The organism is Paracraurococcus ruber (assembly GCF_004353985.1).
Taxonomy (GTDB): Bacteria; Pseudomonadota; Alphaproteobacteria; order Acetobacterales; family Acetobacteraceae; genus Paracraurococcus; species Paracraurococcus ruber.
This window is the reverse complement of the sequence record NZ_SMOA01000016.1, coordinates 1-53688: the sequence shown is the minus strand read 5'-3', so window position 1 is coordinate 53688 and position 53688 is coordinate 1. Positions and strand designations below refer to the sequence as shown.

47 protein-coding genes are annotated in these 53688 nt (G+C 73.6%); 25 read left to right on the top strand and 22 right to left on the bottom strand.

The window, feature by feature from the left end; all coding sequences use genetic code 11:
* The first annotated feature begins 238 nt into the window (after positions 1–238).
* The 4 genes from E2C05_RS05800 (at position 239) to E2C05_RS05785 (ending at position 3827) form a co-directional block, all read left to right on the top strand.
* Entirely contained in the window at positions 239–1237 is a 999-nt protein-coding gene (locus E2C05_RS05800) for a TRAP transporter substrate-binding protein (RefSeq protein ID WP_133218661.1), read from the top strand.
* Between the two features lie 5 nt (positions 1238–1242).
* The gene (locus E2C05_RS05795; RefSeq protein ID WP_133218660.1) at positions 1243–1773 is read left to right on the top strand and encodes a TRAP transporter small permease; all 531 of its coding nucleotides are present in this window, start codon (positions 1243–1245) and stop codon (positions 1771–1773) included.
* Between the two features lie 71 nt (positions 1774–1844).
* Positions 1845–3125 (top strand): TRAP transporter large permease, encoded by a 1281-nt coding sequence (locus E2C05_RS05790; protein ID WP_133218659.1) that lies wholly within the window; start codon positions 1845–1847, stop codon positions 3123–3125.
* 138 nt (positions 3126–3263) lie between these two features.
* Positions 3264–3827: a lysozyme gene (locus E2C05_RS05785; protein ID WP_133218658.1), complete on the top strand. Its 564-nt coding sequence runs from the start codon at positions 3264–3266 to the stop codon at positions 3825–3827.
* Between the two features lie 24 nt (positions 3828–3851).
* On the opposite strand, the gene E2C05_RS05780 is transcribed toward E2C05_RS05785, so the two are convergent.
* From E2C05_RS05780 to E2C05_RS05760, 5 genes are all read right to left on the bottom strand, one after another.
* The gene (locus tag E2C05_RS05780) at positions 3852–5213 is read right to left on the bottom strand and encodes an MmgE/PrpD family protein (RefSeq protein WP_200305702.1); all 1362 of its coding nucleotides are present in this window, start codon (positions 5211–5213) and stop codon (positions 3852–3854) included.
* A 13-nt stretch (positions 5214–5226) separates the two neighbouring features.
* Positions 5227–6201, bottom strand: coding sequence for a hydroxyacid dehydrogenase (locus E2C05_RS05775; RefSeq protein WP_133218656.1), 975 nt, complete (start codon positions 6199–6201; stop codon positions 5227–5229).
* A gap of 17 nt (positions 6202–6218) precedes the next feature.
* Positions 6219–7193 (bottom strand): Bug family tripartite tricarboxylate transporter substrate binding protein, encoded by a 975-nt coding sequence (locus tag E2C05_RS05770; RefSeq protein WP_133218655.1) that lies wholly within the window; start codon positions 7191–7193, stop codon positions 6219–6221.
* Positions 7194–7338: 145 nt separating this feature from the next.
* The gene (locus E2C05_RS05765) at positions 7339–7944 is read right to left on the bottom strand and encodes a thiamine pyrophosphate-dependent enzyme (RefSeq protein WP_133218654.1); all 606 of its coding nucleotides are present in this window, start codon (positions 7942–7944) and stop codon (positions 7339–7341) included.
* A gap of 19 nt (positions 7945–7963) precedes the next feature.
* Positions 7964–8494 (bottom strand): thiamine pyrophosphate-binding protein, encoded by a 531-nt coding sequence (locus E2C05_RS05760; protein WP_133218653.1) that lies wholly within the window; start codon positions 8492–8494, stop codon positions 7964–7966.
* 99 nt (positions 8495–8593) lie between these two features.
* Here E2C05_RS05760 and E2C05_RS05755 point away from each other — a divergent pair, with 99 nt between their 5' ends.
* From E2C05_RS05755 to arfB, 3 genes are read left to right on the top strand one after another with little or no spacing between them, the layout of a single operon-like run.
* Positions 8594–9973, top strand: coding sequence for an ethanolamine ammonia-lyase subunit EutB (locus tag E2C05_RS05755; protein ID WP_133218652.1), 1380 nt, complete (start codon positions 8594–8596; stop codon positions 9971–9973).
* 32 nt (positions 9974–10005) lie between these two features.
* Positions 10006–10785 (top strand): ethanolamine ammonia-lyase subunit EutC, encoded by a 780-nt coding sequence (gene eutC / locus E2C05_RS05750; RefSeq protein WP_133218663.1) that lies wholly within the window; start codon positions 10006–10008, stop codon positions 10783–10785.
* Positions 10782–11210 (top strand): alternative ribosome rescue aminoacyl-tRNA hydrolase ArfB, encoded by a 429-nt coding sequence (gene arfB / locus E2C05_RS05745; protein ID WP_133218651.1) that lies wholly within the window; start codon positions 10782–10784, stop codon positions 11208–11210. The genes eutC and arfB overlap by 4 nt, the downstream gene beginning before the upstream one ends.
* A gap of 567 nt (positions 11211–11777) precedes the next feature.
* Here arfB and E2C05_RS05740 read toward each other — a convergent pair.
* A complete protein-coding gene (locus E2C05_RS05740; RefSeq protein ID WP_133218650.1) occupies positions 11778–12125 on the bottom strand; it encodes a hypothetical protein in 348 nt (115 codons plus the stop codon).
* A gap of 436 nt (positions 12126–12561) precedes the next feature.
* On the opposite strand from E2C05_RS05740, the gene E2C05_RS05735 reads away from it, so the two are divergent.
* Both E2C05_RS05735 and bchM read left to right on the top strand, forming a co-directional pair.
* Positions 12562–16209: a magnesium chelatase subunit H gene (locus E2C05_RS05735; protein ID WP_133218649.1), complete on the top strand. Its 3648-nt coding sequence runs from the start codon at positions 12562–12564 to the stop codon at positions 16207–16209.
* 116 nt (positions 16210–16325) lie between these two features.
* Positions 16326–17027 carry a magnesium protoporphyrin IX methyltransferase gene (gene bchM / locus E2C05_RS05730; RefSeq protein WP_133218648.1) on the top strand — a complete coding sequence of 234 codons (702 nt, stop codon included), beginning with the start codon at positions 16326–16328 and terminating at the stop codon, positions 17025–17027.
* Positions 17028–17089: 62 nt separating this feature from the next.
* Here the strand turns inward: bchM and E2C05_RS32830 are convergent, their stop codons facing one another.
* From E2C05_RS32830 to E2C05_RS05715, 3 genes are all read right to left on the bottom strand, one after another.
* Positions 17090–17542: a PepSY domain-containing protein gene (locus E2C05_RS32830; RefSeq protein ID WP_158291968.1), complete on the bottom strand. Its 453-nt coding sequence runs from the start codon at positions 17540–17542 to the stop codon at positions 17090–17092.
* Between the two features lie 379 nt (positions 17543–17921).
* On the bottom strand, positions 17922–18890 hold the full coding sequence (locus E2C05_RS05720; RefSeq protein ID WP_133218646.1) for a tripartite tricarboxylate transporter substrate-binding protein: 969 nt from the start codon (positions 18888–18890) through the stop codon (positions 17922–17924).
* A 175-nt stretch (positions 18891–19065) separates the two neighbouring features.
* A complete protein-coding gene (locus E2C05_RS05715) occupies positions 19066–20130 on the bottom strand; it encodes a ketopantoate reductase family protein (protein ID WP_133218645.1) in 1065 nt (354 codons plus the stop codon).
* Positions 20131–20234: 104 nt separating this feature from the next.
* On the opposite strand from E2C05_RS05715, the gene E2C05_RS05710 reads away from it, so the two are divergent.
* The 3 genes from E2C05_RS05710 to E2C05_RS05700 are packed head-to-tail and all read left to right on the top strand — an operon-like array spanning position 20235 to position 23950.
* Entirely contained in the window at positions 20235–21119 is an 885-nt protein-coding gene (locus tag E2C05_RS05710; protein ID WP_158291967.1) for an alpha/beta hydrolase, read from the top strand.
* A 33-nt stretch (positions 21120–21152) separates the two neighbouring features.
* Positions 21153–22409 (top strand): putative DNA modification/repair radical SAM protein, encoded by a 1257-nt coding sequence (locus E2C05_RS05705; RefSeq protein WP_133218643.1) that lies wholly within the window; start codon positions 21153–21155, stop codon positions 22407–22409.
* Between the two features lie 41 nt (positions 22410–22450).
* Positions 22451–23950 (top strand): UdgX family uracil-DNA binding protein, encoded by a 1500-nt coding sequence (locus tag E2C05_RS05700; protein WP_133218642.1) that lies wholly within the window; start codon positions 22451–22453, stop codon positions 23948–23950.
* 74 nt (positions 23951–24024) lie between these two features.
* Here E2C05_RS05700 and E2C05_RS05695 read toward each other — a convergent pair whose 3' ends face one another.
* Complete coding sequence (locus E2C05_RS05695) at positions 24025–24957, bottom strand: dihydrodipicolinate synthase family protein (protein ID WP_133218641.1); 933 nt, start codon at positions 24955–24957, stop codon at positions 24025–24027.
* Between the two features lie 252 nt (positions 24958–25209).
* Between E2C05_RS05695 and E2C05_RS05690 the strand changes: the two genes are divergently transcribed.
* Positions 25210–27654: a methyl-accepting chemotaxis protein gene (locus tag E2C05_RS05690; RefSeq protein ID WP_133218640.1), complete on the top strand. Its 2445-nt coding sequence runs from the start codon at positions 25210–25212 to the stop codon at positions 27652–27654.
* 111 nt (positions 27655–27765) lie between these two features.
* Here E2C05_RS05690 and E2C05_RS05685 read toward each other — a convergent pair whose 3' ends face one another.
* A complete protein-coding gene (locus E2C05_RS05685; RefSeq protein ID WP_133218639.1) occupies positions 27766–28644 on the bottom strand; it encodes a LysR family transcriptional regulator in 879 nt (292 codons plus the stop codon).
* Positions 28645–28805: 161 nt separating this feature from the next.
* Between E2C05_RS05685 and E2C05_RS05680 the strand changes: the two genes are divergently transcribed.
* The 7 genes from E2C05_RS05680 to E2C05_RS05650 all read left to right on the top strand — a co-directional run bounded on the left by E2C05_RS05680 (position 28806) and on the right by E2C05_RS05650 (position 37048).
* Positions 28806–30425: a proton-conducting transporter transmembrane domain-containing protein gene (locus E2C05_RS05680; protein WP_133218638.1), complete on the top strand. Its 1620-nt coding sequence runs from the start codon at positions 28806–28808 to the stop codon at positions 30423–30425.
* Position 30426: 1 nt separating this feature from the next.
* Positions 30427–32817 carry a YbcC family protein gene (locus E2C05_RS05675; protein ID WP_133218637.1) on the top strand — a complete coding sequence of 797 codons (2391 nt, stop codon included), beginning with the start codon at positions 30427–30429 and terminating at the stop codon, positions 32815–32817.
* A 258-nt stretch (positions 32818–33075) separates the two neighbouring features.
* Complete coding sequence (locus E2C05_RS05670) at positions 33076–33873, top strand: enoyl-CoA hydratase-related protein (RefSeq protein ID WP_133218636.1); 798 nt, start codon at positions 33076–33078, stop codon at positions 33871–33873.
* A gap of 74 nt (positions 33874–33947) precedes the next feature.
* The gene (paaI, locus tag E2C05_RS05665) at positions 33948–34367 is read left to right on the top strand and encodes a hydroxyphenylacetyl-CoA thioesterase PaaI (protein ID WP_240046599.1); all 420 of its coding nucleotides are present in this window, start codon (positions 33948–33950) and stop codon (positions 34365–34367) included.
* A complete protein-coding gene (gene paaK / locus E2C05_RS05660; protein ID WP_133218635.1) occupies positions 34364–35695 on the top strand; it encodes a phenylacetate--CoA ligase PaaK in 1332 nt (443 codons plus the stop codon). The genes paaI and paaK overlap by 4 nt, the downstream gene beginning before the upstream one ends.
* Positions 35695–36312 carry a TetR/AcrR family transcriptional regulator gene (locus E2C05_RS05655; RefSeq protein ID WP_133218634.1) on the top strand — a complete coding sequence of 206 codons (618 nt, stop codon included), beginning with the start codon at positions 35695–35697 and terminating at the stop codon, positions 36310–36312. The genes paaK and E2C05_RS05655 overlap by 1 nt, the downstream gene beginning before the upstream one ends.
* Positions 36313–36544: 232 nt before the next feature.
* Positions 36545–37048: a hypothetical protein gene (locus E2C05_RS05650; protein ID WP_133218633.1), complete on the top strand. Its 504-nt coding sequence runs from the start codon at positions 36545–36547 to the stop codon at positions 37046–37048.
* Between the two features lie 4 nt (positions 37049–37052).
* Here the strand turns inward: E2C05_RS05650 and E2C05_RS05645 are convergent, their stop codons facing one another.
* From E2C05_RS05645 to E2C05_RS05615, 7 genes are all read right to left on the bottom strand, one after another.
* Positions 37053–37658 (bottom strand): HAD family hydrolase, encoded by a 606-nt coding sequence (locus E2C05_RS05645; RefSeq protein ID WP_133218632.1) that lies wholly within the window; start codon positions 37656–37658, stop codon positions 37053–37055.
* Between the two features lie 10 nt (positions 37659–37668).
* Entirely contained in the window at positions 37669–38769 is a 1101-nt protein-coding gene (locus tag E2C05_RS05640) for a 2Fe-2S iron-sulfur cluster-binding protein (RefSeq protein ID WP_133218631.1), read from the bottom strand.
* A 175-nt stretch (positions 38770–38944) separates the two neighbouring features.
* Complete coding sequence (paaD, locus tag E2C05_RS05635; protein ID WP_133218630.1) at positions 38945–39454, bottom strand: 1,2-phenylacetyl-CoA epoxidase subunit PaaD; 510 nt, start codon at positions 39452–39454, stop codon at positions 38945–38947.
* Positions 39451–40230 (bottom strand): 1,2-phenylacetyl-CoA epoxidase subunit PaaC, encoded by a 780-nt coding sequence (gene paaC, locus E2C05_RS05630; protein ID WP_133218629.1) that lies wholly within the window; start codon positions 40228–40230, stop codon positions 39451–39453. Before paaC ends, paaD begins: the two co-directional genes overlap by 4 nt.
* A gap of 1 nt (position 40231) precedes the next feature.
* Entirely contained in the window at positions 40232–40519 is a 288-nt protein-coding gene (gene paaB, locus E2C05_RS05625) for a 1,2-phenylacetyl-CoA epoxidase subunit PaaB (protein WP_133218628.1), read from the bottom strand.
* Positions 40520–40524: 5 nt separating this feature from the next.
* On the bottom strand, positions 40525–41538 hold the full coding sequence (gene paaA, locus E2C05_RS05620) for a 1,2-phenylacetyl-CoA epoxidase subunit PaaA (RefSeq protein WP_133218627.1): 1014 nt from the start codon (positions 41536–41538) through the stop codon (positions 40525–40527).
* A 78-nt stretch (positions 41539–41616) separates the two neighbouring features.
* On the bottom strand, positions 41617–42432 hold the full coding sequence (locus E2C05_RS05615) for a PaaX family transcriptional regulator C-terminal domain-containing protein (protein ID WP_205082733.1): 816 nt from the start codon (positions 42430–42432) through the stop codon (positions 41617–41619).
* A 118-nt stretch (positions 42433–42550) separates the two neighbouring features.
* On the opposite strand from E2C05_RS05615, the gene E2C05_RS05610 reads away from it, so the two are divergent.
* The 5 genes from E2C05_RS05610 (at position 42551) to E2C05_RS05590 (ending at position 47616) form a co-directional block, all read left to right on the top strand.
* Entirely contained in the window at positions 42551–43711 is a 1161-nt protein-coding gene (locus E2C05_RS05610; RefSeq protein WP_133218625.1) for an amidase, read from the top strand.
* On the top strand, positions 43711–44106 hold the full coding sequence (gene hpxZ / locus E2C05_RS05605; protein ID WP_133218624.1) for an oxalurate catabolism protein HpxZ: 396 nt from the start codon (positions 43711–43713) through the stop codon (positions 44104–44106). Before E2C05_RS05610 ends, hpxZ begins: the two co-directional genes overlap by 1 nt.
* A 217-nt stretch (positions 44107–44323) precedes the next feature.
* A complete protein-coding gene (locus E2C05_RS05600) occupies positions 44324–45517 on the top strand; it encodes an LLM class flavin-dependent oxidoreductase (RefSeq protein ID WP_133218623.1) in 1194 nt (397 codons plus the stop codon).
* On the top strand, positions 45514–46686 hold the full coding sequence (locus E2C05_RS05595) for a serine hydrolase domain-containing protein (protein ID WP_133218622.1): 1173 nt from the start codon (positions 45514–45516) through the stop codon (positions 46684–46686). Before E2C05_RS05600 ends, E2C05_RS05595 begins: the two co-directional genes overlap by 4 nt.
* A gap of 66 nt (positions 46687–46752) precedes the next feature.
* Positions 46753–47616: an MBL fold metallo-hydrolase gene (locus tag E2C05_RS05590; RefSeq protein WP_133218621.1), complete on the top strand. Its 864-nt coding sequence runs from the start codon at positions 46753–46755 to the stop codon at positions 47614–47616.
* Positions 47617–47744: 128 nt separating this feature from the next.
* Here E2C05_RS05590 and E2C05_RS05585 read toward each other — a convergent pair whose 3' ends face one another.
* The 4 genes from E2C05_RS05585 to E2C05_RS05570 all read right to left on the bottom strand — a co-directional run.
* A complete protein-coding gene (locus E2C05_RS05585; RefSeq protein WP_133218620.1) occupies positions 47745–48167 on the bottom strand; it encodes a PaaI family thioesterase in 423 nt (140 codons plus the stop codon).
* Positions 48168–48307: 140 nt separating this feature from the next.
* Positions 48308–50512: an amylo-alpha-1,6-glucosidase gene (locus E2C05_RS05580; protein ID WP_133218619.1), complete on the bottom strand. Its 2205-nt coding sequence runs from the start codon at positions 50510–50512 to the stop codon at positions 48308–48310.
* Positions 50513–50643: 131 nt separating this feature from the next.
* Complete coding sequence (locus tag E2C05_RS05575) at positions 50644–52617, bottom strand: molybdopterin biosynthesis protein (RefSeq protein ID WP_240046597.1); 1974 nt, start codon at positions 52615–52617, stop codon at positions 50644–50646.
* A partial coding sequence (locus tag E2C05_RS05570) for a molybdopterin-binding protein (RefSeq protein WP_133218617.1) occupies positions 52614–53688 on the bottom strand: 1075 nt, incomplete at its 5' end. The genes E2C05_RS05575 and E2C05_RS05570, both read right to left, overlap by 4 nt.

Sequence of the window (53688 nt, the reverse complement as noted above, 5' to 3'; positions counted from 1 at the left end):
GACCTGCTGGCCGGCTGGGGCCTGCTGGCGCGCCAGGCGGCGGCCTGAACGGCGCGCCGCGGCCTGGCCCCGGCGCCGGCGACCCGCCGCGATGCGGCGTTCATCCGCCGGCGCCGCGCCGCCATGGCCGCGGAACAATCCTGGCGGAGCGGCCTTCCCGGTCCTCTCTGCCATCTGCTATGGCAGTGCCATATGCCCGGGCGGCGGAAGACCATCCCGGGCCGAGGAGGAGGCTTCCATGACCATCGTCACCCCGTCCCGCCGCGGCATCCTCGGCGCCCTGGCCGCCGTCCCGCTGGCGACGCCCTTCGTCGCCAACCGCGCCGCCGCCCAGGGCGTCACCTTGCGCGCCGCCGACATCCACCCCGACGGCTACCCGACCATCGAGGGCGTGAAATTCATGGGCAAGCTGGTGGAGGAGCGCACCAGCGGCCGCATCAGGATCCAGATGTTCCATTCCCGCCAGCTGGGCGAGGAGAAGGACACGCTGGAGCAGACGCGCTTCGGCGTCATCGACTTCACCCGGGTGAACACCGCGCCGCTGAACAACCTGGTGCCGGCCACCATCGCCATGGGCCTGCCCTTCCTGTTCCGCGACACGCCGCACATGCACAAGGTGATGGACGGCCCGATCGGCGAGGAGATCGGCCGCGACACCACCTCCTACGGGCTCATCACCCTCGCCTACTACGACAGCGGCGCGCGCAGCTTCTACACCAAGCCGCATGCGGTGCAGGAGCCGGCGCAGCTCAAGGGCCTGAAGATCCGCGTGCAGCAATCCGACATGTGGGTGGCGCTGATGCGCGCCTTCGGCGCCAACGCCACGCCGCTGCCCTTCGGCGAGGTCTATTCCGCGCTGCAGACCGGCGTGGTGGACGGCGCCGAGAACAACGAGCCGACCTACTTCACGTCCCGCCACTTCGAGGTGGCGAAATTCTACACGCGGACGGAGCACAGCAACTCCCCCGAGATCCTGGCGATGAGCAAGCGCAGCTTCGACAAGCTGGCGAAGGCCGACCAGGAGATCATGCGCCAGGCGGCGAAGGAGAGCGTGCCGCACATGCGCAGGCTCTGGGCCGCGATGGAGGACGAGGCGCGCGCCAAGGTGGTCGCCGGCGGGACCCAGATGGTGCAGGCCGACAAGGCCGCCTATGCGAAGCTGACGCAGCCGGTCTACGACCAGTTCGTCAAGGACGCCAAGCTCAAGTCGCTGGTCGAGCGCATCCGGGCGGCCTGAGCGCCATGCAGTCCCTGCACCGCGGCGTGGGCGCGGCGCTGGCGGTGGTGTCGCGCATCGCCATCCTGCTGTCGGGCATCGCGCTGGTGGCCATGGTGCTGGTCGTCGCCTGGGGCGTTTTCGGCCGCTTCGTGCTGAACGACACGCCCGCCTGGGCCGAGGCCAGCGCGCTGCTGCTGCTGGCCTGGGTCATCCTGGGCGCCGCGGCGGCCGGTGTGCGCGAAGGCTTCCACATGGGCTTCGACACGCTGCGGGACGTGCTGCCGGCGCCCGTCACGCGCATCTTCCGCGTGCTGTCGGACCTGGTGGTCACGGTCTTCGGCGCGGCCATGGCCTTCTACGGCGCCGACCTGGCGCTGGAAGTCTGGGACGCGACGCTGCCGACGCTGGGCCTGCCGGGCACGGTGGAATACCTGCCCTTGGTGGTGGGCGGGCTGCTCATCACGCTGTTCGGGCTGGAACGGCTGCTGGCACATGCCGTCACCGGGCAGGCGCCGGCCGGGGTGCCCGAGCACACCTTGCTGACGGACGCCTAGCGAGAGGGCTCTGCCCTCTCGCGCTCTCCCGCCAAAGGCCGAAAGGCCCTTGGAACCCAGGAGTCTGCGTTTTGGAACTCACGGTCCTTCTCGGCAGCTTCACGCTGCTGCTGCTGATCGGCACGCCGGTCGCCTTCGCGCTGGGCGCCGCCAGCCTGGCGACGGTGCTGTACATGGACCTGCCGCCGGTGGTGGTGTTCCAGCAGCTTGCCTCCGGCATGAACATCTTCTCCATGCTGGCCATCCCGTTCTTCGTCTTCGCCGGCGACCTGATGCTGCGCGGCCAGATCGCCGACCGGCTGGTGGCGCTGGCGGCCGCCATGGTCGGGCATCTCCGCGGCGGGCTGGGGCAGGTGAACATCGTGGCGGCGACGCTGTTCGGCGGCGTGTCGGGCTCGGCGGTCGCCGATGCCAGCGCGGTCGGCGGCGTGATGATCCCGCAGATGAAGGCGCGCGGCTACGCGCCGGAATACGCGGTGAACATCACCGCCAATGCCGCGCTGATCGACCTGCTGATCCCGCCCAGCCACAACATGATCCTCTATGTCATCGCCGCCGGCGGTGCGATCAGCGTGGCGGATCTGTTCACCGCCGGCATCATCCCCGGCCTGATCATGATGCTGACGCTGATGGTGGTCGCCTGGCTGGTCGCCATCCGCCGCGGCTACCCGCGGGAAGCCTTTCCCGGCTGGGGCGCGCTGCTGCGGCTGATGGTCGCGGCCCTGCCCGGCCTGATGCTGATCGTCATCATCTTCGCCGGCGTCCGCAGCGGCATCTTCACCGCGACGGAGAGCGCCTGCGTCGCCGTGCTCTACGCCCTGCTGGTGACGGTGCTGGTCTATCGCAGCCTGGGCTGGCAGGGCTTCACCGAAGCGGTGGGCGGCGCGGTGCGGACCACCGGCATGGTCATGCTGATCATCGGCACGGCGACCGCCTTCGGCTGGCTGATGGCGCTGCTGCAGGTGCCGGCGCAGACCGTGGCGCTGATGAAGGGCATCACCGAGGACCCGCTGCTGACCCTGCTGCTGATCAACGTCATCCTACTGGTGCTGGGCACCTTCATGGACATGGCGCCGCTGATCATGATCGGCACGCCGATTTTCCTGCCGGTGGTCAAGGCGCTGGGGATGGACCCGGTGCAGTTCGGCGTGGTGTTGATCGTCAACCTGGGCATCGGGCTGATCACCCCGCCGGTCGGGCCGGCGCTGTTCGTCGCCTGCGCCGTCGGCAAAGTGAGCATGTGGGACGCGACCAAGACCAGCGGCCCCTTCTACCTGGCCATGCTGATCGTCCTAGGCCTCGTCACCTATGTCCCGGCCCTCTCGCTCTGGCTGCCGGCGCAGTTCCGCTGACCCGGACGGGCCGCACGCGCCGCGGCACCAACCCGGTGCGCGACGCAGTGCGGCAGCGCACAACCCAGACGCGTCAATTTCATTGCGGCCCGATGCGTTGCTGCTAGCCTTCCTGTCCTGCCGGACAGGGGGCCAGCCATGTCGGAGACCGAGGACCTTGCCGCGACCTGGGACCGCCGAAGCGTGCCGCATGCCGCGACCGCCGTGCTCCAGCGGATCGAAGGCTTCTCCGCAACGCCCTATGACGACAACGGCGCGCAGGCCGGCGGCACCTGGACGATCGGCTATGGCACCACCCGCGACGCCAAGGGCAGGCCGATCTCGCCGCTGACGCCACCGGTGACCGAGGCCGAGGCGGAAAGCCTGCTGCTGCGCGACATGGCGGGCGCCGCGCAGGATGTCGCCCGGCTGGTCAGGCCGCCGCTGTCGCTGTGCCAGGCGGCCGCGCTGATCTCCTGGACCTACAATCTCGGCGGCGACGCCCTGGCGGGGTCCACCCTGCTCAAGCGGCTGAATGCCGGTGACCTCGCCGCGGTGCCCGGCGAGATGCGCAAATGGATCAAGCAGGGCGACAAGCCGCTGCTCGGCCTGCTGCGGCGCCGCTGGGCGGAAGCGGCGATCTTCCGCGGCCTGCCGCCCGCGAAGGCCTGCGCCCGCGGCTGGGCCGAGATCGACTCGCTGGACGACTGGCCGGCCTTCTGACGCCGGCCCGCCCCGGGCCGGCGGCTATTCCGCCGCGGCGCGCAGCGGGCTGGGCAGCTGGCCCGGCACCGCATCGCCCTGCCACAGCGCCGCCAGCAGGCCCGCCGACGCCTCGGCGCCGATCACCGGGTCGCAGAGCTCGCGGAATTTCTCCGACAGCTCGGCATCCGACAGCGGCGCATCCGGGTCGCCCTTCCGCGTCGGCTGGTAGCGGTCGAGCCGCCTGCCATCCGCCAGCTCCACCCGGACCTTGGCGGCGCGCTTCGCCGGATAGGCATCGGCCAGTTCCGGGTCCAGCTCCACCGTCACCTTCGGCATCACCGCGCGGATGGCGGGATTCGCCAGGTTCTCCGGCGAGAAGGCGGCGATGCGCACGCCGCCCAGCACCAGCAGGGCCCCCATGGTGAACTGGACGGAGAAGCGCGCTTCCTGCTCGGTCGTGATGCTCGGGCGGTCGCAGATGCTCTTGGTCGGGCCATAGCCGCCGACATGGATCCGCGCGACGTCGCCGGCGGTGAAGCCATTCTCCCGCTGCAGGTCGCGCACCGCATCCAGCGCGGCGAAGATATGGCCGCAGCAGCCATGGTTCTTGAAGGTCATCTCGGTGATGCAGACGCGGCGGCCGAGATCGGCCAGCGCCTTGTCCCACTTGCCGGTGTCCTCGCTGGTGGCGGCGGCGAAGCCCTTCGGTCCATGCAGCGCGTCCAGCGCGCCGGTCACCCCCGCCGCAGCGCCGATGGCCGCCAGCGCGCCGGCATCCGCGGCATGGCCGGGATGCAGCGGCTTCGACATGCTGTCGGACAGGAAGGCCTGCTGCAGGCCGCCGGCGAAGGTGGCGGCGGTGGCGATCGCATGCGCGATCTTTTCCGAATCGCAGCCGAGCGCCACCGCGGTCGCCACCGCCGCGCCGAACGTGCCGACCGTGCCGGTGGTGTGCCAGTTCCTGTAGTGGCTGGGCTGCACCGCCATGCCGATGCGGCAGGAAACCTCGTAGCCGGCCACGATGGCCCGCAGCAGGTCGTCCATCGTGCCGCCCTGCTGCTGCACGGCGGCCAGCGCCGGCGCGATGGTCGGGCAGCCCGGATGGTAGCCGGCGTCCCGGAAGATGTCGTCGAACTCCACCGTGTGGCTGGCGGTCGCGTTCAGCAGCGCGGCGTGGCGCAGGGGGCCGGGCCGGCCATCCACGTAGCAGATGGACCGGCCCGGCCCGCGCTCCGCCGCCATTGCGGCCGCCAGCAGGGTGGCGGGCGGCTTCGACAGGCCGGGCAGCAGCGCCGCGAACCAGTCGATCAGCGCGCGACGCGCATGATGCGCGACATCGGGCGGCAGCGGCCGCGTCCGCCAGGATGCCGCGTGCTCGGCCAGGGTCAGAAGCGGGTTGTCCACCATGTGGTGATCGCTACGCGTTGCCGCGCAGCACCTCCTTGTTGATGACCACGTCCTCGTCCAGGCGGTTCTCGAAGCAGGCCAGGATGCTGTCGGCGCAGGACAGGCCCATGCGCCGGAAGGATTGTTCGGTCGCCGCCGCCGAATGCGGCGTCAGCACCACGTTCGGCAGGCCGAGCAGCGGGTTGTCGGCCCGCGCCGGCTCCTCCCAGAACACGTCCAGCCCCGCCGCGGCGAGATGGCCGGAGGCCAGCGCGGCGGCCAGCGGCTTCTCCTCCACCAGCGTGCCGCGGGCGGTGTTGATCAGCACGCCGCCGGGCTTCATGGCGGCGATGAATTCGCCATTGACGAAGCCGCGCGTGTCCTTGTTGCTGGGCAGGTGGATGGTGACGACATCCGCCGCCGCCAGTGCCGCGTGCAGGTCCTTCACCGGCGTGAAGCCGGCGCCCTTGATGGTGTTCTGCGGGACGAAGGGATCGCGCACCTGGACATTCATCCCGAAGGCGGCGCACAGCCGGGCCACGCGCCCGCCGATCCGGCCGAAGCCCATCACCAGCACGGTGCGCCCGGCCAGGTCGAAGGTCTGCGGCACCGGCGGGTTGATCCATTCCAGCTTGCGCACCTTGGCGTCGTAGGCCGCGGTGCCGCGGGCGATGTTCAGCATCAGCATCATCGCATGCTCGGCGACGCTCACCGCATTGGCGTCCGGCGTCACGGTCAGCGGGATGCCGCGCTCGGTCAGCGCCTCCACATCCACCGCATCGTAGCCGACCCCGTGGCGGGCGACGATGCGGAGGTTCGGCGCATGCTGCAGGAAGTCGCGGTCGATCCGGGTGGCGCGGACGATGATCGCATCGGCCTTGGGCATGGCGCGGGCGATGGTCTCCGCATTCACCGGGTCCAGCACCTCCAGCGTCACGCCCGGGGCGTTCCGCAGCTTGGCCAGCGCTTCCTCATGGACCGAGCGCAGGCAGATGACATGCGGCATCCTGGTATTCCCTTGATCTAGTCGGCGGTGGCGCCGGACAGGCGGACGATCTCCGCCCAGCGCGGGATCTCGGCGCGGATGAAGTCGGCGAATTGCTCGGGCGTGCTCGGGGCCGGCTCGCTTCCCTGCTCCAGCAGGCGGCGGCGCAGCTCCTCGGTCCGCAGCGCGGCCCCGATCTCGGCCGACAGGCGCGCGACGGCGGCCGGCGGCGTGGCGGCGGGGGCCAGGATGCCGTTCCAGAGCGGGATCTCGAAGCCCGGCAGCGTCTCCGCCACCGTCGGCACCTCCGGCAACAAGGGCGATCGGCGGGCGGTGGTGACGGCCAGCGCCCGCAACTGCCCGGCCTGCACCGCGCCGACCACCTCCACCATGGGGGAGGCGATCATCTGGATCTTGCCGGCGATCAGGTCTGTGGCGGCCGGCGCGCCGCCCCGGTAGGGCACATGCACCATCTCGAGGCCAGCCCGCGCCGCGAAGCTGGCGGAGGCCATGTGCAGGGATGTGCCGGCGCCGGCGCTGCCGTAATTCAGCCGGCCGGGATTCGCCTTGGCATAGGCGATCAGCTCCGGGATGCTGCGCACCGGCAGTTGCGGGTTCACCACGATCAGGTTCGGGATGACGGAAACCTGCGACAGCGGCGCGAAGTCGCGCAGCGTGTCGAAGGGCAGCGTGCGATAGAGCCAGCGATTGGCCGCCAGCGTGCTGCTCACGCCGAACAGCAGCGTGTGGCCATCCGGCGCCGCCCGCGCCACCGCCTCGGCCGCGATGTTGCCGGCGGCGCCCGGGCGGTTCTCCACCAGCACCGGCTGGCCCAGGCGCTCGCTCATCGCCTGCGCCACCAGCCGGGCGGTGACATCCGAACTGCCGCCGGCGGCGAAGCCGACCAGCAGGCGCACCGGCCGGTCCGGCGCCCAGGCGCCGGCGGCCCCCTGCGCGGCGGCACCGCGCGCCAGCAGCAGGTCGGCCGAGCCGAGCAAAAGGCGACGCCGCATGCCTTCCTCCCTCCCCTGCCTGCCGGCCAGCGCCAGGGCGGACCGCGGCGCGGCCTGGACGCCGCGCCGCGCCGCGTGAACCCGCCCTGGAATCAACGACCCGAAGCGGTTCGCGTGGTCGGATGGGCAGGCCATCCGCCCTGGTTCATTGCAGATGCGCCGCCGGGCCCAGGATCGCCTCCCGCATCCGCGCCTGCAGGATGCTGGCTTCGCGCGGCGGCAGGGCCAGCGGCTCGGATTTCTCGTCCACCTTGATCTGGGCAAAGAGCGGCCCGGCGCCGGCGCGGATGGCGGCGCGGAGCGCCAGCACCTCCTCCGCCGTCGTCACGCGGCGGCTGTCGGCGATGCCGGCGGCCTTCGCCATGCCGGCCAGGTCCACGCCGTGGCGCGTCGCCGTCTCCTGCATGCCGGTCTCGCCGTAGTGCTCGTTGTCCAGCACCAGGATGGACAGGTTGCGCGGCTGCTTGGTGGCGATGGTCGCCAGCGACCCCACGCCCATCAGCATCTCGCCATCGCCGGTGATGACCAGCACCGGCCGGGTCGGCTGCGCCAGGGCGAGGCCCAGGCCCATGACGGCGGCGCCGCCCATGCCGCCCCAGAGCGGCAGGTTGCGCGGGTCATCCCCCGCCGCGGTGATGTCCCAGGCCGGCGCGCCCAGCCCGCCGATCACCAGCAGGTCCCCGCGGTCCTGCAGCAGCGCCTGCACCACGGACCGCCGCGCCAGCTTGCCGCTCGCCCCCGTCTCGATCATCGCGGTCACTCCCCGCCCCTCACTTGCCAAAGGTCTTGGCGCCGATGACGCGCTGGCCGATCAGCGTCGCGGTCGGGCGGTAGGTGTTGAAGGCCATGCGGAGCGTCGCGTTGACGGTCGGCGCCACATCCTCCGGCGTGTCGGCGCGCTTCACCAGCGTGCCCATGGCTTCCAGCACCGCCTGGGTGGCATTGCCCATCGGCACCTGGAAGGGGTTGAACTCGCCATAGTCGCCGCGCATGGTCACGATCATCGGGCAGGGCGTGCGGTGCGCGATCGGCACCGACAGCATGTTGATGCAGTTGCCGACGCCGCTGCTCTGCATCAGCAGCACGCCTTTCTCGCCGCCCAGCCAGGCGCCGAAGAGCATGCCGATGCCCTCCTCCTCCGTGGTCAGGGTCACCACCTGCATGTCGTTGTCGGCCAGGCAGCGCTTGATCAGGCGGGAATGCCCGGCATCCGGCACCAGGGCGACCTGGCGGATGCCGTGTTCCTTCAGCAGGGCATAGATCTGGTCCGGCCAGTCCTCGGCCGGCTGGGCGGGCTGCATGCGTTTCCCCCGAATGCTGGCCCGCACCATCCCGCGCCGGCCCGGCGCTGGCAAGACCGGCCCAGGGCTTGCTAGACCCGGGGCCGAGAGGAGGCAGCCATGGCGTTCACGCATGCGGTCGGCGGCACCCGGTACGTCTTCCCGGATCTGCGCACCCTGCTGGCGCGGGCGACGCCGCTGCGCTCGGGCGATGTGCTGGCCGGGGTGGCGGCGGAGACGGCGCAGGAGCGCGTCGCGGCCCAGCGCGCCCTGGCCGACCTGCCCCTGCGCCATTTCCTGGCGGAGGCGGTGATCCCCTACGAGGCGGACGAGGTCACCCGGCTGATCCAGGACCGGCATGATGCCGCCGCCTTCGCGCCCGTGGCGCACCTCACGGTCGGCGGCTTCCGCGATTGGGCGCTGGGCGAGGCCGCGACGCCCGAAGCCCTGGCGGCCCTCGCCCCCGGCCTGACGCCCGAGATGGTGGCGGCACTGACAAAAATCTGCCGGCTGCAGGATCTGGTGGCGATCGCCGCGAAATGCCGCGTCACCACCCGCTTCCGCAACACCATCGGCCTGCCCGGCACGCTGTCCATCCGGTTGCAGCCGAACGACCCGGTGGACGACCCGCGCGGCGTCGCCGCCGCCATCCTGGACGGGCTGCTGCTGGGCGCGGGGGATGCCGTCATCGGCGTCAACCCTGCGACCGACAACCTGGACAACACCATCCGCCTGCTCGGCCTGCTGGATGCGGTGCGGGACCGCTACGCCATCCCCACCCAGACCTGCGTGCTGGCGCATGTCACCACCAGCCTGCTGGCGATCGAGCGTGGCGCCCCCATCGACCTGGTGTTCCAGTCCATCGGCGGGACGGAAGGGGTGAACCGCAGCTTCGGCGTCTCCCTCGCGCTGCTTAAGGAGGCGCGGGAGGCCGCGCTGTCCCTGCACCGCGGGACCATCGGCGACAACGTCATGTATTTCGAGACCGGGCAGGGCAGCGCGCTGTCGGCCGATGCGCATCAGGGCTGCGACCAGCAGACGGTGGAAGCGCGGGCCTATGCCGTGGCGCGCGAGTTCTCGCCGCTGCTGGTGAACAGCGTGGTCGGCTTCATCGGCCCGGAATACCTGTTCGACGGCAAGCAGATCACCCGCGCGGGGCTGGAGGATCATTGCTGCGGCAAGCTGCTCGGCCTGCCGATGGGGGTGGATGTCTGCTACACCAACCATGCCGAGGCCGACCAGGACGACATGGACGGGCTGCTGACGCTGCTGGGCGTCGCCGGCGTGACCTATGTGATGGGCGTGCCCGGGGCGGATGACGTGATGCTGGCCTACCAGAGCACCAGCTTCCATGACGGGCTGTACCTGCGCGCGGCGCTGGGCAAGCGGCCGGCGCCGGAATTCGCCGCCTGGATGGACCGCATGGGGATCGAGACCGGCAGCCGCGATGGCGGCGAGCTTCCCGCGCGCCTCGCCCCGGCCCTGGTGGGGCTGGCATGACGGACGCGGCGGCAGCGGGGACGGGGGGCGCGATGGTCCGCGGCGGCGCCGCGCCGGCGGAGGAGGCGGGGCGCCCCGCCCGCTGGACCGACCTGCGGCGCTTCACCGCCGCCCGCGTGGCCCTCGGCCGCGCCGGCAACGGGCTGCCCACCGCGGCGCATCTCGACTTCCAGGAAGCGCATGCCAGGGCGCGTGATGCGGTGCATTCCTCGCTGGACCATGCCGCGCTCGGGACGGCGCTGGTGCCGCTCGGCCTGCCGGTAGTGCGCGTCGCCAGCCGGGCAGCCGACCGGCGCAGCTACCTGCTGCGCCCGGATCTCGGGCGCCGGCTGCGGGAGGACGACCTGGTGCGCCTGCCGGCGGCGCCGGGCGCCTTCCTCTTCGTCGTCGCGGACGGGCTCTGCGCCACGGGCGTCCAGGCCCAGGCACCCGCCGTGATCGCCGCCGCCCTGCCCCTGCTGCGCCGGGCCGGGCTGGAGGTGGCGCCCATCGTCGTCGCCGACCAGGCCCGCGTCGCCCTGGGCGACGAGATCGGCGGCGCCATGGGCGCCGGGCTGGTGGCGATGCTGATCGGCGAGCGGCCGGGGCTGACGGCGCTCGACTCGCTGGGCCTCTACCTCACCCATGCGCCCCGCCGCGGCCGGACGGATGCCGAGCGCAACTGCATCTCCAACATCCGCCCCGGCGGCCTGTCCCCGGCCCAGGCGGCGGAGAAGCTGGCCTGGCTGGCCGCCGCCGCGCTGCAGCTCGGCGAGACCGGGGTGGCGCTGAAGGACGAGCAGCCGGCCGCCCCGCTGCTGCCGCCGGCATGAGCCGCATCGCGGTCACGCCGCGCATCAGCCTCGAGGAGAGCGAGCTGGTCGAGGAGTTCCTGCGCGCCTCCGGCGCCGGCGGGCAGAACATCCAGAAGGTGGAGACGGCGGTCCAGCTCCGCTTCGACATCGCCCGCAGCCCCAGCCTGCCGGAGGCGGTGCGGGAAAGGCTGCTGCGACTCGGCGGCCGGCGGGTGACGAAGGACGGGGTGCTGGTCATCACCGCCCAGCGCCACCGGACGCAGGACCGCAACCGGGAGGATGCGCGCGAACGCCTGCTGGCCCTGATCCGGGAGGCGGCGATCCCGCCCCCGCCGCCGCGCCGGCCGACCCGGCCGACCCTGGGGTCCCGGGAACGGCGGCTGGAGGGCAAGGCGAAGCGGGGCGACGTGAAGCGGCTGCGCGGCCGGCCGGAACGGGATTAGGGCGCGGCGGCGCCCCACGCCTGGCCCGCGCGGCGGCGCGGACCGAGGCCGCCCCGGGCGATCCGCCCGGGCCACGGGCCGCGCCCGCCAGGCTGGTGCCTACGGGACGGATGCCTGCGGGGCGGATGCCCATGTCCGGGCTTGCGCGCCCGTCCGTGACCTGCCCGGCAGCGGCTTGCGCCTCCGGTCGACCGGGCAAGCCTTCGCTAGCCCTTAACTTGCAGGGCGGACACGCGTCGCGCCGGTCACGCCGCGCCGCGCGGCGCCAGCGCGGTTTGGCCTGCCGGTGTCGGAGCGGCGGTCCGCCGCGCCGCGACCCGCCCTAACCCTCGCGCGGCGGGGGCGGCTTGCGCGGCGGGGGCGGCTGCGAGAAGGGCGATGTCGGCGGCGGCGCCGGTTTCTTCGCCGCCTTCGGCTTCTTGGCCTCGCGGCCGCTGCGCTTCTGGCCCTTGGCCATGCCGGTCTCCTCGGTTCAGGTGGTCAGCCGCGGCCGCGCCGCAGGGGCCGCGCCGGGCGGCCGGTCCGGGACGTCATGGGCCGCGAGGCACCCCGCCCGCGGCCACAGGGTCAGGGCGCGAGCTTGCCGGAGCAGGCGAAGACCACCTCCGGGTCCGCGTTGGCGGTGCCGGGCATGGCCGCAAAGGAACGGGCAAGGTTGGACCGCGCCTGCCAGTCCGTCGGCAGCGCCGCCCCGGCCAGGCTGGCCCGGGCGCGCTCGGCGCAGAAGCTGGCCTGCTGCTCCAGGATGCCGGCGCGGGTCGCCGCCTCGGCGGTGCTGGTCCGTACCTGGAAGCCGGCCAGGCCGGACAGCAGCGGCCCGGCGACCAGCCCGGCGAGCACGCCATAGACGATCGGCTTCGCGGTGCCCCAGCGGGCCGCCGCACGGTCCGCCATGGTCGCTGTCCAGCTGCTCATCGGGCACCCTCCTCGGGTTGTCAGGCAGCAAAGCCCGCCATGCGCCGAAATCGGCACGCGGCCTGGTTTTGGGCTTTATTCGCGCTGTCCATGACAGGCAGCAGATCTGGTCGCGGGACGACCCGGTTTCATCACCGGAGTGGAAATAAATCGCGACGGTTCTTCTGCGGGGCAACCTGCCGGCGGCCGGCCGGAACGGGTTGCCGCACCCTCGCGGCCGGCACGGCGCGGCGGGATGGCGGGGCGGGCGAGGCCGGGCACGGCCCCCCGGCAACCACGTCAATTCGATTGGACGTCAGTTTTGATTGACAGTCGGCGGCCCCGGTCCAAAATGCCGGGGCGGGAAAGCCTGCTCCGAAGGGGGGTCCGTGGACGAGAACGGCGACAGCCAGGGTCGGCGGGGCGCGAGGCGGGGCGTGGTACGGGGTGGGGTGGCATGCTGATCCAGCCGCCACCGGCCCGGGCGCAGGGGGCGATAGCCGGCGGGACCCCGGTCCGGGTCGCCATCGTCACCATGGACAGCCATTTCGGCGGCGCGGTCACCGCCGCGCGGCAGCAGCTGCGCCGCGCCATCCCGGGCCTCGACCTGGTGCTGCATGCGGCGGATGAATTCGCCTCGGACGAGGTGGCGCTGCAGGCCTGCCTCGAGGACATCGCCCGCGCCGACATCGTCATCGCCGGCATGCTGTTCCTCGAGGACCATATCCGGCTGGTGCTGCCCGCCCTGACGGCGCGGCGGGATGCCTGCGACGCCATGGCCTGCTGCCTCTCGGCGCCGGAGGTGATGCGGCTGACCCGACTCGGCAAGTTCAGCATGGCGGGCGAGGCCAAGGGCATCGTCGGCCTGCTGAAGCGGCTGCGCGGCAAGTCGAAGGGCGCCGGGGCCAGCGGCAAGGGCCAGATGAAGATGCTGCGGGAGCTGCCGAAGCTCCTGCGCTTCATCCCCGGCACGGCGCAGGATGTCCGGGCCTATTTCCTGACCCTGCAATACTGGCTGGCCGGGTCGGCCGACAACCTGGCGAACATGGTCGCGCTGCTGGTCAACCGCTATGCCAGCGGGCCGCGCGCGGCGCTGGCCGGCAGCGTGGCGGTGGCGCCGCCGATCGAGTACCCCGATGTCGGGCTCTACCACCCGCGCATGCCCGGCCGCGTGGGGGAGGACCCTGGCGCCCTGCCCCGCGCCGGGACCAGCGGCACCGTCGGGCTGATCCTGCTGCGGGCCTATGTGCTGGCGAACAATGCCCGCCACTATGACGGGATGATCGCGGCGCTGGAGGCGCGCGGGCTGAACGTCGTGCCGGTCTTCGCCTCCGGCCTCGATGCCCGGCCGGCGATGGAGCGCTTCTTCATGCGGGGCGGCGTGCCCTGCGTGGATGCGGTGGTGTCGCTGACCGGGTTCTCGCTGGTCGGCGGCCCCGCCTACAACGATGCGCATGCCGCCGAGGAGGTGCTGGCGAGCCTCGACGTGCCCTATGTCACGGCGCATCCGCTCGAATTCCAGACCATGCGGCAATGGCAGGCGGACCGGCGCGGGCTGCTGCCGGTGGAGGCGACGATGATGGTCGCCATCCCGGAACTGGATGGCGGCATCTGGCCGATGACCTTCGGCGGCCGCTGCGGCGCCTCCGACATCCCGGCCGAGCGCTGCGCGGGCTGCGACGGCGTGAACTGCGCCCGCGACATGGTCCCGCACCCCGAGCGCGCCGGGATGCTGGCGGCGCGGGTCGCCAAGCTGGTCGCCCTGCGGCGGAGCGAGCGGGCGGAACGCAAGCTGGCCTGCGTGCTGTTCAACTTCCCGCCCAATGCCGGCACCACCGGCACCGCGGCCTATCTCGGCGTCTTCGCCTCCCTGCAAAACACGCTGCGGGCGATGCAGGCGGCGGGCTACGCGGTGGAGGTCCCGCCCGATGCCGACACGCTGCGGGAGATGGTGATCAACGGCAACCGGGAGCGGTTCGGCACCACGGCCAATGTGGCGGCGCGGGTCTCGGCCGACGACCAGCTCCGCCGCACCCCCTGGCTGGCGGAGATCGAGCGGAGCTGGGGCCCGGCGCCGGGCAAGGTGCAGACCGACGGGCGCGACATCTTCGTGCTCGGCGTGCAGCTGGGGAATGTCTTCGTCGGCGTGCAGCCGGGCTTCGGCTATGAAGGCGACCCGATGCGCCTGCTGTTCGAGCACGGCTTCGCCCCGACCCATGCCTTCGCCGCCTTCTATCGCTGGATCCGGGAGGATTTCGGCGCCCATGCCGTGCTGCATTTCGGCACCCATGGCGCGCTGGAATTCATGCCGGGCAAGCAGGCCGGCATGTCCGGCGAATGCTGGCCGGACCGGCTGATCGCCGACCTGCCCAATTTCTACCTCTACGCCTCCAACAACCCGTCCGAGGGGATGCTGGCGAAGCGCCGCGCCGGCGCCACGCTGGTCAGCTACCTCACCCCGCCGGTGTCGGCGGCCGGCCTCTATCGCGGGCTGCTGGACCTGAAGGCCAGCATCGACCGCTGGCGGACCATGGAGCCGGAGGCGGATGCCGGGCAGCGCGCGGCGCTGGCCGGGCTGATCCAGGCCCAGGCGGTGGAGGTGAACCTCGGGACCGCCGAGCCGGTCTGGGCCGACCCGGAGGGGGAGATCGCCAAGCTCGGCCGCGCGCTGCTTGAACTGGAATACACGCTGATCCCGCACGGGCTGCATGTGGTGGGGGAGCCGCCGGATGCCGGGCAACGGGCGGAAATGCTGGACGCCGCCGGCGTGACCGACCCCGCCGCGCGGGCAAGGTATGACGGGCTGCTGGCCGAGGACCACGAGATCCCCGGCATCCTGCGGGCCCTGGACGGCCGCTTCATCCGCCCGGCGCCGGGCGGCGACCTGCTGCGCAGCCTGGACGTGCTGCCCACCGGCCGCAACCTGCACGGCTTCGACCCCTTCAAGCTGCCCAGCGCCTTCGCGGTGCAGGATGGCGCCCGCCAGGCGCAGCGGCTGCTGGACCGGCACCAGGCGGATGGCAACGGGCTGCCGGAGACGGTGGCGATGGTGCTCTGGGGCACCGACAACCTGAAGACCGAGGGCGGGCCGATCGCCCAGGTCCTGGCGCTGATGGGCGCCGCGCCGCGCTACGACAGCTATGGCCGCCTGGCCGGCGCCCGCCTGCTGCCGCTCGAGGAGCTTGGGCGGCCGCGGATCGACGTGGTGGTGACGCTCTCCGGCATCTTCCGGGACCTGCTGCCGCTGCAGATGAAGCTGCTCGCGGAAGCCGCGCTGCTCGCGGCATCGGCCGAGGAGCCGGCGGAACGGAATTTCCTGCGCGCGCATGCCCTGGCGCATGTCGCGCAGCATGGCGGCACGATCGAGCAGGCGGCGCTGCGCGTCTTCTGCAATGCCGACGGCACCTATGGCGCCAATGTCAACGCGCTGGTCGGCGAGGGCGCCTGGAACGACGAGGACGAGCTGGCCGACGCCTTCGTCAAGCGCAAGGGCTTCGCCTATGGCGTGGACGGCAAGCCGGCCCGGCAGGACGCCGTGCTGGCCGGCGTGCTGCGGACCGTGGAGGTCACCTACCAGAACCTCGACAGCATCGAGGTGGGCGTCACCACGGTGGACCACTACTTCGACACGCTGGGCGGCATCAGCCGGGCGGTGCGAAGGGCCCGCGGCGGCCGCGCCGCCAGCACCTATATCGGCGACCAGACGCGCGGCGACGGCGTGATCCGCACCATCTCCGAGCAGGTGGCGCTGGAGACCCGCACCCGCGCCCTGAACCCGAAATGGTACGAGGCGCTGCTGAAGCACGGCTTCGAGGGCGTGCGCGAGATCGAGGCGCATGTGACCAACACCATGGGCTGGTCCGCCACGACGGGCGAGGTGCAGCCCTGGGTCTATGAGAAGCTGGCCGAGACCTTCGTGCTGGACCCGGAGATGCGGGACCGCATGGCGAAGCTGAACCCGACCGCCAGCGCCAAGATCGCCAACCGGCTGATCGAGGCGCAGGAGCGCAACTACTGGTCGCCGGACGCCGCCATGCTGGACCGCCTGCGCCAGGCGGGCGAGGAGCTGGAGGACCGGCTGGAGGGCGTGCGCGCGGTGGCGTGAGCCCCGGCCGCGCCGCGCCGGCCGAACGGCACGGCGCCGCAGGGGCCCCCGCAGCGGCCGGCGCATGGATTGGACCGCGGGCGTCTCGGCAGCCCGCGAACACGGGAGAGACAGCGATGCCGACCGCCACCTATGCGGATCGCCGCCAGAAGCTGGAGCATTACTTCGACCGCACGGCGGTGGAGGCCTGGAAGCGCCTCACCTCCGACGCCCCGGTCAGCGGCATCCGCGCCACGGTGCGGGAAGGGCGCGACCGCATGCGCGCCACCCTGCTGGACTGGCTGCCGGCGGACCTGACGGGGCGGCGCATCCTGGATGCCGGCTGCGGCACCGGGGCGCTGGCCGTGGCAGCGGCGCGGCGCGGCGCGCAGGTGGTGGCGGTGGACCTCTCGCCCAACTTGGTCTCCCTGGCGCAGGAGCGGATCGGGGCCGACCATGGCCGCGGTCATGTCGAATTCCGCGTCGGCGACATGTTCGACCCGGCGCTCGGCCGCTTCGATCACGTCGTCGGCATGGACAGCCTGATCCATTACGGGCCGGCCGATGTCGTGCGGGTGCTGGCCGGGCTGGCCAGCCGCACCGACGATTCCATGCTGTTCACCTTCGCGCCCAGCACGGCCTTCCTGCAGGCCTTCCTCGCGGTCGGGCGGCTGGTGCCGCGCGGCGACCGGTCGCCGGCCATCGTGCCGGTCGCCGAACACCGCCTCCGCCGGCGGATCGAGGCGGAGCCGGCCCTGCGCGGCTGGCGCACCGCCCGGACGCAGCGCATCGCACGGGGGTTCTACACCTCGCAGGCGCTGGAGGTCGTGCGCGCCTGATCCGACGGGGCGGCGCCCCGCCAAGGGGGGGGCGGGCGCCGCCTGGACCCGGCCCGGCTGCCTCAGCGGGACATCACCGCGCCGGTCTGGGCGTTGACGCGCACCTCCACCGGCGTGCCGCTCTGGCTGGCCCGCAGGCGGATGACGTCGCCTTCCCGTCCCATCTCCTGCACGCCGGTATAGCCGCGTTCCAGCAGCAGGCCGCGGGCCTGGGTCTCGGTCAGCGGCGGCTGCTCGCGCGGCAGGCCGGTCAGCGCATCGATGCGGATATCCGGCACCTTCTCGCCATAGCGGACGGCATCGATGACGCGGTAGCTGTCGCCGTCGCGCTCCAGCCGGCCGATCTCGGTATAGCCGCGGGCGCGCAGCACGGTGCGGACCTGGTCGGCGGTCAGCCAGGCGGGGTCGGTGCGCTCCTGCTGCGGCACCTGCGCGGCGGCCGGGATCGCCACCGGGGCAACCCATGGGGCAGCCACCGCCAGCAGGACGGAGAGAATGATGCGGACCTGCGGCATGGCACGGCTCCTTTGGTCGAAGCCGGTATAACCATGCGGCCGGTGAACGGTTCGGCGGCCCTGTCGGGCTTTCGGACCGGGCTGGGGCGGTCCGGCCCGCTGCCGGCCTCGGGGCGCGGTTGGCCCATCGCCGGGTGATGCGGGCGGGTCGATGCCCGAAAGCCCTTCGCGTCCAAGGCCGGCCGCGGCCCCGCTGGCGGTCCTTGATGGCCAACCGGATCGACGCCGTGCGGCGTTCGCGCCGTTCCGCGACCCACCCTGCCCGCCGACCGGTCCGGCGCCGAAACCCGTCCCCATGGCATGCTCCGGGCGGCAGGTCCGGCAAGGCGGCCCCGGGGGGCTCCTTCGGCCGCCGCCCCGCGGCGGCGCCCCGGCCAGCTCAATCGGCATAGGCGCCGGCCGCCTGCAGGATGGGGCGCCAGCGCGCCACCTCCTCCGGCAGGAAGCGGCGGTGGAAGGCGATGGTCTGGCGTTCCTCCGACGGGATGTCGGTCAGCAGCTCGGCATAGCGCTGGCGCAGCTTTTCCTCCTTCAGGGTGGCGCGCAGCGCGGCGGAGATGCGCTCCTGCACCGGCTCCGGCGTGCCGGCGGGGGCGTAGAGGCCGTGCCAGGTGCTCATCGCCACGCCGGGGAAGCCGGCCTCGGCGGTGGTCGGCACCTCCGGCAGGCCGGCCAGGCGGGCCGCGCTGCTCACGCCCCAGGCCTGCACGCGGTTGTCGCGGATATAGGGGATGGTGTTGGTCGCCTGGTCGCAGAGCAGGTCGATGCGCCCGGCCATGAGCTCGGCGATGGCCGGCGCGGTGCCGCGGAAGACGACCACGGTGGCGCGCGCCCCCGCCGCCTGCTGCACCAGCAGCCCGCAGAGATTGGCGGCGGAGCCGAGGCCGGCGGTGGCGAGGTTCAGCCCCTCCCCCTCCGTCGTCAGCCACGCCATCAGGCCACGCAGGTCCTGCGCCGGGAAGCCGGGGCGGGAGATGATGGTCATGGCGGCGTCGGAGACGAGGCCGAGCGGCGCGAAGCTGCCCGTCACGTCATAGGGAAGCTTGCGGAACAGCGTGGCGCTGGCGGCCATGCCGATGTTGTTCACCAGCAGCGTGTAGCCGTCCGGCCGGCTGCGCGCGACGCGTTCCGGCCCGACGACGGACCCGCCGATGCTCTCCACCACCACGGGCTGGCCCATGTGGCGGCCCATGTTGTCGGCGAGGATGCGGGTGATGGTGTCGGTCGGCCCGCCCGCTGCGCCGGCGGCGATGAGGGTCACGGGGCGGCTGGGATAGTCGGCCTGGGCGCGGGCGAGGCCTGGCAGGGCGAGCGCCGCCGCAAGCGCGGCGCGACGGGTGATCGGCATTGTTTTTCCTCCCGGTTGTCCGCGCGAAGCGGTTGGGGGAAGGCTATGCCGAGACTCGAGGTTTCCAAAGGCCCTTCGGCCTCGGGGGCACCCCATGACGATGCGCTGCATCGCCATGGGGACCCCGGGGTGGGAGGGGGCATCGGGGGGGGGGGGCAGAGCCCTCCCCCGGGGATCAGTTGAGCCGCAGGTCCCGGATGTGCTTCGGGTCCGGCTGCAGCTCGCCCTTCTCCACCCGCTTCACGATCTCCGTCAGCGCCGCATTCGCCGGCGTGGCGAGGCCGATCGCCTGCGCCTTGTCCACGATGAAGCCGTTGAGGAACTCGATCTCCGTCCGGCGGCCCTTCACCATGTCCTGCCCCATGGACGGGCGGTGGGCGCCGCCGCCGGGCTTGCTGGCTTCCCTGATGCGGTGCTCGTCATAGGCGCGCTTCGCCTCGGGGTCGCCTTCGCCGGCGCGGGCGATCACCTCCGGGTCCAGGTGGTGGATTTCCTCCAGCACATAGCCCAGGGCCTGGCCGGTGCGGATCGCCTCGCTCCCCAGGCGCGCCGTGAAGTGGCGCAGCGTGTCGTCCAGCAGGATGTCGCGGCTGATCATCCCGGTGCTGGCGGACATGCCGTTGCCCATGGCGTTGATCACCAGCTTGGACCAGCGCTCGCCCCACAGGTTCGTCGTGGTCAGCGCGCTGTCGGCATGCGCGACCAGTGCCGTCACCTCCTGCGCCCGGTCGGTGATGCGGCCATGCACCTCCCCCACCCGGAACACGGTATGCGCCGCGCCGCCCTTGCCGGCATTGCGGTGGACATGGCCGGGCGTCATCAGCTCGACCGTGATGGAGGAGGCGATGGAGCCCAGCGTGCGGCCCCAGCCGACCACGCCGGCGATCGTGTCCTCGTTCATGCAGTTCTGCAGGGACACGCAGTAGCCGCCGGGCGCCAGGTACTGCTTCACCATCATGGTGGCCCAGGCGGTGTCGTAGGCCTTGGTGCAGATGAAGGCGATGTCGAAGGGCCGCCCCTTCGCCACCTGCTGCAGGTCGGTGATGTGGATGGCGTTCACCGGCACGGTGAATTCCTCCACGTCCCTGAGGTGGGTGATGCGCAGGCCCTTCGCGCGCATGGCCTCGACATGCTCGGGCCACATGTCGACGAAGGTCACGTCCTCCCCCGCGCGGACCATATGCGCGCCGGCATAGCCGCCGACCGCACCGGCGCCGATGATGGCGATGCGCTTGCCCATGCCCGTTTCCTTCCCAGGTTCCCGGCAATGATGCCGCCCGTCCGGCGGTGCCGCAATCAGGGGGCGGGATGGCGCGATCTGCCAGCAGCGCGGAGACGGCCGGGATGGCCATGCCGGGGGCGATGCCCGGCCGGCGCCGCGCCGCCGCCCTGCTCGGCACGGCGCTGCTGGGCGGCTGCACGCCGCTCGGCCTGCTCGATGCCATGGTGCCGCGCGGCAGCGCGCAGGCGGACACCGGCATCGCCTATGGCGCGCATCCGCGGCAGCGCCTGGACCTGTACCGCCCGGCCGGTGGCGGGCCCTGGCCGCTGGTCGTCTGGTTCTATGGCGGCGCCTGGCGCAGCGGCGACCGCGGCGATTACCGCTTCGTCGCCGCGGCGCTGGCGGGCCACGGCATCGCCACCGCCATCCCCGACTACCGGCTGTACCCGGAGGGCGCCTTTCCCACCTTCCTGGAGGATGCGGCGGAGGCCACGGCCTGGGCCGGGACACGGGCGGCGGCGCTCGGCGCCGATCCGGCGCGGGTGGTCCTGGCCGGGCATTCCGCCGGCGCGCATATCGCGCTGCTGCTGGCGCTGGATGCGCGGCGCCTGGCCCGCGCGGGCTGGGACCGGCGCGGCCTGGCGGGCGCCATCGGCCTGGCCGGTCCCTACGACTTCCTGCCGCTCCGCGACCCGGCGGTGCAGGCGGTCTTCGCCGCGGCGGACGACCTGCGGGAGACCCAGCCCATCGCCTTCGCCGATGCCGGGGCCCCGCCCCTGCTGCTGCTGACGGGGACGGACGACACCACCGTCGGCCCCGGCAACTCCGACCGCCTGGCGGCGCGGGCGCGGGCCGCGGGCGGCAGCGCGGAGGTCCGGCGCTATCCCGGCCTGGCGCATATCGGCGTGCTGACGGCGCTGGCGCCGCCCTTCCGCTGGCGGGCGCCGGTGCTGGCGGACATGGCGGCCTTCGCCGCCGCGCCGCCGCCCTTGCCCCGCGCCGGATAGCGAACATATAGTGAACTGCACCGGAAGCCCGCCATGGAACTGCGCCGCAAGCTCGAGATCCTCGCCGATGCCGCCAAGTACGACGCCTCCTGCGCCTCCTCGGGCACGGAGAAGCGGGACTCGCGCCAGGGCGGGATCGGCAGCACGGAAGGCATGGGCATCTGCCACGCCTACGCGCCGGATGGCCGCTGCATCTCCCTGCTGAAGGTGCTGCTGACCAATGCCTGCGTCTTCGACTGCGCCTACTGCATCAACCGCGCCACCAGCAACGTCGCCCGCGCCCGCTTCACCGTGCGGGAGCTGGTGGAGCTGACGCTGCATTTCTACCGCCGCAACTACATCGAGGGGCTGTTCCTCTCCTCCGGCATCATCCGCTCCCCCGACTACACCATGGAGCAGATCGTCGAGGTCGCCCGGCTGCTGCGGGAGGAGCATGGCTTCAAGGGCTACATCCACCTGAAGACCATCCCGGACGCGGCGCCGGAGCTGCTGGCGCGGGCGGGGATGTATGCCGACCGGCTGTCGATCAACATCGAGCTGCCGCAGGATGGCAGCCTGAAGTCGCTGGCGCCGGAGAAGGACGCCCCCGGCATCCGCCGCGCCATGGCCCGCATGCGCCTGCGGATCGAGGAGGCGAAGGAGGCCAAGCGGACCGAGCGCCGCGCCGCCGCGCCGCGCTTCGCCCCGGCCGGGCAGAGCACGCAGATGATCGTCGGCGCCGATGCGGCGGATGACCGGGCGGTGCTCGGCACCTCGGTCAACCTCTATGCCGGCTACGGCCTCAGGCGCGTCTACTATTCGGGCTATTCGCCCATCCCCGACGCGTCGTCGCTGCTGCCGCCGGCGGCGCCGCCGCTGGTGCGGGAGCACCGGCTCTACCAGGCGGACTGGCTGCTGCGCTTCTACGGCTTCGGGCTGGAGGAGATCATGGCCGGCGGCGAAGGCGGGATGCTCGATCTCGGCATCGACCCCAAGCTGGCCTGGGCGCTGAAGCATCGCGACCGCTTCCCGGTGGACGTGAACCGCGCCCCGAAGGAGATGCTGCTGCGCGTCCCCGGCCTGGGGGCGAAGACGGTGAACCGGCTGCTCTCGGCGCGGCGCCACCGCAGCCTCCGCAGCGACGACCTGGCCCGGCTGAAGCTGCCGCTGGCCAAGCTGCTGCCCTTCCTGGTCACGGCGGACCACCGGCCGCGCGGCGGGCTGCTGGACCGGGCCGACCTGCGCACCCTGGTCGCGCCGCAGACCGGCTTCGCGGCACAGGCCCGGCCGCGCCAGCTTGCCCTGCTGTGACCGCCATGGCCGGGGCAGCGAGCATCCGCGCGGAGGCGGCGATGAGCGACGGCATCGGCATCCTGCTGCCCGGCCCGGCCGATTTCGGCGCCTGGCGGCTGCAGGCGAGGCGCCTGCTCGCCGCCGGGGTGCCGCCGGAGCGCGTGGACTGGCGCGTCGCCGGCGAGAGCCCCGGCCTGTTCGCCGGCGCGCCGCCGCCGGATGCCGCGCCGGTCACCGCCAGCGTGCCGCGCAGCTTCATGGAGATGGCGGAGATCGGCATCCGCCACCGCGACCCGGAGCGCTTCGCGCTGCTCTACCGCATGCTGTGGCGCATCGTGCAGGGCGAGCCGCAAGGGGAGCGCAACCTGATGCAGGTGGCGACGGATGCCGATGTGGTCCGGCTGCAGGGGATGACGAAGGCGGTGCGGCGCGATGCGCACAAGATGCACGCCTTCCTGCGCTTCCGGGCCATCGAAACCGAAGCCGGGCCGAAATACGTCGCCTGGTTCGAGCCGGAGCACCACATCCTGGAAGCCGAGACCGGCTTCTTCATCCGCCGCTTCGCCGGGCTGCGCTGGTCCATCCTGACGCCGGCGGCGAGTGCGCATTGGGACGGCGAGACGCTGCGCATGGGCCCGGGCGGGTCGCGGCGGGATGCGCCGCCCGAGGATGCGCATGAGGAACTCTGGCGCGCCTACTATGCCAGCATCTTCAACCCGGCCCGCCTGAAGCCGGCGGCGATGCGGGCGGAGATGCCGGTGAAGTACTGGAAGAACCTGCCGGAGGCGCGGGAGATCCCCCGGCTGATGGCGGAGGCGCCACGGCGCGTCGCCGAGATGGTGGAGCGCGGCGCCACGCCCGCCGCGCCGCGCCGCCAGCGCAGCCTGCATGTCCCGGCGCAACCCGCGGCGCCGGCGGACGATTCATCCGGCATGGCCCCAGACCTTTTCAGCCAGGTGGAAGACCCCGCCGCCGCCCTCGCCGCCCTGAAGGCGGAGATCGAGCGGCGCAACGACCTGCCGCCCTGGGCGGCGGCGGCGACGCAGATCGTCTTCGGCGAAGGCCCGGTCGGCGCGCCGCTGCTCTTCGTCGGCGAGCAGCCGGGCGATGAGGAGGATCTGGCCGGCAAGCCCTTCGTCGGCCCGGCGGGGCGGCTGTTCAACCGCGCGGCGGAGGAGGCCGGGATCGACCGGCCGATGGCCTATGTCACCAATGCGGTGAAGCATTTCAAGTTCAAGCCGACCGGCCGCCGCCGCCTGCACCAGTCGCCGGATGCCGGCGACATCGCCTACTATCGGCCCTTCCTGAAGCGGGAGATCGAGCTGGCCGGGCCGCGACTCGTCGTCTCCCTGGGCGCCACCGCGCTGAAATCCCTCACCGGCAAGCCGCTGGCGATCACCAAGGTGCGCGGCGAGACGATCGAGACGCCGGATGGCTTGCGCATCTTCCCGACCGTCCATCCGTCCTACCTGCTGCGGCTGCCGGACGCCGACAGCAAGGCGCGGGAATACGACCGCTTCGTCGCCGACCTGAAGGCCGCCCAGCGGGAGGTGCGCTGAACCCGAGGTTTCCAGAGGCCTTTCGGCCTCTGGCAGGGAGAGCGCGAGAGGGACGGCGTCCCTCTCGCTGACGGTCAGACCCGCGCCCGCGGATCGTGGCGCGCCAGGCGGCCCAACAGGTATTCGACTTCGGTCTTCGCCGTCGCGCTCAACCCGCTGCCCGGCTTGCGCTGCGCATCGCTGGCGATGATGCCGCGCCGCATCAGCACGTATTTCCGCACCGCCAGCCCGACGCCCGGCTGCAGCTCGTAGCGGATCAGCGGCAGGTGGGCGTCGAACAGGTCATGCGCCCGGTCGCGCTCGCCGGCGGCGCAGAGGCGGACCAGCTCGGCCAGCATGTCGGGGAAGGCGTAGCCGGTCATGGCGCCGTCGGCGCCGCGTTCCATCTCGAAATCCAGGAAGATGCCGCCATTGCCGCAGAGGATGGAGAGCGGCCGCAGCGACCCGTCGGCCTGCCAGCCGCGCAGGGCCGAGATCTTCTCGAGGCCCGGCCAGTCCTCATGCTTCAGCATGACGCAGGACGGGTTATCCGTGACGATGCGGCGGATCAGCGCCGGCGGCATCTGCACCTGGAACAGCTGCGGGTAGTCCTGCAGCACCCAGGGGATGTCGTTGCCGATCGCCTCCACCGCCTGGCGGAAATAGGTGGCGACGGCCTCGTCATGCCGCAGCGCCGGCGGCGGCGCGATCATCACGCCGGCGGCGCCGGCCTCCATCACGCCGCGGGCCAGGGCGCGCATGGCGGCGAAGCCGGGGGCGGAGACGCCGACGATGATGCCGGCCTTGCCGGCGCGGCGGACGATGCGGGTGGCGAAGTCCAGCGCCTCCGCCTGGTCGAGCTTCGGCGCCTCCCCCATCACGCCCAGCACGGTCATGCCGTCGCAGCCGGCCTGCTGCAGGAAGAAATCCGTCATGCGGTCGGTGGAGGCGAGGTCCACGCGGCCATCGGGGTGGAAGGGCGTGGGGGCGATGACGTAGACGCCCCGGGCGGTGTGGTCGAGTGGCATCGGGCTTCCCCCTGGCACGGTCCTGGACACCCTGCGCGGCCCGCGCCGGGGCGGGATCGGCCCGGAAAGATGCCGGGCGACGGCGCGGCATCCGGGCCTGCAGGCCGCCCGGCGGTAGCATGGCCCGCGAAGCACGGCCAGGGCGGCGGCAAAGGCGGCGTGAACGACATCTTCACGCCCGGCATGGCCTGCTGCGCGCCCGGAAACCGTATACCGGACTTCGCGAACCGAACCGTCCTGGAGGCTGCCCGCATGCTCCTCATCCGGCGCATCGTCGCGCTGCAGGCCCGCATCCCGCTGCGGACGGCGCTGATCGGCACGGTCCTGCTCCTCTCAGTCCTCGGCTCGGCCGGCTTCGCCTGGCGCGCGGCGGAAGGCTGGACGCTGCTCCGGCAGTCGGAGGCGGCGCTGCAGGCCGATGCCGCGGCCAACCGGCTGGCGGCCGGGCTGACCGACCTGCTGCTGGAACAGCTGGCGACCAACACGGCGCTGCAGGCCGCGCCGCCGGCGCCGCAGGCCACGCTGGCCGAGATCGCCACCCGCCGCGCCGGCGCCGATGCGCAGATGACCGCGGCGGTGGCGGGGCTTGCGGCGCAGGAATTCCCGGGGCGGGACCGGCTGCTGCCGGCGCTGGACGCGGCGCGGCGGCAGGCGGCTTCGGCGCGGGCGGCGGCGGATGCGGCGCTGCGCCTGCCGAAGCCGGACCGCGCGGCGGATACGCTGCGGAACTTCCTGCCGCTGACCTCGGGCGCGGTGGCGGCGGCGGCGGAATTGTGGTTCGCCGCCTCCCATGCCCTGGCGGCCAGCGACCCGCTGCTGGCGCGGCTGGCGGTGCTGAAGGAACTGGGCTGGCGCATGCGCAGCCTGGCGGGCACGGAGCGCACGGCGATGGCCGGCGCCATCGCCGCCGGCGGGCTGATGGCGGCCGAGGACGTGGCGGCGGTCCGCACCGGCCGCGCCAAGGTGGATGCGCTGTGGGAACAGGTGAAGACCCTGGCGCCCGCCGATGCCGGCACCCATCCCGCCCTGGTCGCGGCGATGGCCGAGGCGGAGAAATGGCATTTCCAGGAACTTCGCGCCTTCATCGACCGCTTCCGCACGGCTGGCGACGCCATGGGGCGCTACCCCGTGGACGTGACGACCTTCTCCGCCGCCACCACCCCGCTGCTCGACAAGCTGACCGAAGTGACGCGCGCGGCCGCGAAGGCCAGCGAGGAGCGGGCCCAGGCCCTGGTGCGGCGGGCGGAATGGGAACTCGGCCTCGGCCTCGCCGCGCTGCTGGTCTCCATCGTGGTGGCGGCGGGCGCGGCGCGGGCGGTGTTCCTGCGCGTGGTCCGGCCGCTGCGGCACCTGACCGAGGCGACGGACCGGCTGGCGGCCGGCGCGCTGGACACGACGGTGCCCGGCACCGCCCTGCAGGACGAGGTGGGCGCGGTGGCCCGCGCGCTGGAGACGCTGCGCGACGGCGCCCGCGCGGCCAGGCGGCTGGAGGCCGAGACGGCCGAGGAGCGGGCGCGGCGGGACCGCCGGCAGGCGGCCATGGACCAGCACACCCAGGAATTCGGCGCCTCCATCGCCGGCGTGCTGGGCACCCTGGGCGCGAGCGCGCAGGGCATGCGGCACCGCGCGACGGAGATGAAGGACGCGGTGGCGGCCGCCGGCGCGACCGCCGAGCGCACGGCGCGCGACGCGGACGAGAGCACGCGCAACCTCGGCGCCGTCGCGGCGGCGACCGAGGAACTGACCGCCTCGGCCACCGAGATCGCCCGCCAGGTCGCCGAGGCGACGATCGCCACCCAGGACGCGGTGGAGCGCGCCGGCCGCACCGGGGAGACGGTGCAGGGCCTGTCCGAGGCGGTGGCGCGCATCGGCGACGTGGTGCGGCTGATCGGCGAGATCGCCGGCCAGACCAACCTGCTGGCCCTGAACGCGACGATCGAGGCGGCGCGGGCGGGGGAGGCCGGCAAGGGCTTCGCGGTGGTGGCGAGTGAGGTGAAGGCGCTGGCGGCGCAGACCGCCAGGGCGACCGAGGAGATCGGCCAGCAGATCGGCGCCATCCAGTCCGCGACCGGCGGCGCGGTGGCGGCGGTGGAGGAAGTGCAGGTGGCGATCCGGCGCATGGATGCGGTGGCGACCGCCATCGCCGCGGCGGTGGAGCAGCAGGGCGCCGCGACGCGGGAGATCGCCAGCAGCGTGCAGACCGTGGCCGGCACCACCCGGTCCACCACCGGCGCGATGCAGGACGTCTCCTCGGCCACCGCCCTGACGCGCCAGCGGACCGAGGAGACGGAGTCGGCGGCGGCCGAGGTGGCGCGGCTGTCCGACCAGTTGCACGAGGAGGTGGAGCATTTCCTCGAGGCGATGCGCGCGGCCGATGGCGACCGCCGGCGGTTCGAGCGGGTGGCGGGCCATGGCGCGCCGGTGCGGCTGCTGTTGCCGGGCGGACAGGCGATCGGCGGGACGCTGCAGGACATCTCGGCCGGCGGCGCGGCGCTGCGCTGCGCCGCCACGCCGGCGGCGGGGCAGGAAGTGGCGGTGGACCTGCCCGGCGCGACCCGGCCGGTGGCGGCCCGCGTCGCCCGGCTGGCCCCTGGGGTGGTGGCGGTGGCCTTCCTGCAGAACCCCGCCAACCGCACGGAGGTCATGGCCGCGCTGGCGGAGGCGACCCGGGCCGGGGAGCGCCGCGCGGCGGCATGACGTTGCCACCCATGGCCCTGCGGCCGGCACGACCCGCCGCTTCGCGCGCGGCCGCCACGCCGACCCCGCGCCGGGCATCATCCGGGCGTTCACGCTTGCCCGCCATCGGCGCTACGCCGCCGCCGGCCGGTCCAGCAATTCCGCCAGCAGCGGGTTGGGGAAGCGGCGGCGCTGGGTGATGGCGTAGAAGCCCTCCCGCAGGCCGGGCACCGCCGCCCGCTCCTCCAGCACGCCGCTGCGCAACTCGTCCTGCACGACGATGGGCGGCACCAGCGTGACGGCGGCGCTGGCGCGGGCCAGCAGGCGCAGCATGGCGGCGTCGTCCACCTCGGCCAGCACCACGGGGCGGATATTGGCCTGGTCCAGCAGCAGGTCGAAGCCCTGGCGGATGCTGCTCTCCCGCCCCGGCAGCAGCAGCGGCACCGCCGCCAGGTCCTCGGGGAAGCGGAGCGGCCCGCTGCCGGCGGGGCCGACCAGGCTGACCGGCTGTTCCGCCAGCAGCGTCACCACGCGGTCGGAGCCCGGCTCATGCGCCACCGGCGTGTTGGACAGCACCGCATCCAGCGCCAGGGCGTCCAGCTGCGCCAGCAGCTCCCGCAGCGTGCCGCTGCGCAGGATCAGCTCCACATCGCTGCGGCCCAGCAGCGGCCGCAGCAGCGAGGCCTGGAAGTTGCGGGACAGCGTGGCGACGGCGCCGATGCGGAGCGCCCGGCGATGCGCCGGGCCCTGGCGGACCAGGGTGTCCACCAGCTCCTCCCCCGTCCTGAAGATGCGCTCGGCATGGTCCAGCGCGATGCGGCCGGCCTCGGTCAGTTCCAGCCGCTTGCCGCGGCGCTCGAACAGGGGCTGGCCCAGCTCCGTCTCCAGCGCCTTCAGCTGGGTGGACAGCGCGGACTGGGCGATGTTCAGCCGCTCCGCAGCGCGGGTCAGGCCGCCCTCCCGCGCGATGGCCCAGAAATGCCGCAGGTGGTGGTAGTTCAGCGCCGCCATCGGGTCCCCCGCCCGCCACGCCGCCCCACCGCGCTGCCCCCGCGCGCCGGCGGCCGGCCGGCGCATCCTTCTGTCAGACAGAACGGTCCTTTGCAATCTTTGTATTTTGCGGATGATTGCAGGATCACTACATCCGGCGCCGATCCCGCAACGGAGTCCCCATGCCGTCCCTGCTGTCCTGGCTGGCCCTGCTCGGGCCGGTCCTGCTGCTGCTGCCCGGCCTGGTGCCGGCCTCGGCGGCCGACCGCGACCCGCGCCGCATGCGCCGCGCCACCCTGGCCGCCGCCGCCGGCGCCGCCGGCCTCGCCCTGGCGATCGCGCTGGCCCTGATGGTCACGGGGCGGGCGGTGCCGGGCAGCATCGTGCATCTGGATGCCGTCTCGGCCACCATGCTGCTGCTGGTCTCCGGCATCGGCGCCGTGGTGGTGGACTACAGCCGCCGCTACCTGGATGGCGATCCGGGCCAGGGCCGCTTCCTGAAATGGCTGGCCCTGACGCTGGCCGCGGTGCTGGTGCTGGTCATGGCCGGCAACCTGGCGCTGCTGCTGGGCGCCTGGGTGGCGACCAGCCTCGGCCTGCACCGGTTGCTGGTCTTCTACCCGGACCGGCCGGCGGCGGCGCTGGCGGCGCGCAAGAAATTCCTGGCCGCCCGGGTGGCCGACACGGCGCTGCTGGCCGCGGTGCTGCTGGCCTGGCAGTGCTTCGGCACGCTGGAGATCGCCGGCATCCAGCAGGCGGCGCGCGGCATGACCGACCCCGGCCTCGCGGTGCATGGCATCGCCCTGCTGCTGGCGCTGGCCGCCGTGCTGAAATCCGCGCAATTCCCGGCGCATGGCTGGCTGACCGAGGTGATGGAGACGCCCACCCCCGTCTCCGCCCTGCTGCATGCCGGCATCATCAATGCCGGCGGCTTCCTGCTGGTGCGGCTGGCCGATGTCATCGCGCTCTCGGCCGGGGCGATGGACCTGCTGCTGCTGATCGGCGCGCTGACCGCGGTGTTCGGCGCGGCGGTGATGCTGGTGCAGACCAGCGTGAAGGTGACGCTGGCCTGGTCCACCATCGCGCAGATGGGCTTCATGGTGATGCAGGTCGGCCTCGGCGCCTTCGCCGCGGCGCTGCTGCACATCGTGGCGCACGGCCTCTACAAGGCGCATGCCTTCCTGACCGCGGGCGGCGTGGCGGCGGAACGGCGGCCGGATCGCCTGCCGGCCCTGCCGCTGCGCGTCATCGTGCCGTCCCTGGCCGGCGCGGTGCTGCTGGTGCTGCTGGTCGGCGCCACGCTCGGCCTGCCCTTCTGGCAGGCGCCCGGCCCGGCGGTGCTCGGCTCCGTCCTGGTGATGGCCCTGGTGCCGACCCTGGCGACCGGCGCGGCCGGCCGCGCCACGCCGGGCTTCGCGCTGCGCGCCGCCGGCATCGCGGGCGGCGTCGCGGTGGCCTATTTCGGCCTGCAGGCCGGCGCGGATGCGCTGCTGGGCGCCGCCCTGCCGGACCGGATCGCGGACCGCAGCCTGCTGGCGCCGGTGCTCTGCGTGCTGGCCGTGCTGGCCTTCGCCACGCTGCTGGTGCTGAACGTCGCGCGCCGCAACGCGGTGCCGGGCCGGCTGCCGTCGCGGTCCGCGACGGCAGGTGATGGGCAGCCCGGATCCACGCTCACGGGCGCTGCCGCCTTCCAGCGATCCGTCCTGGAATCCCTCTACGTCCACCTGCTGAACGGCTTCGCCGTCAACACCGCCGTCAACCGCCTGCTCGGGCGGACGCGGCCTGCCCCGGGGACCCGCTGACATGCCCGACGTCTCGCTCGCCGCCCCCGCCCTCGCGCTCGAGGACCGGGCGCGCCGCGCCTGCGCCAAGGTGGCGCCGCTCTGGCCGCTGCGCGACTTCGTGGCGGTGAACCCCTTCCTCGGCCTCTCCGGCCAGCGCTTCGGGGATGCGGCGGCGACGCTGCGCCGCGTCGCCGGGCGGGACCTGCTGCCGCCGCGGGACTGGACGGCGACGGCGATCGCCGAAGGCCGCGTGACGGCGGCGGACCTGGCCGCGGCGGGGGCCGAGGCGGCGCTGGCGCGGGCGCCGCGCCCGGCGCCGCAGCCGGCCCCCGCCGCGCTGACGGTGGCCGATGTGCTGGACGGCACGCTGGGCACCGCCTGGGGCGGGTTCATGGTGGACGAGATCGGCAAATGGGTCGCCGCCTGGGCGGATGAGGGCCAGGCCGCCTGGCCGATGCCCTGGAAGCACCTGCCGCTGCACGCCGCCTGGCGCGCCGCGCTGCGGCATGACCGCGCGCCGGAGGTGGCGGGCCTGCGAGGCTTCCGCGCCGCCATCGCCGACCTGCCGGAAGATCCGCTGGACAGCATCGCCGCCTGCCTGCTGGCGATCGGCCTGCCGCAGGCGGAGGCGGACGACTACCTCCACCGCGCGCTGCTGCCGGTGGCCGGCTGGGCCGGGCTGCTGCGCCAGCGCGGCTGGGGGCGGGAACTGGCCGGCGGGACGGATGACGGCGTGCTGCACCTCCTGGCCATCCGGCTGGCCTGGGATGCGGCGCTGTTCGGCCTGCACCGGCAGGACGGCTTCCGGGCCGCCTGGGCGACGCGGCTGGCGGCGCCGCCGGCGGCCTCGGCCGATCTCTCGGGCGATCTGGCGCTGCTGGAGGCGCAGGAGGCGGCCTTCCGCCGCCACCTGGCGGCGAAGCTGGCGCGGCCGGCGCCGGCGCGGACCGCCGCCCCCGCGGCGCAGGCGGTGTTCTGCATCGATGTCCGCTCGGAGGTCTATCGCCGGGCGCTGGAAGCGGTGGCGCCGGAGGTGGAGACGCTGGGCTTCGCCGGCTTCTTCGGCTTCGCCGCCGACTATGTCCGCTTCGGCGATGCGGTGGGGTCGGCGCAGTTCCCGGTGCTGCTCTCGGCCGGGCTGACGGTGCGGGAGGTGCCGGCCGGCGCCGCCCCGGCGGAGGCGGAGGACCTGCTGGCGCAGTTGCGGCTGCGGCGGCGGCTCGGCGACCTGCTGACCGGGCTGCGCGCCTCCGCCGTGTCCTGCTTCGCCTATGTGGAGACGCTGGGCTTCGCCGCGCTGGCCGGGCTGGCGCGGGGCGTGCTGCGCCGCAGGCCCGGGGACGGCGCCCTGGCGCGCATGGTGCCGGACCTGGCGCCGCGGGACTGGCAGGGGCGGAAGACCGGCATGGCCACCCAGGCGCGGGTGGATGCGGCGGAGACGGTGCTGCGCGCGATGTCGCTGACCGGCGGCTTCGGCGGCCTGGTGCTGCTGGTCGGCCATGGCGCCGAGACGGTGAACAACCCGCATGCCGCCGGGCTCGATTGCGGCGCCTGCGGCGGCCATACGGGCGAGAGCAATGCCCGGATCGCCGCGGCGGTGCTGAACGACCCGCTGGTGCGGCAGGGCCTGGCGGCGCGCGGCATCGCCATCCCAGCCGATACCTGGTTCCTGGCGGCGCTGCACGAGACGGTCACCGATGCGGTGCGGATCTTCGATGCGGACCGCGTCCCGCCGTCCCAGGCCGGGGCGCTGGCGGCGCTGCAGGCGCGGCTGGCGGAGGCATCGCGCCGCGCCCGGCGGGAGCGCGCGGCGGGGCTGGGCCTGGACCCGGGCAGCGATGCCGAGGCGGCGACGCGCCGCCGCGGCGCCGACTGGTCGGAGGTGCGGCCGGAATGGGCGCTGGCGAACAACGCCGCCTTCATCGCCGCGCCGCGCAGCCGCACGGCCGGGGTGGACCTGGCGGGCCGGGCCTTCCTGCATTCCTATGACTGGCAGGCGGATGCGGTGCGCGGCTTCCCGGTGCTGACGCTGATCATGACCGCGCCCATGGTGGTCGCGAACTGGATCAACCTGCAGTACTACGGCAGCACGGTGGACAATGCGGCCTGGGGCAGCGGCAACAAGGCGCTGCACAACGTCACCGGCCTGTTCGGCGTGCTGGAAGGCCAGGGCGGCGACCTGCGCGCCGGCCTGCCCTGGCAGAGCGTGCATGACGGCGCCCGCTTCGTGCACGAACCGCTGCGCCTGCAGGTGCTGATCGAGGCGCCGGAGACGGAGATGGACCGCATCCTGGCGCAGCATGCGGGGGTGCGGACGCTGGTGGAGCATGGCTGGCTGCACCTGCATGCCATCCGGCCGGATGGCGGCGTGGCGCGGCGCCACGGTCCCGGCGACTGGCGCCTGGGATAGGGCGCCGGGCCACGCGGCGCACAGGGCCCGGGGCGAGCTCCGGGCGCCGTCCGGGCACCGCGGCCGCCCCGACGCGCGGCCGTCGGGCATCGGGCGACGCGGTCCGGCCGCGGCCCTGATTGACGGGGCAGCGGCGGCGGAAATACATTGACCGGCCGGTTGGTCAATAGTTAAGCACCGGCCAGTGTTCCATGAATATAATCCTATAACTCAGGCCGCGTGTCAAGCGCGGGCCGATCGGGGAAGGAACCACGCCGCATGAGCGACAGCGACCCGCCGCTGGTGGTGGAGCACCGGCCGGGCTACCGGATGCTGCTGCTGAACCGCCCCGCCAGGCTGAATGCCTTCGATGCCGGGCTGCATGCCGCGCTGCGGGCGGCGCTGGAGGAGGCCGCGGCGGACCCCGCCTGCCGCGCCCTGCTGCTCGCCGGCAGCGGTCGCGCCTTCTGCGCCGGCCAGGACCTGGCAGAGCCCGGCCTCACCGGCCCCGAGGCCGACCTGGAGGCGGTGCTGGACCGCGGCTGGAACCCGCTGGTCCGCGCCATCCGCGCCCTGCCCAAGCCGGTGGTCTGCGCCGTGCAGGGCACCGCCGCGGGGGCCGGCGCCTCGCTGGCCTTCGCCTGCGACATCACGCTCGCCGCCGAGGATGCCCGCTTCGCCCAGGCCTTCATCCGCATCGGCCTGGTGCCGGACAGCGGCGCCACCTGGACCCTGCCGCGGCTGGCCGGCCCGCAGCGCGCCCGGGCGCTGGCCATGCTCGGCGACCCGATCACCGGGACGGAGGCGGCGCAATACGGCCTGGTCTGGCGCGCCGTGCCCGCCGCCGCGCTGCTGGAGGAGGCGCATGCGCTCTGCGCCCGTCTCGCCCGCCTGCCGGCGGAGGCGCTTTCGGCCATCAAGCAGGCGCTGGACGCGGCGGAGGGCAACAGCCTGGATGCGCAGCTGGCGCTGGAAGCGCGGCTGCAGCGTGGGCTGGGCCGCAGCGCCGATTTCGCCGAGGGCGTCGCCGCGTTCCAGCAGAAGCGCCCGGCCCGGTTCGAGGGAGCGCCGGAGTGAGCGCGTCCGATGACCGAAGCGCCGAAGGGCGCGAAGGTCTGAATCGGCCGCGCCAGCACCTGACACCCCAGCGATTGGCCGAAGCCTGCGCCGCGGCGATGTGGGCGGAGGACCGGGCCTCCCAGGGCCTCGGCCTGCGCCTGATCCGCGTCGCGCCGGGCGAGGCGGAGATGACCCTCACCGTCGCCCCCCACATGGCGAATGGCCACGGCATCTGCCATGGCGGCTTCGTCTTCGCGCTGGCCGACAGCGCCTTCGCCTTCGCCTGCAACAGCTTCAACCGCCGCGCCGTCGCGCAGAGCAACAGCATTACCTATCTGCGCCCGGCCCAGGTCGGGCAGGTGCTGACCGCCCGCGCCGCCCGCGCCGCGGAAGCCGGCCGCAGCGGCATCTACGACGTGCTGGTCACCGACGAGGCGGGCGCCGCCATCGCCGCCTTCCGCGGCCTGTCGCGCAGCATCGACGGCACCCTGGTTCCGGAGCAGACGCCATGACCGAAGCCGCCGCGCGCCACCTGGGCGAGGCGCCGCCGCCCGCCCTGCTGGATCCGATCGAGCGCGCCACCCCCGCCGAGATCCGCGCGCTGCAGCGGGACCGCCTGGCCTGGACCCTGCGCCATGCCTACGACAACGTCCCGCATTACCGCCGCGCCTTCGACGCCGCCGGCGTCACCCCCGCCGATTTCCGCGACCTGGCGGACCTGGCGCGCTTCCCCTTCACCACCAAGGCCGACCTGCGCGCCAACTACCCCTTCGGCATGTTCGCCGTGCCGCAGGACCAGGTGGCGCGCATCCATGCCTCCTCCGGCACCACCGGCAAGCCGACGGTGGTGGGCTACACCAAGCAGGACATCGACACCTGGGCGGGCCTGGTCGCGCGCAGCATCCGCGCCGCCGGCGGCAGGCCGGGGATGAAGGTGCATGTCGCCTATGGCTATGGCCTCTTCACCGGCGGCCTCGGCGCGCATTACGGGGCGGAGGCGCTGGGCTGCACCGTCATCCCCGTCTCCGGCGGGATGACCGAGCGGCAGGTCCAGCTGATCGAGGATTTCCGCCCCGAGATCATCATGGTCACGCCCAGCTACATGCTGGCGCTGCTGGATGCCTTCCGGAAGCAGGGCAAGGACCCGCGGAAGACATCGCTCCGCATCGGAATCTTCGGCGCCGAGCCCTGGACCGAGGCGATGCGGGCCGAGATCGAGCAGGCCTTCGACCTGCACGCGGTGGACATCTACGGGCTGTCGGAAGTGATGGGGCCGGGCGTCGCCAATGAATGCGTGGAGACCAAGGACGGGCTGCATGTCTGGGAGGACCATTTCTACCCGGAGATCATCCTCCCCGAGACGGGCGCGCCGCTGCCGGATGGCGAGAAGGGGGAGCTGGTCTTCACCAGCCTGACCAAGCAGGCCATGCCCATCATCCGCTACCGCACGCGGGACCTGACGCGGCTGCTGCCCGGCACCGGCCGCCCCGGCTTCCGGCGGATGGAGAAGGTGACCGGCCGCAGCGACGACATGATCATCCTGCGGGGCGTCAACGTCTTCCCCAGCCAGATCGAGGAGCAGCTCCTGCGGGTCCGCGACCTGGCGCCGCACTACCAGCTGGTGCTCACCAGGCAGGGCGCGCTCGACTGCCTGACGGTACTGGTGGAAGCGGATTACGGCGTGGCCGGCGCCGAACGCGAGACGGCGGCGCGCGCGCTGGAGCATCATGTGAAGGAGATGATCGGCGTCTCCGTCACGGTGGAGGTGCGCGACCCCGGCACGGTCGAGCGCAGCCTGGGCAAGGCGCAGCGCGTGGTGGACCGGAGACCCAAGCCGTAATGGCCCGCCCGCGCGCCGCCGACCACGAGGACAAGCGCCAGGCGATCCTGGACCGCGCGGCGGAGCTGTTCGCCGCGCATGGCTATGACCGCACCAGCACGGCCATGATCGCGGAAGCCTGCCGCGTCTCCAAGGCCCTGCTCTACCACTACTACAAGGACAAGTCGGAACTGCTGTTCGACGTGCTGGCGCAGCACCTGCAGCACCTGCTGGAAGTGGTCCGTGGCGCCACCGATGAACGCTTCACCCCGCGCGAGCGCTTGGAGAATGTGGCGATCGCGCTGCTGGAAGCCTATCGCGACGCGGATGCGGTGCATCGCGTCCAGCTCGCCTGCCTGGGGCTGCTGCCGCCGGAGCGGCAGGAGAATCTCCGCACGCTGGAACGCGCCATCGTCGGTGAGGTGGCGCTGGTGCTGCAGGACCTGTCGCCCGAGTTGCAGGAGGATCGCCGGCTGCTGAAGCCGGCGACGATGAGCCTTTTCGCCATGCTGAACTGGCACTACCTCTGGCATCGGGAGGATGGGGCGGTGACCCGCGCAGACTATGCGCGCCTGGCCGCGGCCCTGGTGGCCGAGGGACTGCCGGGCGCGGTGCGCGAGCTTGCGCAGGCCGGCTAGCGCGGGGCAGCCTGGCCGCCGGAAGCTTGGCCGCTGGAAGCCCGGCCCGGCCATCCGGGCCAGGGCGACGGCGGCGCGGGGTGCCGTTCCGAACACGATCCGGCCCCGTAGCGGTCGCGCAGGCGGCCGCACCGGCATTCCGGCCGGATGCGCAACGGCCCGGCCCCGGGTCATCCGCGCGGCCCGGTCCGGCGCACAGGCATCCGCGGGCCCGCTCGGCCGTTCTGGCGGCATGCACCGCAACGGTCCCCTGCTGCCGCTCTTCCTGCTCCTCGCGGGCTGCGAGGCAATGAACCAGCCGACCGTGCTCGACAGGCTGTTCGAGCCGGAGCGCTACGCCCGGCCCGCCGCGCCGGTGCCCGCCCTGCCCCCGCCGGTGCCGGCCCTCCCGGCGCCGCCGGCGGCGCCGGTGGTTGCGATGGACCCGATCCCGGACCCCGAGCCGGCGATGGCCGCCCCCGCCGCCGCGACCGCGCCGGCGCTCGACGAGGCGGCACGGCTGCGCCTGACCCTGCGGCGCAATCCCTGGCTGAGCCGCTTCTGGTCGGAACTCACCGCGGCGCAGCAGTTGCGGGTGGAACGCGCGCTGCGCCGCGCCGCCGGCGCCCCGGCGGAGGAGCCGGCCGGCACCTGGGATGCCATGGGCCTCAGCGACCGCGCCGGTCTGGTCTTCGGCGACCGTCCGGAGGAGGCGCCAGAGCGGCAGGCCGCCGGCAACTGGGCCAGCTGGCCCTGAAGCCCTACAGCAGGCGCAGCGCCTCCAGCGCCGTCCGCAGGGCATCCGGCCCGGTGAAATGGATGCCATGCATGCCAAGCTCGGTCGCCGCCCGGGCATTGCGGGGGTTGTCGTCGATATAGACGATCTCCGCCGGCACCAGCCCGTGCCGTTCCACCAGCAGGCGGTAGATGGCCGGGTCTGGCTTCACCATGCCTTCCTGGCCGGAGACGACGATGCCGCGGAACCAGCCGAGGAAGTCGAAGCGCTCCACCGCATGGGGGAAGGTCTCGGCCGACCAGTTGGTCAGCGCATAGAGCGGCGTGCCGCGGTCGCGCAGCGCGCGCAGGATGTCCACGGTGCCGGCGATCGGGCCGGCCATCATCTCCGGCCAGCGGTTGCGATAGGCGGCGATCAGCGCCGCCTGGCCGGGATGCTCGGCCTGCAGCAGCGCCACCGCCTCGGCCCAGCTGCGGCCGCGATCCTGCTCCAGGTTCCAGGCATTGGTGCAGACCTCCGCCAGGAAGCGCTCCATCCCCGCGTCGTCGCCGGGGAACAGCTTGCGGTAGAGGTGGCGCGGATCCCAGTCGACCAGCACGCCGCCCAGGTCGAAGACGACGGTGGTGCGCATGCGTCCGTCCTCAGGCTGCATCGTAGTCCACCGCGAGCGCGGCGGTGGTCGGGCGGCTCTGGCAGGTCAGGACGAAGCCGGCCTGCGTCTCCCAGGGTTGCAGGGAATAGTTGACCTCCATCGCCACCGTGCCCTCCGTCACCTTCGCCCGGCAGGTACAGCACATGCCGCCACGGCATGACCAGGGCAGGTCCAGGCCGGCGCGCAGGCCGGCCTCCAGCACCGTCTCGCCCGGCAACATGGGGATGCTGCGGGTCACGCCTTCCGCCGTCACCGCCAGCATGGCCGCCGGCGGGGCCTCGGCCGCCGGCGCCGCCGCGGCATCCCGGCGCGGCTTCGGCGCGCCACCGGCCGGCGTGAAGCGCTCGACATGGATGCGCTCCGGCGCGACGCCGAAGGCCAGCAGCGACCCGGTCGCGTCCTCCGCCAGGCCGGCGGGGCCGCAGAGGAAGGCGGCGTCCACCTCGCCCGGGCGCAGCAGGCCGGGCAGCAGCGCGGCGATGCGGTCGCGGTCCAGGCGGCCATGCAGCGCGGCCAGCTCGTGCCTCTCCCGGCTCAGCACATGCACCAGGGTCAGGCGGGACAGATGGCGGTCCTTCAGGTCCTCCAGCGCCTCGCGGAACATGATGTCGCCTGCGCTGCGGTTGCCGAACAGCAGCACCACGCGGCTGCGCGGTTCCGCCGCCAGCAGGCTGCGGGCGATGGAGAGCACCGGCGTGATGCCGCTGCCGCAGGCAATGCCCAGCACGGTGCGCGGCGGCCCCGCCGCCGCGGGCTGCAGGCCGAAGCGGCCCTCGGGCGGCATGGCCTCGATGCTGTCGCCGGGCCGCAGGCTGTCCACCGCCCAGGTGGAGAAGGCGCCGCCGGCAACGCGCTTGATCCCGACGCGCAGCGCATCCTCGTCCAGCCCGGCGCAGATGGAATAGCTGCGCCGCACCTCCTCCCCGCCGATCTCGCGGCGCAGGGTCAGGTACTGGCCCGGCGTGAAGCGGAAGGCCTCGCGCAATTCGGGCGGCACGGCGAGGGTGACGGCGACGGCATCCGCCGTCTCCCGCCGCACCGCGGCCACGGTCAGCGCATGGAAGCGGGCGCGGGCGGGGATGGCGTTCATGGCGTCGCTCCCGGGGCGGGTCTGCGGAGGGATCGGTGATGGATCGGCCTGGGATCTTCCGCCCTGGCCAGGGCGCGGTCAGGACGCAGGAGACCCGCCGAGACCGGGTTCCCAGGCCGGTTGCCCCGCAACCCGCATGGGCGCCCGACGCGCCGCAGCCCCTCGCGGGCCCGCCCTAGAGGCACTTGAAGTGGTCGAAGGGCTCCCGGCACGCCGTGCAGCGCCGCAGCGCCTTGCAGGCGGTGGAGCCGAATTCCGACAGCGTCTCGGTCGCCGTGCTGCCGCAGCGCGGGCAGGCGACCTCCTCCTCCAGCCCGAACAGCCCGCGGCGGGTGGCGCGCGGGGCCGGCGGGGCGATGCCGTAGTCGCGCAATTTGGCGCGGCCCTCGGCGCTCATCCAATCGGTGGTCCAGGCGGGGGAGAGCACCAGGCGCACCCGCGGCGCCGGCAGCCCGGCCGCCAGCAGCGCCGCCTCCACCTGCACGGCGATCATGCCCATCGCCGGGCAGCCGGAATAGGTGGGCGTGATGTCCACCTCCACCCCGCCATCCTCGGTCACGCGCGCGTCGCGCAGCACGCCGAGATCGGCGATGCTCAGCACCGGGATCTCCGGGTCCGCCACCGCGCCGGCCGCCGCCAGCGCGCGCTGGCGCAGCGCGGCATCCGCCAGCGCGACGACGCTCACCACACCGCCCCGGGATAGGATCGCGGCAGGTGCTGCATGACGGCCAGCAGATGGCCGAGATGTTCCGTGTGCACGCCGCGGCGGCCGCCGGACTGCATCCAGGCGCACGGCGCGGGCAGGTCCAGCGTCGCCTCGGCCAGCACGCGGGCGACCATCGCCTCCCAGGCCGGGCGCAGCGCCAGGGGGTCGGGCGCCACGCCTTCGGCGACCAGCGCCGCCTCCACCGCATCGGCCTCGAACATCTCGCCGGTATAGGGCCAGAGATCCTCCAGCGCCTCCGTCATCCGGCGATGCGATTCGTCGGTGCCGTCGCCCAGGCGGATCACCCATTCGCCGGCATGGCGCAGGTGGTAGGCGGCTTCCTTCTCCGCCTTCGCGGCGATGGCGGCCAGCGTCGCGTCCCGCGACGCCGCCAGCGCCCGCCAATAGGGCTGCAGGGCGGCGGCGACCAGGAATTGCCGCAGCACGCTGTGGGCGAAATCGCCATTCGGCAGCTCGGCGATCAGCCAGCAGCGCCAGTCGGGCGTGTCCCGGAGATAGGCGAGGTCGTCCTCGGTCCGGCCGCGGCCGTCGAGCCGCGCGGCATAGTCGTAGAGGCTGCGGGCCTGGCCGATATAGTCCAGCGCGGCATTGGCCAGCGCCAGCTCCTCCTCCAGCATCGGCGCGCGGCCGGTCCATTCCGACAGGCGGTGGCCCAGCACCAGCGCGGTATCCGCCAGGCGCAACACATGCAGCAGCAGCGGCGGCGCGTCCTGGGCGACGAGGATGCTGGTCATGTCACATATGCCCGACATCGTCGGGCACCTCGTAGAAGGTCGGGTGCCGGTAGGGCTTGCTGGCCGTCGGCTCGAACAGCGCATCCCGGTCCGCCGGGTCGCTGGCGGCGATGGCGGCGGAGGGGACGACCCAGATGGACAGGCCTTCCCCGCGCCGCGTGTAGGTGTCGCGCGCCGCCAGCAGCGCCATGGCGGCGTCCGGTGCATGCACGCTGCCGACATGGCGGTGGGACAGGCCGGCGCGGGCGCGGATGAACACCTCCCAGAGCGGCATGGCGGCTTCGGTCATGGCCGTCACTCCGCCGCCCGGGCCGGCTGCGCCGCGCGGGCGCGGCGCTTGGCGGCATGCGCCAGCGCGGCCTCCCGCACCCACGCGCCGCTCTCATGCGCGTTCCGCCGCGTCTTCAGGCGCTGGCGGTTGCAGGGGCCGTTGCCGGCCAGCACCGCCTTGAACTCCGCCCAGTCGATGGCGCCGAAGCGCCAATGGCCGCCTTCCGCGTCGAAGCGCAATTCGGGGTCGGGGAAGGTCAGGCCCAGATGGTGGCCCTGCGGCACCGTGGCGTCGACGAATTGCTGGCGCAAATCGTCATTGGTGAAGCGCTTGATCTTCCAGCGCATGGACTGGTCGCTGTGCTGGCTTTCGCCATCCGGCGGGCCGAACATCATCAGGCTGGGCCACCACCAGCGGTCCAGCGCATCCTGCGCCATCGCCTTCTGCTCCGCCGTGCCGCGGCTGAGCGTGAGCATGATCTCGTAGCCCTGGCGCTGGTGGAAGCTTTCCTCCTTGCACACCCGGATCATGGCGCGGGCATAGGGCCCGTAGGAGGTCCGGCAGAGCGGGATCTGGTTCATGATCGCCGCGCCGTCCACCAGCCAGCCGATGGCGCCGATATCGGCCCAGGTCAGCGTCGGGTAGTTGAAGATGGAGCTGTACTTGGCCTTGCCGGACAGGAGCTGCGCATACAGCTCCTCGCGGCTCACCCCCAGCGTCTCGGCCGCGGCATAGAGGTAGAGGCCGTGCCCGCCCTCATCCTGCACCTTGGCCAGCAGCGCGGCCTTGCGGCGCAGGCTGGGGGCGCGGGTGATCCAGTTGCCTTCCGGCTGCATGCCGATGATTTCGGAATGCGCGTGCTGGCTGATTTGCCGGACCAGGGTGCGGCGATAGGCTGCCGGCATCCAGTCGTTCGGCTCGATCTTGTCCTCGGCGGCGACCCGCGCCTCGAAGCGCGCGACCGCCCCGGCATCCTCGGATGCCGGGGTGGCCTGGGTGGCCACGCCGTCCTGTTGGTTCAGGGCTTGTGTGTACATGGGACCGCACCCTCCCGCGGCTGCGATGGGTGGTAATATGTCACAGAAAATCCGGCTGTCCAGAAATTCCGTAACGCATTATCCGTCACGGAGCCGGGACCACAGCCCCACCGCGGGCGGCAGCGCCCCCGCCTCGGCACGGCCATGCGCGTCCAGCCATGCCTCGGAAGGGGCGAGCAGCCGGCGGTACAGCGCGGCGGCGACCGCCCGGGCACCGGCGCGCGGCCAGTCCGCCGGCAGCATCGGCGCCGGCAGGTCCGGGTCGCGCAGCGCCACCCGGCGGTATTCGTGCACCAGCAGCAGGCGCAGCGGCAGCGCCTCCGCCGGCGGCACGGCGGCGGTCGCCAGCGGCGCGAAGGCGTCGTGGAAGCGGCGATAGCCGGCCGCGACCTGCGGCAGGACGGGCCAGGCGCGCTGCGCGACGGCCGCGGCATCCCCCGGATGGCGGGGCCGCGCCAGCAGGGCCGGCGCGCTTGCCGCCGCATCCTCCAACCCCAGCAGCAGCCCGGGCGCGAGTGCGACCAGCCCCTCCGGCGCCGGCCCTTCCGCCAGCACCAGGCGGAATGCGCCGTCCCAGTCCGGCCGGCCGGCGCGCGGCGGGTCGTAGATGCGGCGGGCGGCGGCGGCGAAGCCTTCCTCCCCGCGCGGCCCCAGCCGGTAGAAGGAGAGCCTGCCCTGCCGCGTCCGCCGCAGCCAGCCTTCCTCCGCCAGCCGCGACATGGCGGTACGCACCTGGCCTTCGCGGCAGCCGAAGGGATCGAGGATGGCTTGCAGCGTGCCGAGCCAGAGCGAGCCGCCGCGCGGCACCACCGCATCGCCCCAGACGGTGACGATGAGCGAGGCGGTGCGCGGCGGCCGGTCGAGCCGCCGGAGCGTTGCGGCCAGCGGCGTCATGCCGGGGCTGTAGGCGACCGGCGGCGGCTTGGAAAGCAGCCCCGCCGGCGAGGCCGGGCGGATGACGCCGCCGCCGCCCCGCCGCATAGTGGCGCCGGCCGCAGCGGCAGGAGATCCGATGACCCCCTTCGTCCCCGGCACCGCGCTGCGCATCGAAGGCCGTGCCGGCGGCCCGCTCTCGGGCCTCACCTTCGCCGCCAAGGACCTGTTCGACGTCGCCGGCCACCCCACCGGCGGCGGCAACCCGGACTGGCCGAAGCAATACCCGGTGCCCACGCGGCATGCCTGGGCGGTGCAGGCGCTGCTGGATGCCGGCTGCACGCTGGTCGGCAAGACCATCACGGACGAGGTCTCGCTCGGCATCCTCGGCGAGAATGCGTTCGAGGGCACGCCGCTGAACCCTGCCGCGCCGGGGCATGTGCCGGGCGGCTCCTCCTCCGGCTCGGCCAGCGCCGTCGCGCAGGGGCTCTGCGACACCGCGCTGGGCACCGACACCGGCGGCAGCGTGCGCGTGCCGGCCAGCTTCTGCGGCCTGTACGGCATCCGCCCGACGCATGGGCGGCTGGACCTGACGGGGATGCTGCCGCAGGCCCCCACATCGGACACCACCGGCTGGTTCGCGCGCGACGCCGCGACCTTCGCCCGCGTTTCCGCCGTGCTGCTGCAGGAAGCGGTCGCGCCCGCGCGGCCGACGAAGCTGGTCATCGCCACCGACGCCTTCGGCTTCGCCGACCCCGAGACGGCGCATGCGCTGCAGCCGCTGCTGGACCGCCTGAAGCGCCTGGTGCCGGACTGGCGGGAGGAGGTGATGGCGCCGCAGGGCCTTTCCGCCTGGTCGCGCGCCCAGCGCACGCTGCAGCCGGTGGAGGCCTGGGAGACCTTCCGGCCCTGGGTCGAGCGCGACAACCCGCGCTTCGCCTTCAGCGTCGCCCGCGGCCTGGTGCTGGGCGCCATGACGCCGCTGGCCGACCGCGAATGGGCCGCGCTGATGCGGCGGGAAGCGCGCGGCCGGCTGCGCCACCTGCTGCCGCCCGGCACGGTGCTGGCCACCCCCACCACGCCCTTCCCGGCGCCCAGGGCCGGGCTGCCGCTGCCCGTGCTCGACCCGCTGCGGGCCGCGATCAACTGCCTCTGCGCGCATGGGGGCCTGGCCGGGCATCCGCAGGTCAGCATCCCCGGCGCGCGGGTGAACGGGCTGCCGGTCGGTCTTTCCCTGCTGGCGGCGCGCGGCGCCGATGCCATGCTGGTCGGCACGACCCTGTCGCTGGAGGACGCGTGATGGAGGTGAACATCCCCGAGGTGGTGGAGGAGGTCCGCGCCCTGTTCGAACGCTACGAGCAGGCGCTGATCGACAAGAACGTCGATGTGCTGGACGCCACCTTCTGGAACAGCCCGCACACCATCCGCTACGCCATCCATGAGAATGGCTACGGCTTCGACGAGATCCACGCGCATCGCGTCCGCCGCCCGCCCGGGCCGGGCATCAAGCTGGCGCGGCGGCGGCTGGTCATCACCACGCTCGGCCGCGACATCGCCACGGTGAACCTGGAATTCGACATGCGCGGCCGGGACATGCCGGGCCGGCAGAGCCAGACCTGGGTGCGCCTGCCGGAGGTTGGCTGGAAGGTGGTCTCGGCGCATGTCTCGGTGACGGAGGCGACGCCGGCCTACTGATGCCCGGCCGCAGACATCCTGGCGTCTGCAGCCGGGTATCGGCGCGCAGGTCGGCGCGGTGCGCCGACGGTGTGGCGGCGGCGCGCCCATGACGGCTCGCGCCGGCCAGCACGAATGCCGGCCGGCATGGCGCCGCCGCTTGACGCGCGCCCCCCGCCGGGCCGAGCCTTCGCCGGGGAAGACCCGGCGCAGACCGGGCCGGCGGAGGATGCGTGCCATGAAATTCGGCGTCTTCTACGAATTGCAGCTGCCCAAGCCCTGGGGCCCGCGCAGCGAGCGCGACCTGTTCCACGACGCGCTCGCGCAGCTCGAGCTCGCGGACCGGCTCGGCTACGACTATGCCTGGGAGGTGGAGCACCACTTCCTCGAGGAATACTCGCATTCCCCGGCGCCGGAGGTGTTCCTGGGCGCCGCCAGCCAGCGCACCCGCAACATCCGGCTGGGCCATGGCATCATCCAGCTGACCACCAACCACCCGGCACGGGTGGCGGAACGCGTCGCCTGCCTGGATCTGCTGAGCGACGGCCGGGTGGAGCTGGGCCTGGGCGAGGGCGCCAGCATCACCGAGCTCGGCCCCTTCGACCGGACGATGGAGGAGAAGCGCGCGGTCTGGGAGGATGCGGTGCGCTGCATCCTGCCGATGTTCACGCAGGAAGGCTGGGAATACGAAGGCCCCTATTTCCGGTTCCCGCTGCGCAACGTGCTGCCGAAGCCGCTGCAGCGGCCGCACCCGCCGCTCTGGGTCGCCTGCTCCCAGCTCGAGACCATCGAGATGGCGGGGCGCCGCGGCATGGGCGCGCTGGGCTTCCAGTTCCTGAGCGCCGATGCCGCGCATGCCTGGGTGCATGCCTACTACAACAGCTTCGTGAAGCGGCAGGAGAAGCTGGCGGAGTACCAGGCCAACCCGAACATCGCCATCGTCAGCTACTTCATGTGCGCCGAGACGGATGAGGAGGCGCGGCGCCGCGCCGACGGCGTCACCTTCTTCCAGTTCGCGCTGCGCTACTACAACGCGGCGAAGGGGCGGGAGAGGGCGAAGCCCGGCACGGTCAGCCTGTGGGACGAGTACAATGCCTGGAAGCGCGCGAACCCGGAGGCGGTGGAGCGGGCGCTGCGCGGCGGCCTCATCGGCTCGCCGGAGACGCTGCGGCGGAAGCTGCGGAAATTCGAGGCGAGCAACATCGACCAGGTCATCCTGCTGAACCAGGCCGGCAACAACACGCATGCCGATATCTGCGAGAGCCTGGACCTCTTCGCCCGGCAGGTGATGCCAGAATTCCACGAGCGCGAGCCGCAGCACCAGGACTGGAAGCGGCGCGTCTTGACGGGAGAGATCGCGTTGGAAGAGATCGACACCCAGCCCTTCCGCGACCGCTTCGGCCCGAATGCCGTGCGGGTGGCCGCCGAATGAGCGACCTGCCCACCGCCCGGCCGGAGGAGGTCGGGCTTTCCACCCAGCGCCTGCAGGCGCTGGGCGCGCGGCTGGAGGAGCGGATCGCCGCCGGCCACCTGCCCGGCGCCGTGCTGATGGTGCTGCGCCGCGGCCGTGTCGCCTGGCAGGCCGCCTATGGCAGGCGGGACCCGGCGAAGCCCTACCCCATGCGGCCGGACAGCATCTTCCGCATCTACTCCATGACCAAGCCCATGGTGTCGGTCGGGGTGATGATGCTGGTCGAGGAAGGCCGGCTGCTGCTGAACGACCCCATCGGGCAGTACCTGCCGGCGCTGGCGAGGATGCAGGTGGCGACGCCGGGCGGCGGCACCGTGCCGGCGGCCGCGCCGATCACGGTGCAGGACCTGCTGCGGCACACCTCCGGCCTCACCTACGAATTCCTCGGCAACGGGCCGGTGCAGCAGGCCTACAACGCGGCCAAGGTGTTCCGCCACGCCCAGACCAATGCCGACCAGGTGGCGACGCTTGGGTCGCTGCCGCTGGCGCACCAGCCCGGCACGCGCTGGGAATACAGCCGCAGCACCGATGTGCTGGGGCGGCTGATCGAGGTGCTGTCGGGCCTGACGCTCGGTGCCTTCCTGTCGGACCGGATCTGCCGCCCGCTGGGCATGGCAGACACCGCCTTCCAGGTCCCGCCCGCGAAGCAGGGCCGGCTGGCCGAAGGCTTCGCCAAGGACCCCGAGACCGGCGCCGATCAGGTGCTGCTGCCGGTGACGCAGCCGCCGCAATTCGAATCGGGCGGCGGCGGCATGGTCTCCACCGCCGCGGATTATGCGCGCTTCGTGCAGATGCTGCTGGAAGGCGGGCGCTTCCGGTCCACCCGGCTGCTGTCGCGCAAGACGGTGGACCTGATGCGCGCCGACCACCTGGGCGACCGCCCCGCCGACCCGGTACTGCTGGGGGAAGGCTGGGGCTTCGGCCTGGGCTTCGCCGTGCGCCGCGGCCCCGGCCTCGTCCCCACCCCCGGCTCCCCCGGCATGTTCCACTGGAGCGGCATGGCCGGCACCACCTTCTGGGTGGACCCGGCGGAGCAGCTGGGCGTGGTCTGGATGATGCAGGGCATCGGCCAGCGCAACCACTACCGCGCCCTGCTGCGGGACATGGTCTATGCGGCGATCGCGGATTGACGCGCCCCGGTGACCGGGGGGCCGCAGGGCCCCAAGGTCTGCATCGGACCGCCAAGGGAGACCAGCATGCAGTGGACGATCGGCGGGGTCACCATCACCAAGGTGGTCGAGCTTGAGAGCACCGGCGGCAGCCGCTTCCTGCTGCCGCAGGCGACGCCCGAGCTGGTCCGGGACATCCCCTGGCTGATCCCGCATTTCGCCGACGAGGCGGGCAGGCTGCGGATGAGCATCCATGCCCTGGTCATCGCCACGCCGGGCGGCCGCCGCATCCTGGTCGACACCTGCCTCGGCAACGACAAGCAGGGACGGAAGATCCCGCACTGGAACGACCGCCAGGGCCCCTTCCTGGATGACCTGGCGGCCGCCGGCTTCCCGGCCGACAGCATCGACACCGTGCTCTGCACCCATCTGCATGTGGACCATGTCGGCTGGAACACCCGGCTGGTGGAGGGGCGCTGGGTGCCAAGCTTCCCGCGCGCCCGCTACGTCTTCGGCCGGCAGGAATACGCGCACTGGTCCAGCGGCGAGGCAGGCGGCGCCCCGCAGAGCGCCGTCTTCGCGGACAGCGTGCAACCCATCCTCGAGGCCGGGCTGGCGGAGCTGGTGGAGGCCGACCACCGACTATGCGAGGAGGTGCGGCTGGTGCCGAGCTTCGGCCATACGCCGGGCCATGTCTGCGTGCTGATCGAGTCGGGCGGGGAGCAGGCGCTGATCACCGGCGACATCGCCCACCATCCCTGCCAGCTCGCCCGCCCGCACTGGAGCAGCACGGCCGACAGCGACCCCGACGCCGCCGTGGCGACGCGGCATGCCATCTTCGGCGGCCTGGCGGGGAAGCCGGTGCTGGTCATCGGCACGCATTTCGCCGGCCCCACCGCCGGCCGCATCGCCCGCGACGGCGACGGCTACCGGCTGATGGTCTGCGACTAGGGCGGATCGCGGGAGGGCGTGAACGCCCGGACGCGAGTCTCCGCCCTGCAATCAATAGGATGGAGCGGCGCGCAGGATTCGTGTGGCGGCTGCGCGCCAAACCCAATGACCATGCCGGCCGGCAGGAATCACCCGCGCGCCTTCATGGCGAAGACCGCGCTGGCCCGCGCCACATGCGCGCCATCGGCCAGCAGCGATCCCTCCACGAAGGCCAGGCTGCCGCCGAGGCGGGTGACGGCGCAGCGCGCCTCCAGCCAGCAGCCTTCCGGCGCGCGGCCGAGATAGTCCACCGAGAGGCTGACGGTCGCCAGCGCGGCGCGCGGCAGCCCCGCCTTCTCCCGCGCAACCGCCACCGCATGCACCAGCGCCAGGTCGGCCAGCGTGGCGACGAAGCCGCCATGCGCGCCGCCCTGGGAGTTCACGTGCCGCGCCACGATCCGCACGCCCAGCGCCGTGTGGTCCGCGGCGCGGCGGGAGAAGAAGGGGCCAAGCTCGCGCGCATAGGCGCCGCCATGGGTGGCGGGCACGAAGCCCTCGGGGATGTCGTCCATGCCGGCATGGTGCGCCGGATGCCCGCTGCGTCAACCGCGGGGCCGGTCGTGGCCGCCGACGCGCAGCCTGGCCGCCAGATGCACCGCGCCCGGCCCGCAGCCGCCGCATGGCCGGCGCGCCGCGCCGGCCAGCACCGCCATCACGCCAGCAGCACCGCGCCGATCTCGCCGCTGCGGCCGGGGACGCTCATCGCCACGGAGTCCCCGGCCCCGCGGCGCAATTGCACGTCGATGCGCGCGCCGCCCAGCGACAGGCCGCGCAGCAGCACGCGGTCGAGGCCCGGCGGCAGCACCGGCCGTTCCAGCCGCACCAGCCGCGCCGCCGGGTCGAAGGACAGGCCAAGGCAGGCGCCCAGCAGCCCGATCGGCGCCGCCGCCGCCCAGGCCTGCGGCGCGCAGGCGACGGGATAGGCGGTCGGCCCCTGCCCGCCGCGGCGCGGGAAGCCGCAGAACAGCTCCGGCAGCCGCCGCAGGTCCAGCCGCGCCGCCGCATGCGTCAGCCCTTCCAGCAGCCGCGCCGCCGCGGCGCGGTGGCCGTAGCGCGCCAGGCCGAGGCCGATCAGCGCCGTGTCATGCGGCCAGACGGAGCCGTTGTGGTAGCTCATCGGGTTGTAGCGCGCCTCGGTCGTCGCCAGCGTGCGGATGCCCCAGCCGGAATGGAAGCTGCCATCCAGCAGGTGGCGCGCGACCGCCGCGGCGCGGTCCGGCGACGCGAGCCCGCCCAGCAGCACATGCCCGGCATTGGAGGAGCGGACGCGGCAGGGCCGCTTCTCGCCATCCAGCGCCAGGACATAGATGCCCAGTTCCTCGTCCCAGAAGCTGGCCTCGAAGCGGGTCCGCAGCGTCTCGGCCTTCGCCTCGAAGCCGGCCGCCTCCGCCGCGTCCCGCCCCAGGGCGCGGGCGATGCGGGCGCCGGCCAGCCAGGCGGCATAGGCATAGGCCTGCACCTCGCACAGCGCGATCGGCCCCTTGGCCAGCGTGCCGTCGGCATGGGAGACGCTGTCCCAGCTGTCCTTCCAGCCCTGGTTGGCCAGGCCCTGCTCGGTCATGCGGCCGTACTCGACGAAGCCGTCGCCGTCGCGGTCGCCATGCCGCTCGATCCAGCGCAGCGCCGCGGCAAGGTTGGGCCAGAGCGGCCGCAGCGCCTCCGCATCGCCGGTGCGGTCAAGGTATGCGCCGGCCAGCGCGACGAAGAGCGGGGTCGAATCGATGCTGCCGTAGTAGCGGCGGAAGGGCACCTCCCCCAGCATCGCCATCTCGCCGCAGCGCGTCTCGTGCAGGATCTTGCCCGGCTCCGCATCCGCCGCGGCGTCGAAATCCGTCGCCTGCATCGCCGCCAGGTGCCGCAGCACGCCGAGGCTGAGCGCCGGGTCGAGCCAGAGCGTGAGCCAGGCCGTGACCAGCGAATCCCGGCCGAAGGCGGTGCTGAACCAGGGCACGCCGGCATAGGGGAAGGGCCCTTCCGGCGTGCGGGTGCTGAGCATCGCCAGGTCGGCGAGCGAGCGGTTGAGCATCTCGTCGAAGCCGGTATCGGCGCTGACGACGGAAGCGGCGCGCGCCTGCGCGGCGCGGCGGTCGCGGCTGTCGTCCCACAGGGCGCGCAGGAAGGCGCCGCGCGGCGCGTCCCGCGCATCCTGGGCCGGGTCGCAATGCGCCTCCACCAGCAGCGTCCGCCGCTCGTTCGGCGCCAGCGCCAGCTCGAACACCGCGCGGTCGACGGCGATACGGTCCGGCGCCGGGTCGAAACGCAGCCGCGTCGTCCGCCGCACGTCGTCCAGGCCGGTATAGGCCAGGGTGATGGCATCCTGCGCCGCGGCCGGCGGGTGCAGCGTGCCGCGGCGGGCCCGCACCTCCCCCCGCACCTCGAACAGGTCGGCGAAATCCGCCGCGACATGCAGCGCGACGTCGATGCGCACCGGCACCGCGGCATGGTTGCGCACGGTGATCCGTTCGAAGCAGGTGCCCTCGCGCAGGAATTTCGACCGCCGCAGATGCACCTGATCGCGCTCGACCGCCGGCTGGTCGCCCTGCGCCGGCAGGTCCGGGTTCGTCAGGTCGGCGGTCAGCACCGCGCCGTCGTCGGACACGGCGGAGCTCAGCAGCAGCGGCTTCATGCCGCCCAGCGTCAGCTCCAGCCGCGACAGGTGGCGGGTGTCGCGGTGATAGAGGCCTTCCGGCCCGCCGGGGATGGGCAGCGCATCGCCGTTGCGGTTCAGCACCGCGAAGGTGTCGTCTCCCTTCAGGACGCGCGGCCGCATCTCCTGCAGGGAGATGTTGGCGGTGATGGAATGCGCGTCGGCGCCTTCCTCGGCCTGCAGCGTGGCGGCGGGCGGCTGTGCGACCATCCTGGTTCCCCTTGTCCCGGTCGCCGGAGAACGGCGTCCGCAGCAGGGAGCGCCCCGGGCCAGCAACCGCAAGGGCATCGCGGCGGGGCTGACGCATGCGTGACCGGATCGGGCCACGGCATCCGCCGCGCTCATCCCGCCGGCGTGAAGCCCAGCGCCTGCAGCCGCGCCCGCACCGCCGGCCTGGCCAGGGCCGCGAGGAAGGCGCGCACCGCCGGCCGGTCCGCCCGCGTCTCCGGCAGGACGAAGTCGTACTGCTCCTCGGCCAGCGGCAGGAAGCCCAGCGCGTAGGACTGCGCCACCGTGGCGATCGCCACGCCCCAGTCGGCCCGGCCCTGCGCCACCGCGGCGGCGACCGCGTTGTGCGATTTCGGCTGGTTGGCATAGCCCGGCGGCCGGGCGCCGCCCAGCACCCCGTCCAGCAGGATGCGCGTGCCGCTGCCGGCATTGCGGTTCACCAGCAGCAGCGCCGGGTCGGCGGCGGCGCGGCGCACGGCATCCTCGACGGCCAGGCCTTCGAAGCGCGCATCGCCACGCCGGTGCACCACGCCCTGCAGCCGCCGCCAGCCCGGCACCAGACGCAGCCCGGGCGCCAGGAAGGGCGCGTTGTAGCTGCCCGTCGCCGGGTCCAGCAGGTGCACGCCGGCCAGGTCGCATTCGCCGCGCTTCGCCGCCGCCAGCCCGCCCAGGCTGCCCACCGCCAGGCTGCGGGCGCGGATCCCGTCCTCCGCCAGCGCCTCCAGCACCGCATCCAGCCCCAGGTCGTGGCTGCCGATGACGGTCAGGTCGGGCGGCGTCGCCGTGCCGATCAGCCGCACCCGCAGCAGCGCGCCGGCCTCCGCCCCTGCATCCAGCGCCGGGATGGCGAAGAAGCCGTCCGCCTGGGCGAAGGCGGTGACGCTGCCGGACCCCTTGCCGAGCGGGAAGGCGCGCAGCCCGTCCTCCCCGGCGGAGAGCGACACCATCACGTATTCCGTCCGTCCCAGCTCGCTCGGCGTCCGCACCGCCAGCGTCGCCGCCGCCGCCTCCTCCTCGCGCGGCGGCAGGCCGGCCAGCGCGCGGATCACCGGGGCAACGAATTCCTGGAAGGTGAAGACCGCGCTGGTCGGGAAGCCCGGCAGCACCACCACCGGCGTGGTGCCGATGACGGCGAGGCAGAGCGGCTTGCCCGGCTTCAGCGCCACGCCATGCACGAGGATGCCCGGCGGGCCGAGCCGCGACAGGATGCGGTGGGACACGTCCCCCGCCCCCTTGCTCGTGCCGCCGGACAGCACGACCAGGTCGGCGCGGCCGAGCGCGTCGCGCACCGCCGCCTCCAGCGCCGCTTCCTCGTCGCGCAGGATGCCCAGCGGCAGCGGCTCGCCGCCATGCTCGGCGACGGCGGCGCAGAGGATGGCGGCGTTGCTGTCATGGATGCAGCCCGGCGGCAGCGGCGCCCCGGGCGGCACCAGCTCGTCGCCGGTCGAGAGCACCGCGACGCGCGGCTTCCGCACCACCGGCACCGCGGCATGGCCCGCCGCGGCCAGCATGCCGATCTCCCGGCTGGTCACCAGCGTGCCGGGGCGCAGCAGCGCCTCCCCGCGGGCGATGTCGCTGCCGGCGAAACCGATCATCTGCCCGGGCGCGGCGGGGCGCAGCAGCAGCATCTCCGGGCCCTCCGGCCCCTCCTCGCAGCGCGTATGCTCGATCATCACCACCGCATCGGCGCCGCGCGGGACGACGCCGCCGGTGGCGATGGCGGTCGCGGTGCCGGGCCCGACCGCGATGGCCGGCGCCACGCCGCAGGCCAGCACCTCGGCATTCAGGCGGAAGCGGCGCGGCGCCGCCTCCGTCGCGCCCGTGCTGTCGGCGGCGCGCAGGGCGAAACCATCCACCGAGGCGCGGTCGAAGGGCGGCGCATCCGCCAGCGCCGCGACGCCCTGCGCCACCACCCGGCCCAGGCTGGCCGCCAGCGGCACGGTCTCGGCCGGCAGCGGCCGCAGGTCCAGCGCGGCGCGGAAGCGCGCCCGCGCCGCCTCGGCCGGCAGGACGTCGAGGAATTGCTCCTGCCGCGCGGCGCGGCGGATGCGCTCGAGCAGCGCGGCGGGGTCGGGCATGCGGGTCATGGCAGGATGAGCGGCACCTCCTGCCCGGCCTCGTAGCCCTCGCTGCCCGGCGGGACCAGCAGCAGGGCATCGGCGGCGGACAGGGCGGCAAGCGGGACGGCGCCGAGCGCCAGCGGCACGGCCAGGCCCGCGGGTTCCAGGCGCAGGGGGACGATCTCCAGCAGGCCGACCGCGGAGGGGACGCTGCGGGCCAGCCGGGCGGTCCTCGCCGGCGGCGCCTCGGCGCCGGCAAGGGCGCGGACCGCCGGGCGGCCCAGCAGCCACCAGGCGGCCAGCGCATCCTCCGCGCGGCCGGGCAGCAGCAGAACGGGGGTGCCGGCCACCGCGCCCAGGCCGGCGGCCTGGCCGGGCCGCGCGCCGATGCCGTGCAGGACCAGGCGGCCGGCCTTGCCGAGGGCCGCTGCGGCGTCCTCCCCGGTCGTTTCCCCTGGGCCAACGCTGCCGGCCAGCAGCACCAGGTCCTCGCCCGCGGCGGCGCGAAGCGCCTCCGCGAGGCCGGGCGCCGCATCGCCGCGGCGCAGCTCGGCGCCCTCCGCCGCCACCAGCGCGGCCAGCAGCGGCGCCAGCCCGGGCTGCACCGGCCCGGCCTCGATCCAGGCGAGGCGGGGGATGCGCAGCGCGACCTCGGCGATCCCGCAGGCCGCCAGCGCCGGCAGGTCGCGCACCGCCAGCCGCTCCCCGGCGGCGCGCAGCCGGGTGCCGGCGGCGATCTCCTCGCCGGGTTGCCGCACGCCCTCCCCGGGCGCGACCGGTTCCAGCGCCTGGGCGAAGGGCCCCGCGGCTTCCAGCGCGAAATCGGGCAGCACCGCATCGGTGCCGGGCGGCAGCGCCTCGCCGGCGGCGACCCGGACGGGCGGGGCGGGCAGCGGCACCGGGGAATAGGCGCCGGCGCCCAGCGTCGCCGCCGCCGCCACCGCCCAGCCATCCTGCAGCGCCACCGGTGCCGGCGGCACCGGGCCGGGCGCCAGCAGCGGCGACGCCAGCACGCGGCCGATCGCCGCGGCGGGCGGCAGGCGGCAGGGCGCAACCGGGCCAGGCAGCAGGCCAAGCAGGGCGGCAAGCGCCTGGTCC

What these genes read in the sequence shown, in the direction of transcription:
- E2C05_RS05800 (WP_133218661.1), top strand. Translation starts at nt 239, where the DNA reads ATGACCATCGTCACCCCGTCCCGCCGCGGCATCCTCGGCGCCCTGGCC.
- E2C05_RS05795 (WP_133218660.1), top strand. Translation starts at nt 1,243, where the DNA reads ATGCAGTCCCTGCACCGCGGCGTGGGCGCGGCGCTGGCGGTGGTGTCG.
- E2C05_RS05785 (WP_133218658.1), top strand. Translation starts at nt 3,264, where the DNA reads ATGTCGGAGACCGAGGACCTTGCCGCGACCTGGGACCGCCGAAGCGTG.
- E2C05_RS05775 (WP_133218656.1), bottom strand. Translation starts at nt 6,201, where the DNA reads ATGCCGCATGTCATCTGCCTGCGCTCGGTCCATGAGGAAGCGCTGGCC.
- E2C05_RS05770 (WP_133218655.1), bottom strand. Translation starts at nt 7,193, where the DNA reads ATGCGGCGTCGCCTTTTGCTCGGCTCGGCCGACCTGCTGCTGGCGCGC.
- E2C05_RS05765 (WP_133218654.1), bottom strand. Translation starts at nt 7,944, where the DNA reads ATGATCGAGACGGGGGCGAGCGGCAAGCTGGCGCGGCGGTCCGTGGTG.
- E2C05_RS05760 (WP_133218653.1), bottom strand. Translation starts at nt 8,494, where the DNA reads ATGCAGCCCGCCCAGCCGGCCGAGGACTGGCCGGACCAGATCTATGCC.
- E2C05_RS05755 (WP_133218652.1), top strand. Translation starts at nt 8,594, where the DNA reads ATGGCGTTCACGCATGCGGTCGGCGGCACCCGGTACGTCTTCCCGGAT.
- eutC (WP_133218663.1), top strand. Translation starts at nt 10,006, where the DNA reads ATGGTCCGCGGCGGCGCCGCGCCGGCGGAGGAGGCGGGGCGCCCCGCC.
- arfB (WP_133218651.1), top strand. Translation starts at nt 10,782, where the DNA reads ATGAGCCGCATCGCGGTCACGCCGCGCATCAGCCTCGAGGAGAGCGAG.
- E2C05_RS05740 (WP_133218650.1), bottom strand. Translation starts at nt 12,125, where the DNA reads ATGAGCAGCTGGACAGCGACCATGGCGGACCGTGCGGCGGCCCGCTGG.
- E2C05_RS05735 (WP_133218649.1), top strand. Translation starts at nt 12,562, where the DNA reads ATGCTGATCCAGCCGCCACCGGCCCGGGCGCAGGGGGCGATAGCCGGC.
- bchM (WP_133218648.1), top strand. Translation starts at nt 16,326, where the DNA reads ATGCCGACCGCCACCTATGCGGATCGCCGCCAGAAGCTGGAGCATTAC.
- E2C05_RS32830 (WP_158291968.1), bottom strand. Translation starts at nt 17,542, where the DNA reads ATGCCGCAGGTCCGCATCATTCTCTCCGTCCTGCTGGCGGTGGCTGCC.
- E2C05_RS05720 (WP_133218646.1), bottom strand. Translation starts at nt 18,890, where the DNA reads ATGCCGATCACCCGTCGCGCCGCGCTTGCGGCGGCGCTCGCCCTGCCA.
- E2C05_RS05715 (WP_133218645.1), bottom strand. Translation starts at nt 20,130, where the DNA reads ATGGGCAAGCGCATCGCCATCATCGGCGCCGGTGCGGTCGGCGGCTAT.
- E2C05_RS05710 (WP_158291967.1), top strand. Translation starts at nt 20,235, where the DNA reads ATGGCCATGCCGGGGGCGATGCCCGGCCGGCGCCGCGCCGCCGCCCTG.
- E2C05_RS05705 (WP_133218643.1), top strand. Translation starts at nt 21,153, where the DNA reads ATGGAACTGCGCCGCAAGCTCGAGATCCTCGCCGATGCCGCCAAGTAC.
- E2C05_RS05700 (WP_133218642.1), top strand. Translation starts at nt 22,451, where the DNA reads ATGAGCGACGGCATCGGCATCCTGCTGCCCGGCCCGGCCGATTTCGGC.
- E2C05_RS05695 (WP_133218641.1), bottom strand. Translation starts at nt 24,957, where the DNA reads ATGCCACTCGACCACACCGCCCGGGGCGTCTACGTCATCGCCCCCACG.
- E2C05_RS05690 (WP_133218640.1), top strand. Translation starts at nt 25,210, where the DNA reads ATGCTCCTCATCCGGCGCATCGTCGCGCTGCAGGCCCGCATCCCGCTG.
- E2C05_RS05685 (WP_133218639.1), bottom strand. Translation starts at nt 28,644, where the DNA reads ATGGCGGCGCTGAACTACCACCACCTGCGGCATTTCTGGGCCATCGCG.
- E2C05_RS05680 (WP_133218638.1), top strand. Translation starts at nt 28,806, where the DNA reads ATGCCGTCCCTGCTGTCCTGGCTGGCCCTGCTCGGGCCGGTCCTGCTG.
- E2C05_RS05675 (WP_133218637.1), top strand. Translation starts at nt 30,427, where the DNA reads ATGCCCGACGTCTCGCTCGCCGCCCCCGCCCTCGCGCTCGAGGACCGG.
- E2C05_RS05670 (WP_133218636.1), top strand. Translation starts at nt 33,076, where the DNA reads ATGAGCGACAGCGACCCGCCGCTGGTGGTGGAGCACCGGCCGGGCTAC.
- paaK (WP_133218635.1), top strand. Translation starts at nt 34,364, where the DNA reads ATGACCGAAGCCGCCGCGCGCCACCTGGGCGAGGCGCCGCCGCCCGCC.
- E2C05_RS05655 (WP_133218634.1), top strand. Translation starts at nt 35,695, where the DNA reads ATGGCCCGCCCGCGCGCCGCCGACCACGAGGACAAGCGCCAGGCGATC.
- E2C05_RS05650 (WP_133218633.1), top strand. Translation starts at nt 36,545, where the DNA reads ATGCACCGCAACGGTCCCCTGCTGCCGCTCTTCCTGCTCCTCGCGGGC.
- E2C05_RS05645 (WP_133218632.1), bottom strand. Translation starts at nt 37,658, where the DNA reads ATGCGCACCACCGTCGTCTTCGACCTGGGCGGCGTGCTGGTCGACTGG.
- E2C05_RS05640 (WP_133218631.1), bottom strand. Translation starts at nt 38,769, where the DNA reads ATGAACGCCATCCCCGCCCGCGCCCGCTTCCATGCGCTGACCGTGGCC.
- paaC (WP_133218629.1), bottom strand. Translation starts at nt 40,230, where the DNA reads ATGACCAGCATCCTCGTCGCCCAGGACGCGCCGCCGCTGCTGCTGCAT.
- paaB (WP_133218628.1), bottom strand. Translation starts at nt 40,519, where the DNA reads ATGACCGAAGCCGCCATGCCGCTCTGGGAGGTGTTCATCCGCGCCCGC.
- paaA (WP_133218627.1), bottom strand. Translation starts at nt 41,538, where the DNA reads ATGTACACACAAGCCCTGAACCAACAGGACGGCGTGGCCACCCAGGCC.
- E2C05_RS05615 (WP_205082733.1), bottom strand. Translation starts at nt 42,432, where the DNA reads ATGACGCCGCTGGCCGCAACGCTCCGGCGGCTCGACCGGCCGCCGCGC.
- E2C05_RS05610 (WP_133218625.1), top strand. Translation starts at nt 42,551, where the DNA reads ATGACCCCCTTCGTCCCCGGCACCGCGCTGCGCATCGAAGGCCGTGCC.
- hpxZ (WP_133218624.1), top strand. Translation starts at nt 43,711, where the DNA reads ATGGAGGTGAACATCCCCGAGGTGGTGGAGGAGGTCCGCGCCCTGTTC.
- E2C05_RS05600 (WP_133218623.1), top strand. Translation starts at nt 44,324, where the DNA reads ATGAAATTCGGCGTCTTCTACGAATTGCAGCTGCCCAAGCCCTGGGGC.
- E2C05_RS05595 (WP_133218622.1), top strand. Translation starts at nt 45,514, where the DNA reads ATGAGCGACCTGCCCACCGCCCGGCCGGAGGAGGTCGGGCTTTCCACC.
- E2C05_RS05590 (WP_133218621.1), top strand. Translation starts at nt 46,753, where the DNA reads ATGCAGTGGACGATCGGCGGGGTCACCATCACCAAGGTGGTCGAGCTT.
- E2C05_RS05585 (WP_133218620.1), bottom strand. Translation starts at nt 48,167, where the DNA reads ATGGACGACATCCCCGAGGGCTTCGTGCCCGCCACCCATGGCGGCGCC.
- E2C05_RS05580 (WP_133218619.1), bottom strand. Translation starts at nt 50,512, where the DNA reads ATGGTCGCACAGCCGCCCGCCGCCACGCTGCAGGCCGAGGAAGGCGCC.
- E2C05_RS05575 (WP_240046597.1), bottom strand. Translation starts at nt 52,617, where the DNA reads ATGACCCGCATGCCCGACCCCGCCGCGCTGCTCGAGCGCATCCGCCGC.